The organism is Oligella sp. HMSC09E12 (assembly GCF_001808505.1).
In the GTDB taxonomy this organism is placed as follows: domain Bacteria; phylum Pseudomonadota; class Gammaproteobacteria; order Burkholderiales; family Burkholderiaceae_B; genus Oligella; species Oligella urethralis.
The window spans coordinates 57672-115342 of the sequence record NZ_KV793587.1 but is presented as its reverse complement, the minus strand read 5'-3'; the positions used below and the strand labels follow the sequence as shown (position 1 = coordinate 115342).

At 46.9% G+C, this 57671-nt stretch carries 49 protein-coding genes and 1 pseudogene (2 of these 50 cut by a window edge); 16 read left to right on the top strand and 34 right to left on the bottom strand.

Translation table 11 applies throughout. The features are described 5' to 3' along the window. A protein-coding gene (locus tag HMPREF3179_RS07330; protein ID WP_070470404.1) for a Re/Si-specific NAD(P)(+) transhydrogenase subunit alpha crosses the window boundary here: on the top strand, window positions 1–972 show its 3' portion. Its footprint begins 567 nt before the window's first position; only the last 972 of its 1539 coding nucleotides appear in the window; its start codon lies beyond the left edge, outside the window; the stop codon is at window positions 970–972. A gap of 10 nt (window positions 973–982) precedes the next feature. Further along, the gene (gene pntB, locus HMPREF3179_RS07325) at window positions 983–2365 is read left to right on the top strand and encodes a Re/Si-specific NAD(P)(+) transhydrogenase subunit beta (protein WP_070470402.1); all 1383 of its coding nucleotides are present in this window, start codon (window positions 983–985) and stop codon (window positions 2363–2365) included. A 148-nt stretch (window positions 2366–2513) separates the two neighbouring features. Here the strand turns inward: pntB and ppa are convergent, their stop codons facing one another. The 15 genes from ppa to HMPREF3179_RS07250 form a co-directional block, all read right to left on the bottom strand. Then, the gene (ppa, locus tag HMPREF3179_RS07320) at window positions 2514–3044 is read right to left on the bottom strand and encodes an inorganic diphosphatase (RefSeq protein ID WP_018026369.1); all 531 of its coding nucleotides are present in this window, start codon (window positions 3042–3044) and stop codon (window positions 2514–2516) included. Between the two features lie 58 nt (window positions 3045–3102). Next, entirely contained in the window at window positions 3103–4449 is a 1347-nt protein-coding gene (locus HMPREF3179_RS07315; RefSeq protein WP_048766715.1) for a heme biosynthesis HemY N-terminal domain-containing protein, read from the bottom strand. 2 nt (window positions 4450–4451) lie between these two features. Beyond that, entirely contained in the window at window positions 4452–6476 is a 2025-nt protein-coding gene (locus HMPREF3179_RS07310) for a uroporphyrinogen-III C-methyltransferase (RefSeq protein WP_070470400.1), read from the bottom strand. Window positions 6477–6670: 194 nt separating this feature from the next. Next, window positions 6671–8563 (bottom strand): bifunctional chorismate-binding protein/class IV aminotransferase, encoded by a 1893-nt coding sequence (locus HMPREF3179_RS07305; protein WP_070470398.1) that lies wholly within the window; start codon window positions 8561–8563, stop codon window positions 6671–6673. Continuing rightward, window positions 8553–9362, bottom strand: a complete 810-nt coding sequence (locus HMPREF3179_RS07300) for a uroporphyrinogen-III synthase (protein ID WP_070470396.1) — start codon at window positions 9360–9362, stop codon at window positions 8553–8555. The genes HMPREF3179_RS07305 and HMPREF3179_RS07300 overlap by 11 nt, the downstream gene beginning before the upstream one ends. 11 nt (window positions 9363–9373) lie before the next feature. Further along, window positions 9374–10345, bottom strand: coding sequence for a hydroxymethylbilane synthase (hemC, locus tag HMPREF3179_RS07295; protein WP_371441420.1), 972 nt, complete (start codon window positions 10343–10345; stop codon window positions 9374–9376). Between the two features lie 88 nt (window positions 10346–10433). Beyond that, the gene (locus tag HMPREF3179_RS07290; RefSeq protein WP_070470394.1) at window positions 10434–11147 is read right to left on the bottom strand and encodes a TerC family protein; all 714 of its coding nucleotides are present in this window, start codon (window positions 11145–11147) and stop codon (window positions 10434–10436) included. 145 nt (window positions 11148–11292) lie between these two features. Continuing rightward, window positions 11293–12174, bottom strand: a complete 882-nt coding sequence (gene sucD / locus HMPREF3179_RS07285; protein WP_036557119.1) for a succinate--CoA ligase subunit alpha — start codon at window positions 12172–12174, stop codon at window positions 11293–11295. Window positions 12175–12189: 15 nt separating this feature from the next. Further along, entirely contained in the window at window positions 12190–13350 is a 1161-nt protein-coding gene (gene sucC, locus HMPREF3179_RS07280) for an ADP-forming succinate--CoA ligase subunit beta (RefSeq protein WP_036557122.1), read from the bottom strand. Between the two features lie 66 nt (window positions 13351–13416). After that, on the bottom strand, window positions 13417–13953 hold the full coding sequence (locus HMPREF3179_RS07275) for a DUF2889 domain-containing protein (protein WP_036557124.1): 537 nt from the start codon (window positions 13951–13953) through the stop codon (window positions 13417–13419). A gap of 164 nt (window positions 13954–14117) precedes the next feature. Further along, on the bottom strand, window positions 14118–14372 hold the full coding sequence (locus HMPREF3179_RS07270; protein WP_070470392.1) for a hypothetical protein: 255 nt from the start codon (window positions 14370–14372) through the stop codon (window positions 14118–14120). A 1-nt stretch (window position 14373) separates the two neighbouring features. Then, window positions 14374–14562, bottom strand: a complete 189-nt coding sequence (locus HMPREF3179_RS07265) for a hypothetical protein (protein ID WP_070470390.1) — start codon at window positions 14560–14562, stop codon at window positions 14374–14376. After that, the gene (locus HMPREF3179_RS07260; protein WP_070470388.1) at window positions 14559–15422 is read right to left on the bottom strand and encodes a protein kinase domain-containing protein; all 864 of its coding nucleotides are present in this window, start codon (window positions 15420–15422) and stop codon (window positions 14559–14561) included. The genes HMPREF3179_RS07265 and HMPREF3179_RS07260 overlap by 4 nt, the downstream gene beginning before the upstream one ends. A 135-nt stretch (window positions 15423–15557) precedes the next feature. Continuing rightward, entirely contained in the window at window positions 15558–16250 is a 693-nt protein-coding gene (locus HMPREF3179_RS07255; RefSeq protein WP_070470385.1) for a DNA alkylation repair protein, read from the bottom strand. Between the two features lie 10 nt (window positions 16251–16260). Next, entirely contained in the window at window positions 16261–16692 is a 432-nt protein-coding gene (locus HMPREF3179_RS07250) for a YqaA family protein (protein WP_070470503.1), read from the bottom strand. Between the two features lie 185 nt (window positions 16693–16877). Between HMPREF3179_RS07250 and crcB the strand changes: the two genes are divergently transcribed. Then, window positions 16878–17258, top strand: coding sequence for a fluoride efflux transporter CrcB (gene crcB / locus HMPREF3179_RS07245; RefSeq protein WP_070470383.1), 381 nt, complete (start codon window positions 16878–16880; stop codon window positions 17256–17258). A gap of 22 nt (window positions 17259–17280) precedes the next feature. On the opposite strand, the gene HMPREF3179_RS07240 is transcribed toward crcB, so the two are convergent. From HMPREF3179_RS07240 to HMPREF3179_RS07220, 5 genes are all read right to left on the bottom strand, one after another. Continuing rightward, window positions 17281–17547 carry a heavy-metal-associated domain-containing protein gene (locus tag HMPREF3179_RS07240; protein WP_070470381.1) on the bottom strand — a complete coding sequence of 89 codons (267 nt, stop codon included), beginning with the start codon at window positions 17545–17547 and terminating at the stop codon, window positions 17281–17283. Then, a complete protein-coding gene (locus tag HMPREF3179_RS07235; protein ID WP_083290720.1) occupies window positions 17540–17944 on the bottom strand; it encodes a hypothetical protein in 405 nt (134 codons plus the stop codon). Before HMPREF3179_RS07235 ends, HMPREF3179_RS07240 begins: the two co-directional genes overlap by 8 nt. Beyond that, entirely contained in the window at window positions 17919–19022 is a 1104-nt protein-coding gene (locus tag HMPREF3179_RS07230; RefSeq protein WP_180963781.1) for a transglutaminase-like domain-containing protein, read from the bottom strand. Before HMPREF3179_RS07230 ends, HMPREF3179_RS07235 begins: the two co-directional genes overlap by 26 nt. Before the next feature lie 187 nt (window positions 19023–19209). Next, window positions 19210–20232, bottom strand: a complete 1023-nt coding sequence (locus HMPREF3179_RS07225; RefSeq protein ID WP_070470378.1) for a methionine synthase — start codon at window positions 20230–20232, stop codon at window positions 19210–19212. Window positions 20233–20272: 40 nt separating this feature from the next. Continuing rightward, on the bottom strand, window positions 20273–21250 hold the full coding sequence (locus HMPREF3179_RS07220; protein ID WP_018026350.1) for a DUF1852 domain-containing protein: 978 nt from the start codon (window positions 21248–21250) through the stop codon (window positions 20273–20275). A 136-nt stretch (window positions 21251–21386) separates the two neighbouring features. Between HMPREF3179_RS07220 and HMPREF3179_RS07215 the strand changes: the two genes are divergently transcribed. Further along, window positions 21387–22298: a LysR family transcriptional regulator gene (locus HMPREF3179_RS07215; protein ID WP_036557171.1), complete on the top strand. Its 912-nt coding sequence runs from the start codon at window positions 21387–21389 to the stop codon at window positions 22296–22298. A 59-nt stretch (window positions 22299–22357) separates the two neighbouring features. On the opposite strand, the gene HMPREF3179_RS07210 is transcribed toward HMPREF3179_RS07215, so the two are convergent. The 4 genes from HMPREF3179_RS07210 to HMPREF3179_RS07195 form a co-directional block, all read right to left on the bottom strand. Further along, on the bottom strand, window positions 22358–23122 hold the full coding sequence (locus HMPREF3179_RS07210) for an ABC transporter ATP-binding protein (RefSeq protein ID WP_036557174.1): 765 nt from the start codon (window positions 23120–23122) through the stop codon (window positions 22358–22360). Further along, window positions 23115–25004: a branched-chain amino acid ABC transporter ATP-binding protein/permease gene (locus HMPREF3179_RS07205; RefSeq protein WP_070470376.1), complete on the bottom strand. Its 1890-nt coding sequence runs from the start codon at window positions 25002–25004 to the stop codon at window positions 23115–23117. The genes HMPREF3179_RS07210 and HMPREF3179_RS07205 overlap by 8 nt, the downstream gene beginning before the upstream one ends. Before the next feature lies 1 nt (window position 25005). After that, window positions 25006–26052, bottom strand: a complete 1047-nt coding sequence (locus tag HMPREF3179_RS07200; protein ID WP_070470374.1) for a branched-chain amino acid ABC transporter permease — start codon at window positions 26050–26052, stop codon at window positions 25006–25008. Between the two features lie 183 nt (window positions 26053–26235). Next, a complete protein-coding gene (locus tag HMPREF3179_RS07195; protein WP_070470372.1) occupies window positions 26236–27405 on the bottom strand; it encodes an ABC transporter substrate-binding protein in 1170 nt (389 codons plus the stop codon). A 225-nt stretch (window positions 27406–27630) separates the two neighbouring features. Between HMPREF3179_RS07195 and HMPREF3179_RS07190 the strand changes: the two genes are divergently transcribed. The 3 genes from HMPREF3179_RS07190 (at window position 27631) to HMPREF3179_RS07180 (ending at window position 29423) form a co-directional block, all read left to right on the top strand. After that, window positions 27631–28176 carry a septation protein A gene (locus tag HMPREF3179_RS07190; protein WP_018026344.1) on the top strand — a complete coding sequence of 182 codons (546 nt, stop codon included), beginning with the start codon at window positions 27631–27633 and terminating at the stop codon, window positions 28174–28176. An 88-nt stretch (window positions 28177–28264) separates the two neighbouring features. Next, a complete protein-coding gene (locus HMPREF3179_RS07185) occupies window positions 28265–28555 on the top strand; it encodes a BolA family protein (RefSeq protein ID WP_018026343.1) in 291 nt (96 codons plus the stop codon). A gap of 49 nt (window positions 28556–28604) precedes the next feature. Next, entirely contained in the window at window positions 28605–29423 is an 819-nt protein-coding gene (locus HMPREF3179_RS07180; protein ID WP_018026342.1) for a peptidylprolyl isomerase, read from the top strand. Between the two features lie 111 nt (window positions 29424–29534). Here HMPREF3179_RS07180 and ligA read toward each other — a convergent pair whose 3' ends face one another. From ligA to smc, 3 genes and pseudogenes are all read right to left on the bottom strand, one after another. Then, window positions 29535–31604, bottom strand: a complete 2070-nt coding sequence (ligA, locus tag HMPREF3179_RS07175; protein ID WP_083290719.1) for an NAD-dependent DNA ligase LigA — start codon at window positions 31602–31604, stop codon at window positions 29535–29537. A gap of 86 nt (window positions 31605–31690) precedes the next feature. Next, a complete protein-coding gene (locus tag HMPREF3179_RS07170) occupies window positions 31691–32926 on the bottom strand; it encodes a cell division protein ZipA C-terminal FtsZ-binding domain-containing protein (RefSeq protein ID WP_018026340.1) in 1236 nt (411 codons plus the stop codon). 127 nt (window positions 32927–33053) lie between these two features. After that, window positions 33054–36600, bottom strand: a pseudogene (gene smc / locus HMPREF3179_RS07165) (chromosome segregation protein SMC). Between the two features lie 246 nt (window positions 36601–36846). On the opposite strand from smc, the gene lplT reads away from it, so the two are divergent. Beyond that, on the top strand, window positions 36847–38160 hold the full coding sequence (lplT, locus tag HMPREF3179_RS07160; RefSeq protein WP_026156814.1) for a lysophospholipid transporter LplT: 1314 nt from the start codon (window positions 36847–36849) through the stop codon (window positions 38158–38160). Here lplT and HMPREF3179_RS07155 read toward each other — a convergent pair. Next, complete coding sequence (locus tag HMPREF3179_RS07155; RefSeq protein ID WP_070470368.1) at window positions 38157–39137, bottom strand: uracil-DNA glycosylase family protein; 981 nt, start codon at window positions 39135–39137, stop codon at window positions 38157–38159. The two genes, lplT and HMPREF3179_RS07155, sit on opposite strands and share 4 nt — an antisense overlap. Then, window positions 39134–40651 (bottom strand): tRNA (adenosine(37)-N6)-threonylcarbamoyltransferase complex dimerization subunit type 1 TsaB, encoded by a 1518-nt coding sequence (gene tsaB, locus HMPREF3179_RS07150; RefSeq protein ID WP_070470365.1) that lies wholly within the window; start codon window positions 40649–40651, stop codon window positions 39134–39136. Before tsaB ends, HMPREF3179_RS07155 begins: the two co-directional genes overlap by 4 nt. A gap of 274 nt (window positions 40652–40925) precedes the next feature. Here tsaB and ompR point away from each other — a divergent pair, with 274 nt between their 5' ends. The 4 genes from ompR to HMPREF3179_RS07130 all read left to right on the top strand — a co-directional run bounded on the left by ompR (window position 40926) and on the right by HMPREF3179_RS07130 (window position 44471). Further along, window positions 40926–41672, top strand: coding sequence for an osmolarity response regulator transcription factor OmpR (gene ompR, locus HMPREF3179_RS07145; protein ID WP_070470363.1), 747 nt, complete (start codon window positions 40926–40928; stop codon window positions 41670–41672). Beyond that, the gene (locus HMPREF3179_RS07140; RefSeq protein WP_246824413.1) at window positions 41653–43128 is read left to right on the top strand and encodes an ATP-binding protein; all 1476 of its coding nucleotides are present in this window, start codon (window positions 41653–41655) and stop codon (window positions 43126–43128) included. Before ompR ends, HMPREF3179_RS07140 begins: the two co-directional genes overlap by 20 nt. A gap of 95 nt (window positions 43129–43223) precedes the next feature. After that, window positions 43224–43772: a peroxiredoxin gene (locus tag HMPREF3179_RS07135; RefSeq protein ID WP_018026333.1), complete on the top strand. Its 549-nt coding sequence runs from the start codon at window positions 43224–43226 to the stop codon at window positions 43770–43772. Between the two features lie 180 nt (window positions 43773–43952). Beyond that, complete coding sequence (locus HMPREF3179_RS07130) at window positions 43953–44471, top strand: carboxymuconolactone decarboxylase family protein (protein WP_036557201.1); 519 nt, start codon at window positions 43953–43955, stop codon at window positions 44469–44471. A gap of 107 nt (window positions 44472–44578) precedes the next feature. Here the strand turns inward: HMPREF3179_RS07130 and ispF are convergent, their stop codons facing one another. Beyond that, window positions 44579–45058, bottom strand: coding sequence for a 2-C-methyl-D-erythritol 2,4-cyclodiphosphate synthase (gene ispF / locus HMPREF3179_RS07125; RefSeq protein WP_018026331.1), 480 nt, complete (start codon window positions 45056–45058; stop codon window positions 44579–44581). A gap of 3 nt (window positions 45059–45061) precedes the next feature. Then, window positions 45062–45796 (bottom strand): 2-C-methyl-D-erythritol 4-phosphate cytidylyltransferase, encoded by a 735-nt coding sequence (ispD, locus tag HMPREF3179_RS07120; protein ID WP_048768429.1) that lies wholly within the window; start codon window positions 45794–45796, stop codon window positions 45062–45064. A gap of 192 nt (window positions 45797–45988) precedes the next feature. On the opposite strand from ispD, the gene mfd reads away from it, so the two are divergent. Next, window positions 45989–49486, top strand: a complete 3498-nt coding sequence (mfd, locus tag HMPREF3179_RS07115; protein ID WP_070470360.1) for a transcription-repair coupling factor — start codon at window positions 45989–45991, stop codon at window positions 49484–49486. A gap of 111 nt (window positions 49487–49597) precedes the next feature. Continuing rightward, window positions 49598–50443: a phosphoserine phosphatase SerB gene (serB, locus tag HMPREF3179_RS07110; RefSeq protein ID WP_070470358.1), complete on the top strand. Its 846-nt coding sequence runs from the start codon at window positions 49598–49600 to the stop codon at window positions 50441–50443. A gap of 99 nt (window positions 50444–50542) precedes the next feature. Here the strand turns inward: serB and HMPREF3179_RS07105 are convergent, their stop codons facing one another. Both HMPREF3179_RS07105 and HMPREF3179_RS07100 read right to left on the bottom strand, forming a co-directional pair. After that, on the bottom strand, window positions 50543–50800 hold the full coding sequence (locus tag HMPREF3179_RS07105; RefSeq protein ID WP_018026327.1) for an accessory factor UbiK family protein: 258 nt from the start codon (window positions 50798–50800) through the stop codon (window positions 50543–50545). A gap of 105 nt (window positions 50801–50905) precedes the next feature. Then, on the bottom strand, window positions 50906–51808 hold the full coding sequence (locus tag HMPREF3179_RS07100) for a prolipoprotein diacylglyceryl transferase (RefSeq protein ID WP_070470356.1): 903 nt from the start codon (window positions 51806–51808) through the stop codon (window positions 50906–50908). Window positions 51809–52271: 463 nt separating this feature from the next. On the opposite strand from HMPREF3179_RS07100, the gene HMPREF3179_RS07095 reads away from it, so the two are divergent. Then, on the top strand, window positions 52272–53489 hold the full coding sequence (locus HMPREF3179_RS07095; RefSeq protein WP_036557209.1) for an NAD(P)H-dependent flavin oxidoreductase: 1218 nt from the start codon (window positions 52272–52274) through the stop codon (window positions 53487–53489). Window positions 53490–53895: 406 nt separating this feature from the next. Further along, entirely contained in the window at window positions 53896–56628 is a 2733-nt protein-coding gene (locus HMPREF3179_RS07090) for a YadA-like family protein (protein WP_070470353.1), read from the top strand. A 117-nt stretch (window positions 56629–56745) separates the two neighbouring features. Here the strand turns inward: HMPREF3179_RS07090 and ptsP are convergent, their stop codons facing one another. Then, window positions 56746–57671, bottom strand: partial view of a phosphoenolpyruvate--protein phosphotransferase gene (ptsP, locus tag HMPREF3179_RS07085; protein WP_070470351.1) — the 3' portion only. It continues 829 nt past the right edge of the window; 926 of the gene's 1755 nt are visible here — the last part of the coding sequence; the start codon falls outside the window, past its right edge; it ends in the stop codon at window positions 56746–56748.

Below are 57671 nucleotides of genomic sequence, written 5' to 3'. Positions count from 1 at the left end.
ATTGTTAAGGCCTTCGATACTCGCTTAGAGGTCGCCGAGCAGATTGAATCCATGGGCGGTGAGTTCCTTAAGTTGGACTTCCCTCAGGAGTCCGGCGGCTCCGGTGACGGTTACGCCAAGGTCATGAGCGATGAGTTTATCAAGGCGGAGATGGCGCTTTTTGCCGAGCAGGCAAAAGTGGTTGATATCATCATCACCACCGCTGCTATTCCGGGCAAGCCTTCACCTAAGCTTATCACCAAGGAGATGGTTGATTCCATGAAGCCGGGCTCGGTGATCGTGGACTTGGCCGCTTTAGGCGGCGGTAACTGTGAGTACACCGTGCCGGGTGAGGTGTTTGTGACGGATAATAACGTCACTGTGATTGGTTACACCGACTTGCCTAATCGCTTAGCCGGTCAGTCATCACAGCTCTACTCGACTAACTTAGTTAACCTGTCTAAGCTCATCACCCCTGAAAAAGACGGTCAGGCCGTGCTTGACTTTGAGGATGTGATTATTCGCAATATGACTGTCACGCACGATGGTGAAGTCATGTTCCCGCCGCCACCGATTCAGGTATCGGCTGCACCACAGCAAGCTGCTCCAGCGGCTGCCCCAGCCACCAAGCCTGAAAAAGCGCCTAAGCCTTTATGGCAAAAGCTGGCGTTACCGGTGATTGGTGTACTGATTTACCTATGGGCAAGCCACTATGCTCCACAAGAGTTCTTAAATCACTTAACCGTGTTTATGTTGAGCTGCGTGGTCGGTTACTACGTGGTGTGGAATGTCACCCATGCATTACATACGCCGCTGATGTCTGTAACTAACGCCATTTCCGGCATTATTATTGTCGGTGCGGTGATTCAGATGTCAAATATTAACGGATTTGCCAGTTTCCTGGCCTTTATTTCCGTTTTCCTCGTCAGTATCAATATCTTCGGGGGCTTCTACGTGACCCGACGGATGCTTAATATGTTTCGTAAAGGCTAAGGATTAGATTATGTCAGCAGGATTAGTAACCGCTGCTTATATTATTGCAGCATTATTTTTTATCTTAAGCTTGGCCGGTCTGTCCAACCAGGAGACTGCCCGTCGCGGTAATATCTTCGGTATGGCCGGTATGACGATTGCTCTCGTCACTACGATTTTCAGTGAGCAGACGCATGGCATTGCTTGGATTCTGATCGCCATGCTACTGGGTGCAGCGATCGGTATTTACCGCGCCAAACGTGTTGAAATGACTGAGATGCCTGAGCTGATTGCAATGCTTCACAGCTTTGTGGGCTTGGCCGCCGTCTTTGTCGGTTTTAACAGTTATATGGATCGTGCCGCCGTTTCGCCTGAAATGCACAATATCCACCTGGTTGAGGTGTTTTTAGGTATCTTTATCGGTGCCGTGACTTTTACCGGTTCCATTGTGGCATTCGGTAAGCTAAACGGTAAGCTTAGCAGTAAGCCCTTATCCCTACCGCATAAGCACAAGCTGAATCTGGCCGCCCTGATTGTGTCATTCCTTCTTTTAGTGGCATTTATCAAGGCTGACGGCTCGACCTTTGCACTGATTGTGATGACCCTTATCGCCTTGGCCTTCGGTTGGCACTTAGTTGCTTCGATTGGGGGTGCCGATATGCCGGTGGTTATTTCGATGCTTAACTCCTACTCCGGTTGGGCCGCCGCCGCTGCCGGTTTTATGCTAGGCAATGATCTCTTGATTGTTACCGGTGCCTTAGTGGGTTCTTCCGGTGCTATCCTTTCTTACATTATGTGTAAGGGCATGAATCGCTCCTTTATTTCCGTGATTGCCGGTGGTTTTGGTACCGATGGTACGGCTGCCGCCGCTGGCGAAGAGGACGGTGAGTATCGTGAGTTGAGCGCCACGGAAGTCGCTGAATTGCTTAAAGGCTCTAAATCCGTCATTATCACGCCGGGATACGGTATGGCTGTCGCTCAAGCACAGTATCCAGTAGCACAAATCACTGAGACCTTGCGTGCTCAGGGGGTTAATGTACGCTTCGGGATTCACCCCGTCGCTGGTCGCTTACCGGGTCATATGAATGTGTTATTAGCTGAGGCCAAGGTGCCTTACGATATCGTGCTAGAGATGGACGAAATTAATGACGACTTCGCTGATACCGATGTTGTCCTAGTGATCGGTGCCAATGATACAGTCAACCCTGCCGCACAAACGGATCCTAATAGCCCAATTGCCGGTATGCCGGTGCTCCATGTATGGGAAGCAGAAAACGTCGTCATCTTGAAGCGTTCAATGAATACTGGTTATGCTGGTGTACAAAACCCGCTCTTCTTTAAAGAAAATAGCTTCATGTGCTTTGGCGATGCTAAGGACACCATGCAGGCTGTGTTAGATGCCTTAAAGTCATAGTGTAAATGCATAGGTTGAGGCGCAAGTCTCAACCTACTCTTTTAACTAACACATGCCACAGGTCCTCTAGCTTAAGAGCAAAAGTAAAAGCCACATCCAATGGATGTGGCTTTTGCAATTTAATAAGCTCGCTAATGCTTACTATGGCTTATTTAGCATTAAAGCGCTCTACACTGGCAGTGATTTCCTTTTTGGCAACCTCAGCCGTGTTCCAACCGGTCACTTTAACCCATTTGCCCTTTTCTAAATCTTTATAGTGCTCAAAGAAATGCTTAATCTGAGCACGCTCAAGCTCTGGTAAATCCTCAATCGACTGAATGGAGGCATAAACCGGATAAAGCTTGTCTACAGGCACAGCGATTAGCTTAGCATCTACACCAGCTTCGTCTTCCATTTCTAAGACACCGATGGTACGGCATTTAATTACCGCACCAGCTTGAATTGGATACGGGGTTTTAACCAATACATCAACCGGGTCACCGTCTAAAGATAAGGTTTGCGGTATATAACCGTAGTTCAAAGGATAATGCATTGCTGCAAGCATAATGCGATCCACTAACAGCGCACCGGTTTCCTCACAGATTTCGTACTTAATCGGATCAGAGTTCATCGGAATTTCAATTACCACATTGAATTCTTCAGGCGTCTTGCTGCCAGCAGGCACATTTACTAAACTCATAATTCACCTCAAATTAAAATTAAACATAAAAAAATGAATATATTAGGCGATGCCGTGCTTAGGCTTTATCCTCTGGCATCTCATCTTTATTAATAGTCTGCAGTTTTGACCGTGATGAAATAAAATGATCGTCCGGTCCATCTAAGTTCTTCATATCCGGTGGATTCAAGGGATCGTTCGTGGTGTCTGCCGAAGGTAAAGCAGCAGAACCCGGCAACACAATCACCGCAGAAGAACCTTGACGCCAATGCTTAAGCGCCTCTTCAGGTTTAGACAGACGATCATATAAGGTACCTAATAAGGCATGGGTACGCGGATCAGCCTTTTTGGCCAAGCTTTTAGTCAGATAGCGCTCGGCTTGTCCCCATAATTGCTCTAATAGGCATAAATGACCTGCTGCCCGCAATAAGTCTGGGTTTTCTGGATCATTCTCCAACCACTTTTGTACCTTAGACAAGCGTTGGGCTTGGTATTCTTTGGCTTCGACTGATAAATACTCATCAAGAATCAATGGGTTATACTCAGTCTCGTAAGCCTTTTCTAATACCTTCATCACTTGCTTATAGTCATTTCTATCGGCATAACGGCGTGAAGCAGAAATCGCAATCGCAGGACTACTTTGTTCCTCGCTACTGAGTTGCTCATAGACTGACTCCCACAGCATCTCAGAGGGTGAAGCAATGATGGTATTGGCCGAGGTTTCAATCAGATTCTCAGCATAATTTACATCGATTTTCTTCTTTTTAAGAAGATAACGCGCTTCTTTGATCACTTCACGCAAACGACCCGCTTGCTTATAGGCACGTAGCAACAGTTTACGAATATGGATCTGATTAGGATGCGCTTCATTAAGTTTTTCTAGAATCTGAATCGCCTCATCGTTTTTGCGCTGATCTAATAAGATTTCAGCCTTCACCGTGGCTGCTGCATCATAAAGTTCAGGATAACTGACGGCCTTTTCCAAGCTTAATGCCAACATCTCATCCCGTTTTAACTCATCATTAACCTGATGAGCGGCTTTAGCGGCCGCCAAACTGGCTAAGACCTGACGCTGCTCACTATGCGTTTTGCTATGTAATTTATTAAAATCCTTTTCGGCCACATCCACACGACCTTCAAGCCAACCCATCCAGCCGCGCTCCAGTAGACCTAAATCACGACGTGTACGACGCTTTTCACGCCACTCATCAAAGCGCTTCGGCGCATTCAATAGATGTGAAATAAGGCGTAGGATAAGATAAGCCACAAAAAATGCCAGTACTAAAATCAGTACACCGACAATTAAACTCACCGTACGGCGCTCATCGTTAATCACTAGACTGACATAACCGCTGGTGTCTTGCAGGCTAACTGCTGCAAACACGGCAATCGCAATTAATAAGAGTAATTTAATGACTGTTTTCATTGTTACTCCTGGAAAGAACGCTGAACACGAAGCTGTTCATAAGTTTCTGATAAGGCGCGGCGGCTATGTGAAATATCTGGCATAGATGGTTGCACTGAGGCCTTTTTTAATTCAGTTAATAGCATTTTTGCTTGCTGTGTTTCAGCTGCATCGGCACGGAAATACTGATCCAAGGCTTGCTCCACCGTCATCAATGAGGTTTGCCACACACCTTGCTGTCTACTCATCAGCCCCTGCTGGGCAAAGCTAAGCTGCATTTTTAAATTATTACGCAGAATACCCGCTTGCTCTACCGACAATAAACCAGAGTCTGGATCGGAGAGCTTTTCTACTCGCACCAAGTCACCTAAATCACTGGCAACCGCACCATAGGCTTTAGAGGCATAGCTCTTAGTCTGAGACCAGGCACGATCATACCACTTGGCGTCCGCATCCAGCGCCGTCGTTTCGCTCGTCTCAGCTGCTGCTTCAACCGCTGCCGCTTCAGACGCTTTAGCAGTAGGCAGCATCAATTGGCTCTGGGACGCATAATCAGGCGTATTTAATGGCGCTGCATCAATCAGACTGGCGACTTGTTGCACCTGCTTAAACATATCATCAACGGTAGCGGATTCATTAGATTTTAAGGCCACGATATCTGCACCGATGGCGCCTACTAAACCCTCTAACATTTTATTTTTAGATTCCGCCGCTAAGCGCTGAGCTACCGTCAAAATTGAGACCGCATTAGGCACATTGCCATTAAAACGCAATTCGTTTTCTGCCGATTGCATTAGGCGAGAAACGTCATTTAACAATAAATTCTCAGCACTGGTTTTTTGTACTTGCAAATGTTGTTGCATACCCGCCAATTCCTCTTGGAGGCGATGAATTTCCTGTTGCTGACGCACATTAAGTAATTCATATTCACGCTCTAATTGGGCTAAAACAGCAGGATCGGCCATCGGCTCAGTAGCAGCCTTATCGTTACCAGAATCGGCCATCGGCTCAGCGACAGCCTTGTCGCTATCAGAAGTCGCATGTTCAGCGGCTGGCGTGCTGCTAGCTTCATCACTTGCTGGGGGTGGAAATGTATCAGCCGGTGCCTCAGTGCTTGGCTCTGTTGCTGCTGGCTCTGACGCTGGCTCTGTTGAAGAATTTGTGGTGCTTGCGTCCTCCGCTGTTGAGGCCGTATCCTCCGTTTCAGCTTCCGTCGCATTCACTTGCGCTTGCGCCTCAGCCGCCGATGTCTGCGTAGCATTCGGCTCGTCCATTGCTGTCATATCTTGGGTATCCGTCTCACCCTTGGCCAGTTCCTCTTGTTCAAAGGCACCAATACCTACCTCAGGGCTAACCACTGGCCCTTGCTCACCAGGCACAACTGCGGTACTCTCGTCTGCAGTCGCTTGCTTATCGGCCGTCGCTACAGACACATCCTGCGTGGTCTCAGCTAGCTCAGTGCTCGGCTGATCTCCGCTTTGGTGGGCCACGACATCGGCCGAACTGGCTACATCATCTGCAGAGTTTTCAGCGGTCGCTGCGTCAGACGCCGTCGCTTCAGCAGGCGCTGATGCAGTTGCCTGGGCACCCATAAAGTTAGCTTTTGACTCCTCCTCACCCATCTCAGTGTTAAATGACTCTGAGGCACTTGGCTCAGGTACTTCGTCAGCACTTAAGGGCGGATCACTGCGCTCTAAGCCTTGAGGATCAGCCGGCACCTCTTGAATCGAACTCGCATCCGGTGTGGCCTGATTCACCGTACCCGGTGTTGAACCCTTAACCTCACTCTGATTAGAGTAATACACGCCAGCAACGGCAGCAGCGACTAACACACCCGCCACACCGTACCACACAGCATTACTTCCCTTTTTCTTGCTTGGGCTTGCCGTTGGCTCAGCGCTCTGTGAGCTATCTGCCTCAGTCACCGTGGATACTGCTGGCTGATCTTCAACTTGCTCATCAGTAGCTAGAATGTCTGCATCAGCAGTTTGATGAATCTCTTCGGGGCTATCTCCGCCCTGATGATTGGGATTACGACTTTTTGCCATAGTGCACTTCCTTCTGATGAATGAGTTGTTACCCTAAATATAGGAATAATATTTTTATCGTGAAATAAGTCAGTGAAGACCAGTTCACATGTGATTTAAGATTTTACTATCTTTTTGATTCTATACCAATCACAGGCTTGGATTAAGCTTTAATGCAATTTATCACGATTTACTGAGCGCAAAATTGATAAAGCTTAAATGATTAAACGATTTACCGGCAATACGCCCCGCAAAGCGTTAGTTAAAACTATCTCATCGGCCTGCATCACCTCCTCATAGTGAAGCCTGCCTTCAACCACATGATCCACGCCCAAATAGTGCATAGGATGCGCTAATATCTCTTGCCGCATTACACCGTTCAATATCGGTAGCTCCGCTGTCGGCGTATACCATTGTCCATCGATTTTTAAAAACACATTACAACGAGCACCTTCAAGCAAATTCAACTGCTTATCAAACATCAGAGCATCAAAGGCCTGATGTGCCAGTGCCTGTTTTAATACCGCATCATACACACTTCGTTGATCACTTTTATGACGACTCAAATAATTCCCGCTAACAATGGATTGCTTAGTCACTAAAACGCACTGCTGAGACTCAAGCGCCTCCAAGCTAAAAAGATTTGCCTCTAAATAAAAGTCACTATCTAGTGCATAAATCCATGTATTCTGCTCCACGGCTCGTTGTTGAACAGGACATAGACGCAATTTCAGTCGATAGCTGCCTTGCTTAGGTAATTGCTTATAAAAATAGCTCAAGGCTTGCTCCAACGACTGTGCATCCAGAGGATAATTCAAGGCCTTGGCCGAGCTTAGCAAGCGTTTTTTATGACGTGCTAGCAGCTGACAAGCCCCCGCTTCCCAGCGCATGGTTTCAAAAATACTGAACTCCGGCCTTAAACCGAGTAAAAAACGCATTTTCCAATATAATTCATCGTATTCTGTGGCTGCCTGACTATCGATCACAATCCCCGAACCGACTCCCATGGCACCTTGATAATACCCATCCGCCTCCTGCAGATGGAAACTACGTATCATCACATTGAGTTGACCGTAAAAGGACAACTCGCCTGCTGCCTTGCTAACCTCTGGATTGGCTTCAAGTAGGCCAATGCTCCCGGTATAAATCCCGCGAGGCCTTTGTTCAAGCGCTTCTATCAATTGCATGCTCATATGTTTAGGCGCGCCGGTGATGGAGCCGCAAGGAAATGCAGCTTTAAGCAAGTGGGAAAAGCTTATATCAGCTGGCATCTGCGCTTCCACCGTACTCGTCATTTGCCACACCGCACCAAAGCGGTCAACCTCAAACAAGGCAGGCACCTTTACACTACCAAGCTTCGCAATGCGCCCCAGATCGTTACGTAATAAATCGACGATCATCAGATTTTCAGCACGATTTTTAAGATCGTTTTTTAAAGCAAGAGCACGTGCTTCATCATGCGCATCATTCAAGATAGGCGCCGTTCCTTTCATCGGCTTAGCCCGCACCACACCACTGGCCTGAATATCCAAAAACAACTCTGGCGAAAAACTTAATAGCCACGGCTGTTCCGCTAATGGTAAATGAGCCAATGCGCCATAGGGGACCCGCTGTTGCTCACACAAGCGGCGGTATAGCGTGATGGGATGACCATAGCTTTTAAAGTCTAAACGACTGGTGAAGTTTATTTGATACACCTCACCACGTTCGATGCTCGCATGAATGGCTGCAATTTTTTGAGCAAAGGTCTCGGCATCGATGGCTAATCTTGGCTCAGCAATCCCTGCCGACGTATCAGCGTACTGCGCTAACAGCTGCTGGCGGGCACTACGACTTAGCTGCTCCTTTTTTCTAAAGCAGAAAATATGTAGCTGTTGAGCACTTGCAGGCGCCGAAGCTTGATTAAGTAGCGCCACCCCGAACTCATAAGGAATATAGAAAAAAGTATATAAACCCTGATCCCAAAGCACTTGCAAGCTTTGGTCTACATCTGCCAACTGATCGGCATCAAAACTGCAATGCGTCGCAAAATCACTCAACAGGAGTGCGCTTTCGCTTTCCATATCATCTAACAGGACGAAGTGATCGACGCTTGGCTTATTCAACATAGGATCCTTTGGCGCTTAAACGCTTAAGCGCCGCAACAATGCTCACATTATCAGCTTGGCAGAAATGCACCCGTAAGGGAGTCTTTTGCGCTGGGGCGAGTTGCATTTTTTTATGCTGCAAATGCTCAGCAATCCGGGCATGAAAAAACAGAAAATCATGTTGCCAAGCATACTGCGCTAGCAGCGGCTCTTGTTGCCATTGAGCAACGACTGCATCCACGCTATCACGACTCGTCATCAACCAACAAACACGGGCCTCAGGCTTAGTGCTTAGCAAATCCAACAAAGGTTGCTTTGCTTGCTCGCTCCAAACCGCAGCGGTGCGCTTATAAACGGCTAAAAAACTAGTCTCAACCTGGCGCTGTTGTAATTGCTGATAAAGCCAATCCCGACCATGTTCAGCGCGCACAATCATCACCCGCTTCGGCACTTGATAATGGGCCTCGAACCAATCCAAAAAAGACTCCGAATCCGCCTCACCTTGAGGTGCGACTAACACCCTCTGCGGCGCTAGGCCGTGCGCTAGTAATGCATCTGCCGACACCGGCCCTACTGCCGCCGCATATAAATGCGGAGGCCACCCGATGGCATGCTGCTGTAAGTATAAAAAAAAACAATCTACTGCAAATTGACTCACAAAAAAGATAAAATCATTCGCCTGCCAAGTCGCAGGCAGTTGGAAGTCAAGCGGCACTAAGCTAAGGGCCGGTAAATTTAACTGCTTAAAATCCCCCAGTAATGCCTCTAACTCGCGACTCTTGTGAGCAGGTCGGGTATTAATGACTAAATCAAAGGACATGAACTCAGCGCTTAAAAACTGCGTGCTGCACTCTGTTTTAAAGCCTCATCCAACAAACGACGACCACCCTTTGCTAATAAATCCTCGGCCGCTCTATCACCCAATTGCTGAGCATCGGCTAAATCACCACGAATTTCTGTTGTCAAAGAGGCAGTACCATCAGGTAAGGCGACCATGGCCCGTAAGTACAGTTGATTATCCTCTACTACCGCATGCGCAGCGATCGGCACCTGACAAGAACCCCCCAAGGCCTGAGAAATAGCACGTTCGGCCGTTGCCGTGGCGGTGGACTCTGCACACGCTAAAAAGGCTAAGAGCTCACGCAAATCATCACGACTGGCTAAGATCTCAATCCCTAAAGCCCCTTGACCAGCAGCGGGTAGGCTTTGATCCACGGTCAAATAGGAGCGAATCCGCTCTGCTAAGCCTAAACGCTCTAAACCGGAAGCCGCTAAAATAATGGCATCGTAATAACCCGCATCTAATTTGCCTAAACGGGTATCTAGATTGCCACGCAAAGGCTGCACCACTAAATGAGGGTAAAGGGCACGAATCTGTGCCTCACGACGTAAGCTGGAGGTGCCCAGCACCGCCCCCTCAGGTAAATCGTCTAAGGTTTCATAGCGATTGGAAACAAAGGCATCACGCGGATCAGCACGCTTTAAAATCGTACTCAGTGCAAACTCCTCGTACAATGCCATTGGCACATCCTTTAGTGAATGCACAGCCAAATCGGCACGACCATCCAACAATGCGCTTTCCAATTCCTTAACAAAAAGACCCTTACCACCGATTTTAGATAAGCTACGGTCAATAATCTGATCACCCTTGGTAGTCAACTTAAGCAATTCAACCACTAAACTAGGGTATTGAGTTTGCAGGGCGTGTTGAACAAATTCTGCTTGCCATAGAGCTAAACGACTGGCACGGGTAGCAATGACGATTTTTTCAGGTAACTTCAATGTAATCTCAATAAAATGCATTAACTAAAAACAACTAACCATCATGGTCAGACTTTAATCATAGCAAAGCCACACACATGATGGTTAGTTAACAAGCTAAGGAGAGTTTTTAAGCGTCTTGCTTAGGTTTTTTGCTCATACGAGCCCACAATAAACCAATACCCACCACCAATAAGGCACCAATCAGCTCGGCGCTATATTTCACTACCGCAGGTGCTGTCTCACCCTCAAAGAAGAAGTTCTTCGTAGCAACATCACCCACCACGAGACCACCGGCAATCCAGCCAAGCAAGGCAGCACCGAAGACCACGACCCAAGGGAAACGGTCGATGAGTTTAAGCACTAAAGAGCTACCCCAAATAATAATTGGCACACTCACCAACAAACCGAAAATCACATAAAACATCTGATGATGATCGGCTGTGTTTTGTGCCGCACCGGCAATCGCAATGACATTATCAAAACTCATCACTAAATCCGCAACCAAAATTGTACGTACCGCGCCCCATACATTGGCACTGGCCTTAACCTCGTGATGCTCCTCATGAGGTATCAATAGCTTAATCCCAATCCATAGCAGTAACAACGCACCGACAATTTTTAAATAAGGGATCAGCAATAAGGACATGGCAAAGAAAATCAGTATCACTCTCAGGAAAATGGCGCCTGCCGTACCCCACAGAATACCTCTAATACGCTGATGCTTATCGAGATTACGACAAGCTAAAGCAATGATAATGGCATTATCGCCACCGAGTAAAATATCAATTAAGACAATTTGAAACACTGCACCCCAGTGAATCATTTGAATAAATTCGAACATGAACTGTGATCCGATTAATCGTGGAAAGGAGCGAAAATTATAACGTATGCAGCTGTTGCTTGCCCTTATAAAAGCAGTAAATTGTCATAAAAAAACCCTAGTCACCGACCAAGCGACTAGGGTTAACATAGCTGATAGGATTAAATTAAAGAATCGATTTCAATAATTTACCCATTTCAGACGGGTTGCGCGTGGTTTTAATACCGCACTCTTCCATCACGGCTAATTTCGCATCGGCAGTATCATCACCACCAGAAATTAAGGCACCGGCGTGACCCATACGCTTACCTGCAGGTGCAGTCACCCCAGCAATAAAGCCAACAATAGGCTTAGTCATATTGTCTTTTGCCCAACGTGCGGCTTCAACCTCATCCGGACCACCGATTTCACCGATCATCACAACCGCATCCGTCTCAGGGTCATCGTTGAACATTTTTAATACGTCAATATGCTTTAGACCATTGATCGGGTCACCACCAATACCAACGGCAGCGGACTGGCCTAGACCAAGTTCAGTTAACTGAGCCACTGCTTCATAAGTTAAGGTGCCGGAACGGCTCACCACCCCAATGCGACCTTTGCGATGAATATGCGCAGGCATAATACCGATTTTCAACTCCTCAGGAACAATTAAGCCCGGGCAGTTAGGACCTAATAACAGCGTTTTGCTGTTTAAAGCACGCATTTTATTGCGAACTTCCAACATATCCCGCACAGGAATACCCTCGGTAATACAAATCACTAAGTCTAGCTCAGCCTCAACCGCCTCTAAAATCGCAGCTGCTGCGCCCGCAGGTGGTACATAAATCACGGAGACAGTGGCACCGGTTTCAGCCTTAGCATCTTTTACCGTACCAAAAATAGGGATACCCTCAAAATCCTCGCCCACGCGCTTAGGGTTCACACCAGCGACATAGGCCTCACGACCATTAGCATACTCACGGCTATGGCGAGTGTGATATTGACCCGTCTTACCGGTAATCCCTTGAGTGATCACCTTAGTATCTTTATTAATTAAAATTGACATTTGTAATCCTCTATCTTATTTGGCGGCTTCTACAACCTTGGTTGCGGCTTCAGCCATGGTATCAGCACTAATAATTGGCAAACCGGAATCAGCAAGAATTTGCTTACCTAACTCCTCGTTGGTACCCTTCATGCGCACTACTAAAGGCACATTTAAGTTAACCGCACGACAAGCAGCAACCACCCCTTCAGCAATCACATCACAACGCATAATACCACCAAAGATATTCACTAGAATGGCTTTAACATCGTCATTTTTTAACATGATTTTAAAAGCTTCGGTCACTTTTTCAGCGGTTGCGCCACCGCCAACGTCGAGGAAGTTAGCAGGCTCACCACCAAAGAGCTTAATGGTATCCATGGTCGCCATCGCTAGACCAGCACCATTTACCAAACAACCAATATTACCGTCTAATTGAATATAGGCTAAATCGAACTTGCTGGCTTCAATCTCAGCTGGATCCTCTTCGTCTAGGTCACGATAAGCCACAATCTCAGGCTGACGGAATAAAGCATTCGAGTCAAAGTTAAACTTCGCATCCAAGGCACGAATATGACCGTCACCCGTTAGGATAAGCGGGTTAATCTCGGCCAAAGAAGCGTCAGTCTCACAATACGCTTGGTACAGTTTTTGGAACTGATCCACTGCTTCTGCAATCGAGGCTTCAGGCACACCAATACCGCGTGCTAATTTCTCAGCATCCTCTGCCGTCAAACCAGTGGCAGGATCCACAAACACCTTAAGTAGCTTTTCAGGGGTTTTGGCCGCTACTTCTTCAATGTCCATACCGCCTTCGCTAGAAGCCATGACCGCATTTTTCTGAGTACCACGGTCAGTGACGATACCTAGGTAATACTCCTTTTTGATATCAGCACCCTCTTCGATAAGCAGACGCTTCACCTTGCGACCCTCAGGGCCGGTTTGATGAGTAACTAACTGCATACCGAGGATTTCGGAAGCGAGTTGACGCACCTCATCCACTGATTTAGCTAATTTTACACCGCCGCCCTTACCACGACCGCCGGCATGAATCTGTGCTTTTACAACCCAAACCGGACCGCCAAGCTCCTCAGCTGCCTTGACAGCCTCTTCTACTGTAAAAGCCGGAATACCGCGAGGTACATTAACACCGAACTTTCTTAATAGTTCCTTACCTTGATACTCATGAATATTCATAGATGACCTATAAGAAATAATTGAAAAAACTTTATTCTAAAAATAAAGTGCGTGATTTACAACTAATTAATCTACCGTTGGCACATACCATTGAGGATAAAACTCCTTTACAACGGGTGATCCTAAGGCATAGGCATGACAGCCCTCTAGCTGAAACGGACGTCGACCGCTATCAACCGCATCATTGATACGTTTGCGTGATAAGCTTTGAACAAAAACAGTTGGAATCAGCACCGCTAACTCGCTCATATGCGTACAGCCCTGTGTTTTAGCAAACTGCTCACGCACCTTGTGCCGAAAGCCCTTTAGTAAATGGAGCCCAATCAGCCGCTGATACGATTCCTCAATGGCGCGACAAACATCACCATAGGGTGCCGCATCATAGGAAACCCCGGCATCAACAATCAAACCCTCGTCATTCACCGTCAAGCAGATATTTAAATCATGAACTGGATCGCCCGCCTTTTTGATTGAACCATCCGATTTTGTAAAATCATAGCTTTTGAAATCAACTAATTTGGCTTCAATATCCCAAAGACCATCACTTCGCTCATAAGACTCAATGCTCATTTGGCGCGTATGAATTTTTTTACGTTCGACCACGTTGCCTCAACTATCTATTTATCATTTTTGCCCATGTGATTATAACTGAAAAGCTTCGCACAATGTGTTTGAATGGAGCGCCGATAAGCTCAGTGACAGCATCATATCACTACCGCTCCTGCATGGCTTAGCTTGTCCGGTTCATCGACAAGCCAATGCGCATTTTAAATACTCTCGACACTGCTAGACCTAAAGCCATACAGCGCTCTCACCCGCTTTGATAAAAAGAAATAACACAAAAATGCAGCTCTAATGAGCAGATAAAGCAGCACTGGCGCACCGGCAGCAGATAAGCCCAACAAGGTCAGGATAATATTTGCTAATTCAAAGGCCCACACCATATAAATCGTCGCTGCTGTTTTAACCCCCAGTAGGCGATACACCAGAAAAAAATGAATCAAGGCTGTTAAAAATAACAAACTAATCAGTAAAGTAAAACCTGCGGGCGCCCTCGGAGAGATTTTTAAGACCAATCAAGGCAAATAAAAACGCCCCTACCCCAGTGATAACTGCACTCACACAATAGAGACTTATCCAAACACCGAGTTTTTGCGTATGCTCTTCCATCGACTTCTCAAAAAAACGTAAACTGCGCGCTAAACCACTCACTTAAGTGCGGCCAAGTACTCGCTAAAACAGGGATCGTGAGGATCTTTGTATAAATCTCGGCGAATTTCTGCCGGATCCTGATAGCGCGCTGTTGGATCAGGGTGCATGGCTTTGCGAATGATGTAGCGCGTGGAATCGTATAAGTCCACATGAAAATCCACTAAACTCTGCTTTTGTCTAAATAAGGCCTCTTCGAATGGTATCGCTTGCATCGCAGGCGCATTCATCTCCTTACTAAAGGGTGCATGACCATGCAATAAATAATAATAAATCGCTGCCGCTGAATATAGGTCCGTACTCTCATGCCGTTGCTTGTGCAGCATTTCCGGAGCGATAAAAAACATCTCATCCGGCGTATAGTCAATATCCTTAGCACCACTGGAACTAAAATTCGCTAACACGGGCAAAAAGGCATTGGAAGCTAGATTCAGGATGATGTTTTTAGGCAAAATACGATAATGATCCACGGCGGGATGTAAACGTCGCAAATAAATCAAGGCATTGATAATGCCTAAAAAGACATTATAAGCACCGATAAATGAGAGCATCTCCTGCCGTTCAGTGCGCTCGAAAAGACTATCGCCATTAACATAATCTAAAATAGCATAGGAATAATCGCTGCCATTCACTCGGACTTGCCCGACGCTATCCAGCTTGACCACATGCGGGCTATCCAAGCGTTCAAGCACCGAGAGTTCAGTATTTGCCTCCTTTAAAAAAAGCTTTAATACCTTGGCCTCAAAGGCCGGATTACGCACGCGGTAAGTTTGAGCATAGTCATTAATCGATATCAAGGATTTGACCTTATACTGCTGATCAATGAGCTCATCCTCTTTGAAAAAATAATTTGCTGATCTCATGACGTTTCCCCTTTGGCCGTTAATTAAATCTAGTTTAACTTTAACAAATTCTCGCTACTGCCGCTTAGCCCTTGGCTATTATTAGTAGTTGCCATAGGCCACATCTAATCAGTTATGAGCAAGACCTCCGGCTGATTACTTTCTGGGCGCTTGCTTTAAACTCAGTAAGTAGTCTTTTTGAGCGGCTGTAATGCGATAACTTTCTCGGGCTTTTTGTATGGTTTTATTATGCACCCAAGGGGCTAATCGTTGCTCCTCAATCAAGCCAATGGTCGATGCCCATTGCTTAGCTAAGGCTGTGGCAAAAAACCAGGCGATGGCCATATTGACATAGTATTCATCAGAGCACATAGCCATAGGAATGGCTAAATAGGTCGGCTTAAAATCCTCATCCAGAAAATGACGCATTAGCATAGTGATTGCAAAGCGTCTTTGATAGCCATGCGCTGCGACTGACCAGCGACGGATAGGTAGCAACAGCTCGGACCGATGCTCCTTAAACACCATGGGCGATAGCGTATCACAGACAGCCCAATTATCGATAAAGGGTAAAAAGCGCTCCACTGCCGCTAGACATTCCTCAAACACCCGCATTTCCGATAGCAAAATGGCATGCAGCATATCTTCATCATAGTATGAATGCGGTAGCGCTCCTAGGAACGACTCTGATGCTTCCTGACTCAGCGACTTGGCTAAACGTCGTAATTGCGGTAAGCGGACCCCGATAATTCGTTCTGGCGCTAAGGTCGGCACGAGTTGGCGCTGAAATTCGGCATAACTGCTATCCCGCAGCTCAAATAAGCGGTTTTGAATACTAACGATAGACATTGTGATACTCCTAAGCTTGGGCATAGACATAGGCTAAACTGATCAGAACGTAGCGCCCGCCCTTTGCCAAGCTGACGAGGATTAAAAAACGATAGAATCGCTCTCGCAGCACCCCGGCAACAAAGGTGATGGGATCACCAATGATCGGCAACCAGGAAAATAATAATATCCAAGACCCGTAGCGTTGATAATAGCCTTGCGCTTGTACTAAACGCTGTTCTGACACCGGAAACCACGAACGCTCCTTAAAACGCTCAAGCTGCGTACCCAACCCCCAGTTCAGTACCGAACCCAAGACATTACCCACCGTAGCAAACAGCACCAATAGCATGGCCGATTGTTGCGATAAGTGCAGCATGCCCAATAACACCGCTTCCGACTGTGCCGGCAAGAGCGTGGCGGCAATAAAGCCTGTCGCAAACACAATAAAATAATTTAACACGGGCAATTCAATTTTTTTAATCTGCGTTACAAGGTTGACTTCCTCCCCTCCCTAAAGGGATGGGATTCCTGCTTCCAGACGGCCAAGCCCGACCGCAAGAATGTTCCGACTGGCGATAAAGTCGGCTAAAATCCTTGACTAAGCTACGGTATTTTCAATGACTACAACAATAGGCAGAAGAAGCGATGTATCTATCAATATTAGCCGTTGGTATCGGTGCCATGCTTGGGGCATGGCTGCGTTGGGGCCTCAGTCTACAATTAAACCACTACCTTGCCAATGTGGCTTTGGGCACCTTAGTCGTCAATTGGATCGGCGGCTTTATCATCGGCTTTGCCGTGTCTTTTTTTGCCAATAGCACGCTTAGCGTTAACTATAAACTCTTTCTGATTACCGGCTTTTGTGGTGCGCTCACCACCTTTTCTACCTTTTCAATGGAAATCGTCACCCTACTACAAAGCGGCAAAATCGCCTATGCCCTGCTTAGTATCGCCCTACACCTGCTCGGCTCCTTGCTTTTTACACTCTTGGGAATTTGGGCATATCAAATCAGCCTTGGACAGTAAAGCCATCCCTGGCGGGCCATCGTTACTCCTCTACAAAAACACCTTCATAACCGGTGGTAGCAATCGCTTCCAACAGGCTCTCGCGCGTTACCTCCTCATGGGCTTCGACCCTTGCCATCTTATCGCTAAGACTTGCTTTGACCGCATTAACCCCTACTACCTTAAGCAGGGCTTTGCGCACCATGGCAGTACACAGTGGACAATGCATACCCTCCACCTTGATCACGTAACTTTGCTCGGCACCGTTAATACTAAGGGCCGCTAAAATGCTCAATAACACTTTACTCATATGAATACCATAACCCCAAAATTTCAGGGTAAAACAATAACAACATCAAGCCTAAAAACACCAGCACGATAAAACACAGACTGCGCAGCGTCAGGCGATGCCTTAAGGCGCATTGCTTTCTGAAAAATCGAGCCCATACATACACTGCAAAGCTCAATAAGGCTAAGCCACTTAAGATAGGTCTCAATGCTTCTAGTGAAGTGAATACAGCGACTAAACCAAAAGAACTGCCAAATAGCAAAAACAATAGCGCAGGGAGACAACAAAAAGTCGCCCCCACAGCACTAATAAAAGCGCCTAATAACCAGAGCTTAGCTGGTTTATCAGGCTCTTTTTGAGTTGGCTGAAGCGTCGCCGTATCAGTTGTTTGCTTAGAGCTCAACTGATTTGTACTCATAAGCAAACTCTTTGGGCGAGTAGTAGTCTTGCACATTATCATCCACTTCGGCATAGGGATAACCGAAGTTATTCAGCGGATGCTCAGCAGGCATCGGCTTTAAGGCAAAGTCACGGCCCCAGTTATAGGCAATCCAGCACATTTCCCAATTACCGAATAGGTAGTCGCGCAACTGAACAATTTTACTATCATCATTACTGAGCTTTTCAGCTAAACGCACCTTGGTTACATCGCCCGGATCGCATGGAATCCAACCATAGCCTTTTAAGTAAAACTCGGCACGACAATGTTGAGCACCGGTAATATTAGCAACACCGTCCTTACCACTACCCATGGCTGGACTAAAACGACTCTCACCTACACGGATACCAAACACCTCACGACTAGCAATACCGACACTACGACATAAGGCCACAAAGACTGAACTAATATCAGTACACTTACCATATAACTTACCCGATTCGAGTAAGGCCTTGGCATCACCCACACCACAACCGACGATACTCTCATCACGGGTCATGTTATTACATACCCACGTATAAATTGCTTTGGCACGCTCTAAATCACCCTTAATCCCTTTGGTGATTTCTTCTGCCTTTTCCTTAACAATGCCATCAATTTGGATATGTCTGGTCGGCTCTAAGTACTCAGCCAATTCGGCCGGCAAAGCTAAGCTATCGTCGTAATTCACCTTGGAAAAATCAGTGTTACGCTCTTGCGTGGTGATGGTAAACACACTACTAATGGATGCGGGATGCTCGCTAAACTGAGCAAACAGCGTTGGAATCTCAAAATCACTTTGTACCAACTCATCATAATTACCGCTATGTTGAATTAAGCTTTTTAACTGCTGATATTCGCTATTAAGCGGAAGTGGAACCCAAAGTTTAGAAACTTTACCCGCTTCCTGTAATTGATGATTTAATGTCACTTCAAAAGTACGCTCTTTTTCATTAACTCGAGCAACCGGCGCCGCATCCGATTTGGTAGTGGCAGCAAAAGCTAAATTAGGCAATAACATCGCGCTGCTGGCAGCACCGACCTTAAAAAAATCGCGTCTTTTTATGTTTGAAATCATAATGATGTCCTCTATGGAATTAAGCAAACTTGCTATTAAAGGATCGAGCGCTGCAAGCAGAGCTCAGCACAACCATTCGTTAGCAACTCGAATCATTGGCAAGGGCTATGTTAACACTCCCACCAGGCATAAGAAAAGCCCGCACAGGGCGGGCTAATTAAATTAAAGCGTGTAGCTATGCAGCTGCTTACAGCTCATTACGAACAATGGCTGCACCAGCACTGAGCGCACGCAACTTGGCATTTGCCACCTCACGCGATAATGGCGCCATGCCACAGTTAGTGCATGGGTAAAGATTTTCTGCATCCACGAATTGCATGGCCTTTCTTAGGGTAGCAGCTACCTCTTCCGGTGTTTCAATGACATTAGTCGCCACATCAATCGCTCCTACCATCACTTTTTTGCCACGAATCAATTCCAACAAATCCATTGGCACATGCGAGTTATGACATTCTAAGGAAATAAGATCAATCGTCGATTGCTGCAATTTAGGGAAAAACTCCTCGTATTGACGCCATTCGGAACCAAGCGTTTTTTTCCAATCCGTATTGGCCTTAATGCCATAACCATAGCAAATATGCACTGCCGTCTCACAGTTTAAGCCTTCAATGGCACGCTCTAGGGTTGCAATCCCCCAGTCGTTCACATCATCAAAGAAGACGTTAAAGGCTGGCTCATCAAATTGAATAATATCCACCCCGGCGGCTTCTAATTCCTTAGCCTCTTGATTCAGGATCTTGGCAAATTCCCAGGCCAATTTCTCGCGACTCTGATAATGCGCATCATATAAGGTATCGATCATGGTCATAGGACCCGGTAAAGCCCATTTAATCGGCTGCTGAGTGTGTTGACGTAAAAACTTTGCCGCTTCCACAAATACAGGTTTAGAACGGGCAACCTCACCAATCACCGTGGGCACACTGGCATCATAACGGTCACGGATACGGACGGTTTCACGCTTTTCAAAATCGACCCCATCAAGATGCTCAATAAATGTCGTCACAAAATGTTGGCGTGTTTGCTCACCGTCACTGATGATATCAATGCCGGCCACTTCCTGCTCTTTTAAGGTGAGGAGTAAGGCATCGCGCTTAGCCGCTGCTAATTCATCGCCCGCTAGCTTCCAGGGCGACCAGAGTTTTTCCGGCTCGGCCAACCAAGAAGGTTTGGGAAGACTACCGGCAGTTGAGGTGGATAATAACTTTTTCATAATAAACAACCTAAATGCTACTACTTTTATTCAATGATCATTAAACAGCGTATTCAGCCGTCCACTGCGACAAGGTCTCTTGATATGGTTTGATAAAGTACTCTTCGGTAAACTTACCTTGTTGAATCGCTAATTGCGTACGTTCAACGCGATCATATACCACTTGGGTAAGGGAGTAATTATCGTTGGTCAAGCTAGGTTGATAGATCTTCGTCGCCACCGCATTTGCGTTATAAATCTCGGGACGGTAAATTTTTTGGAAAGTTTCCATCGTACTGATAGTACTAATCAACTCTAGATTTGAATAATCACTCAACAAATCCCCTGAAAAATAAAAGGCAAATGGCGCCACGCTGCCCTTAGGCATAAAGTAACGTACGGTTAAACCCATTTTGGCAAAGTACTGATCGGTTAAGGAAAACTCATCTTGCAAGTACTCTACCCCAAGGATGGGGTGCACATTATCCGTGCGACGATAGGTCCTGGTATTAGCCACGCTCAAACAGATCACCGGCTGCTTTTTAAAATTGTCTTTATAAGCTTTGGAGTTTAAAAAAGCCTTAAATAAATTACCGTGTAACTCACCATAAGCGTCAGGCACACTAAAGCCCTCTTTATTTTTGTTATGTTCGGGTAAGAGCACACTAAAATCATAATCTCGCACATAAGAAGAGAAGTTATTACCCACAATGCCCGGTATGCGTTGATTCGTCTGATGATCAACCACGGTGGTTGCTAAGACCTCAATCAATGGGAACACCTTACCATCACCTTCAATATCCACTTCCGCTGAAATAATATCTAACTCAAGCGAATAACGATCGCCCTGAGGATTATCCCAATCTGCCAAACTATTAAAACGACGATTAATCATCTCAATGGCATTACGTAAATTCTGTTGACGGTGCTCGCCTCTGGCTAAATTAGCAAAGTTCGTGGTTAGTCGCGTCTCGCTGGAGGGTAAATAATTTTCATCAAAGCGGATACGATGAATGTGAAACTCAAATTCTTTACTCATTGCTATCAAATCCTAAATCAAATATGTTTGTATCACCAAAATGCTATGGCGATTTTTCATGAAGTTATTGTAGCCACGACATCACATGAAGTAAAATGGTATATTCTTATACATCCATGAATTTTACTCATAGCAAATGATCGAACGTATTCATCTAGCCATTGTGCAGCAAGTTGAGGCACAAGGTTCACTGACCGCCGCAGCGGAAGTGCTGCATGTGACTCAATCCGCCTTAAGTCACAGCATGAAAAAGCTGGAGCAATTACTAGGTACTGAAATTTGGCGCCGCGAGGGCCGTAACTTGCAATTAACCCAAGCAGGTCAGCATTTATTAGCGGTCGCAAATCGTGTATTACCCCAACTGGAACTGGCCGAAGAGAGGTTGCAGCAATTTGCCCACGGCAAGCGCGGCTCGCTACGCATTGGCATGGAATGTCACCCCTGCTACCAATGGCTCCTTAAAATCGTTTCACCCTACCTTAAGGCGTGGCCAAATGTTGATCTGGACGTAAAGCAGAAGTTTCAATTTGGTGGTATCGCCGGTCTCTTTAATTATGAAATTGATTTACTGGTCACCCCCGATCCGCTGTATCGACCCGGGCTACAGTTTGAGCCGGTGTTTGATTATGAGCAGGTATTGGTCGTGGCTAAAGATCACCCACTCGCCAAGCACGACTTTATTGAGCCTCAACAGTTAATCGCTGAAACCTTGATTAGCTATCCGGTGGACATTGAGCGCTTAGATATTTTTAAACAGTTTTTAATCCCTGCAGGCGTTGCTCCCAGACGCCATCGTACGATTGAAACCACCGATATTATGCTGCAAATGGTTGCCAGCGAGCGTGGGGTCACGGCCCTACCTAAATGGTTAGTAGAAGAATATGCAGAAGAGCTACCAATCAAAGCCATTCGTTTAGGGGAGCATGGCATTCCCAAACAGATCCATTTAGGTACGCGTGAGAGCGACACCGTCTTGGATTACATCAAGGCCTTTTTTGAGCTCGCTAGAAAACCCGCCACGGTGGCTTGGCAACAACAGAATCAATGAGGGTGAGTGCTCAACAGGCAAACAAAACCCCGTCTATCAGCAAATAAACGGGGCTAACTTTATATTGCTGCTTTTTGGCTGCTACCTAAGCCTAAATAGCTTTCGATCACACCAGGATGATGCAACAACTCAGATGCCGGTCCACTGAGACTTAAACGCCCCATTTCCAATACATAGGCGTAATCCGCAATCTGCAAGGCGGCACGCGCATTTTGCTCAACCAGCAAAATGGAGGTGCCCTGCTCTCTGAGATACTGAATCATCTGGAAAATTTCCCGCACAATCAAGGGCGCCAAGCCTAAGCTCGGTTCATCCAGCAGCAATAAGCTAGGATTGGTCATTAAGGCGCGTCCTAAAGCCAACATTTGTCGCTCACCGCCAGATAAGGTACCGGCGTATTGCTTACGCCGCTCTTTTAAGCGTGGGAAGAGCTCATAAATGTCCTTGAGCTTGTATTGACGCTCACCATCCTTGTCCGAGCGGAATCTAAAGGCGCCTAAGATGAGATTATCCTCAACCGTCATGGAGCTAAATAGCTCGCGTGTTTCCGGCACCAAACTGAGGCCACGCCCGACCCGTCGCTCAACCTCCAGCGCTGAGATATTTTCTCCCAAATAATTAACCACGCCGGTACTGCGCGCATTCGTTGGTAAATTACCCATCAGGGCATTCATCAAACTGGTTTTACCAGCACCATTGACCCCGATCACGGTAACAATTTGACTAGGGTGCATTTTTAGACTGACCTCTTCAACCGCCTGCACCTGCCCATAGTAAACGGAGATATTCTGCGCATCTAATAATAATTCTGAAGAATTACTCATCTGCCACGCCTCCTAAATAGGCTTCCAAGACGGCTGGATTCGTTTGCACCTGTGCCGGTGTCCCTTCAGCAATTTGCGTACCGAAATCCATCACCACCAGATGGTTAGTTAAACGCATTACAAAATCCATATCATGTTCAACTAATAAAATGCTCATCCCTTGATCACGCAAAGCACATAAGACCGTCGCTAATTCCTCTTTTTCCTTATAGCGTAAGCCCGCTGCTGGCTCGTCCAATAATAATAAACTTGGATCCAGACAGAGTGCGCGCGCAATTTCCACGATACGCTGCTGCCCTAGTGACAAGCCCCCCACGGGCAATAAGGCGTAGTCCTCTAGCCCGACACGACGTAATTGCTTCATCGCCTCATCCAATAGCTGATGCTCGGATTCACTTTCTAAGTGCAAGGCCCCACGAATCGCACCGCTACTGGCACGTAAGTGAGCACCTAGGGCAACGTTTTCGACCACACTGATATCGGGCAATAACTGCACATGTTGAAACGTTCTCGCCACGCCTAACTCGGCAATACGGTGCGCCGGCCAATTGGATATATCCTGACCTTTGAACAAAACCTGACCGGAAGTCAAGGCTAAGACCCCAGTAAGTAAATTAAACGTGGTACTTTTACCAGCACCATTTGGACCAATTAAGCCCATAATTTCACCAGCTTTAATATCAAAACTGATGTTATTAACCGCAACTAGCCCGCCAAATTCCTTACGAATATCGCGCACCTGCAAGATCGCTTGCTCCATAGCAAGCGGCTGAGATTGCTTCTCAGGGCGTGGTGCTAAAGGGGTAACTGGCTTTTCTAAGCGTAAGCGCTCAACCCCATAGGCTAAACGCGTACTGCCACCCTCTGCCTGCGTCTCCGTCTGACGTGCATCCTTGATTCGTCTAAACCACTGCACTAGCAAAGGAATTAGACCATTACGGGCGTATTGCAGGATGAGCACCATCATCACGCCAAAAAACACCATCTCGACATTGATATTACTACCAATGACTTTAGGCGCAATATTTTGAATTTGATCGCGCAGAATCAAGATCATGGCGGCACCAAAAATAGCGCCCCATAAACTACCAAATCCACCGATAATGGCCATAAACAAATATTCAATACCGTAGTTCAGACCAAAAGTGCTGGGACTCACCGCCCGCTGCTCGTGGGCATATAGCCAACCGGCCAAACCAGCTAAGAGCGCAGCATAGACAAAAGCCAGCATCTTGTAATGATGGGTTTTAACACCAAAGGAACGAGCCATTAACTCACCGCGATTTAAGGCGCGGATGGCGCGACCAGTACGTGAGTTTAAAAGATTCTGACTGAGCCACAAAGCCACTAAGACGCAGAACCAAATCAAATAAAAATTATTCCTTGCCGGTTGCAGTGAAATACCGAAAATATGAATTGGTGGCACGCCTGGCAAACCGTCATGACGCCCCAAAAAGCTCATATTACCGAATAAATAATAAAATACCAGGCACAGCGCAATCGTACTTAAAGGTAAAAAATGACCCGATAAACGCAGCGTCAATTGCCCTAACATCCATGCCACCACACCCGTGATTAGAAGGCCAACCGCCAATCCTAAAAAGGGTGAATAGCCCAGGCTCACCGTCATATACGCCGTGGCATAGGCACCCATACCGACAAAGGCGGCTTGACCAAAAGAAGTCATGCCAGCGGACCCGGTCAAAATCACTAAACCAAAGACCACCAAAGCCGAAATCCCGATACTGTTCATCTGATTAATCCAGAACTCCGGCACAAACGATAACTGTGGCAAGATCAGTAAAAACAGAATAAACAGCAACACCAAAGGATTAAACCTGCGTAGCTTAGTGTTTGTATGAGAAGGTTTTAATTGCTCCATCTTATTCCTCCTCATCATGCTTTTGAATGGTTAATGAACGAATTAACAACACGGGTAAAATCAGGGTGAACACAATTACTTCTTTATAGTCACTTGCCCAGAAGGTACTAAAGGCCTCAATCACGCCCACCGCAACGGCCGCCACCGCCGCAATTGGATAGCTCACTAAACCACCGATAATGGCACCAACAAAGCCTTTTAGACCAATCATAAAACCGGTTTCATAGGTAATCGTAATAAATGAGACCAATAAAATACCAGACACCACACCAATTAGCGCCGTAATCCAAAAGCTGATATAACCAGCTAAGCCAGTACTGATACCCATCAAACGCGCCCCTTTACGATTCACTGCCGTCGCGCGTAAGGCCTTACCATAGATGGTTTTTTCAAAGAAAATATACAAGGCAATAATAATAAACACGGTCATGGCAATCACAAACAGACTTTGATAGCTCCACGACAGACCAAAAAACTCGACTGTGCCGTCGAAAAACGGCTCAGAGACACGCCATCCCTCAGCGCCAAAAAAGACCAAGCCCAAGCCCACAAAAGCAAAGTGCAAGGCAATGGAAATAATTAGCAACAGTAAGCCTGGTGCCTCTGATACCGGTTTAAACACTAAACGATAAACCATGGGGCCAAGCGGCACAATCAACAACAGTGTCAATAAGGCCTTTAACCAGATGGAGGGTTGCGTCGCTAAAAAAGGTGGCACTAACAAAGCCAAGGCAAAGGGTAATAATAGATAAAGCAAGGCTGCTTTTAAAAGCTGCAGCGCTGAACAGGCACGCTTGATTAAAAAGCGATACAGCTCCATCAAGAAAATCAGTGTACCGAATACTGGCAAGAGCCAGATAGTGGCAGGCGTTTGACCATTCACCATAATGGCAAAAGTCAAGGCACCAAAAGAAACAAACTCACCTTGAGCAATAAAAATAATTCGTGTCACGGCAAACACGAGTACCAAGGCCACAGCCATCAGGGCGTAGATGACCCCGGTTACCAAACCATCCTGCATCAGGATTTTGGCGATTTCCCAATTCATATTTGTACTAGTCTAACAGTTGCTGCTTATCAAAGCGGTAAACTTAAATCAACTCCGCTTCGGAGCTCGATTATATCTATACTTGAAAAGTTTTTTTAAGACGTTGATGAGTAACAATTCAAGCAAACACTTGTGAATGTGCCGGACCACACGCAGTCCGGCCAATCACATTTAAGGTCTCATTTACTCTAAATCAGGATCATATACCCACTTACCATCCTGAACTTTGACCAAGACACGAGCACGCTCGTCAAGACCGGTATGATCCTCTTTAGAGGTGTTATACACGCCATGCACACCGATGACCTCTTGGTGATTTTCTAAGGCATCACGTAGGGCAGCACGAAACTCCTCAGTACCAGGCTTGGCACCAGTATTTATGGCTTGAGGAATGGCAGAATTAATCAAAATCGAGGCATCCCACATATGCGCACCAAAGCTATTCATGGAATTTTCACCAAATTTAGCATTATAGAGCTTGGCGTATTCTACACCACCGGCTTTAGAGGGATGTGAGTCGTCTAACTGCTCAGCCACCACCACCGGTCCAACCGGTAATACCACGCCCTCACATGCCTTAGCACACACACGTAAAAAGTCGCCATTTGCCGAGCCATGGGTATGATAAGTTATTCCCTTATAGCCACGCTGGATTAATTCACGCTGTGGTAAAGCGCCTGGCGTACCTGCGGTACCAACTAAAATCGCATCTGGTTTTGCTGAGATCAGCTTCATCACCTGACCGGTGACGCTGGTATCATTACGCGCAAAGCTCTCTTTGGCCACTACCTTAATATCGGAGCCCTCTAAAGCACGTTCCAACTCGGCTAACCAACCGGTGCCATAGGCGTCCGCAAAGCCAATATAGCCGACTGTCTTAACACCGCGTTTTTCCATATTTTTACGAATTGCAGCGGCCATTAAAGCGTCATTTTGTGGGGTTTTAAAGGCCCAAATCTTGGCGCCCTCTTGCGGCTCAACCACCACGGCATTACCCGCTAAACTGATCACGGGCACCTTCATCTCAGCACCAACGTCTACCATCCCAAGTGAGCCAGGTGTAACAGTGCTACCCACCATCACATCGACATTTTGCTCACTAATCAACTTACGCATATTACGCACGGCTTGAGAAGTGTCGGTCGCATCATCTAATACGAAGTAGCGGAGCTCCACCTCACCCACCTTAGTCGGTAGAAGTTCAACTGTATTGCGCTCATGAATACCGAGAGAAGCTGCTGGGCCAGTAGCCGACACTGACACCCCGATATTGACCGTTTGCGCCATCACTGAGCCGGCAGCTAATAAAGACGCCACCAGTAGAGCGGGTTTGCTGAGTTTAAAAGTCCCCATGTATACTCCGTTTAATGCTTGGTTTTTGTTAATAAAGTGTTAAGTTTAACAGAAAGCCTTTGCTCCATAATAAAAGCCCGAAGGCTATTTGCAAAGAAAGTAGCATTTAACACCTCGTTGCCAAGACTTATTGTAAAAATCAAGCTAAAACTCAGCCGTAGCTAGCGTTATGAGCAGCGCAGTCTGATACACTATGAGGCTTGACAAAAACTAGCCATCGCCCTTATGAATAAAATTATTTTTGATTTCCTGCCACTTATCCTCTTTTTTGTCGCCCTGAAACTCGGTGATATTTATATCGCAACCAAGGTAGCAATGGCAGCGACCGTATTGCAAATTATCTGGTTAAAAGTTAAACGGCAAAGGATCGAAGCCAGTCATTGGCTAAATTTAATTGTGATTGTGTTATTTGGCGGCTTAACCATTTATTTACAGGATGAGAATTTTATTAAGTGGAAGCCCACCGTGCTTTATTGGATCTTTGCTTTGATTATTGCGGGTGCGCTGCTCATCAGTAATAACAATCTAATTAAACGCTTGATGGGTACTCAAATCACCCTACCCGAACCCGTATGGACAAAATTAGCCTATAGCTGGTCGGCATTTTTTGCACTCATGGGTATACTTAATTTATTTGTGGCTTTTTCCGGTTATTTTACGATTGATCAATGGGCTACCTTTAAAGTATTTGGCTTGACCATATTATTAATTGTCTTTGTGATCGGGCAGTCCTTAGTACTGGCCAAGTATATGCGAGACGAGGAGCAGTAGCGCTAGCCTACTGCTTTAAGCTTAATTTATTATGTTAATGAACTTTTAAGGCCTTGGGCTGTCCATTGATATACATTTGGAGTTTGAGATGAATGAGCAAATACATTCGAGTTTAGCTGAGGAGCGCGTCGAGATGATTCGTCAGCGCTTAGCCGTATTAGAGCCAATTGAGTTAGAGGTTAGTAATGACTCACATCTACATGCTCAGCATGCCGGTAATCGCGATGGTGCCAATCACTTTACGGTGACCATGCGCTCAGCCAAATTTGATGGCATCACTCGGGTTCAGCGCCAACGTCTAGTCTACGCTGAGCTACAGGATCTGATGCCTTTCCCCATTCATGCCTTAGCGCTAAAGCTAGTTGGCAGCAACGATTAATACACGCACTCAAGTTTATTTTTTATTTTTAACCATCACTAGGAGTTCTATGAAACGCTTTATTTTAGCGGCAGCAGTCGCCTTAGCCTTTCCAGCCTATGCACAAAACGCCGCCACGGTAAATGGTCAACCCATTCCGCAAGCGGAAATCGACACCATGATCAAAGCCATGAGCGCTCGCGGCATGGAGGATACACCTGAAAACCGCAAACTGATCTTAGACCAATTAATTACGGGTGAGGTGTTATCGCAAGAGGCTGTCAAACAAGGCTTAGACAAGGACGAGCAAACGCGCCTATTGATTGAAAACTCACGCAAGGAGATTTTGATTAACTCCCTTATTGCCAAGTGGATGGAAGATCATAATCCCTCTGAGGCAGATATTAATAAAGCCTATGATGAGCTCGTTGCCGACAGCAAAAATACCAAAGAGTACAATATCCGCCACATTCTACTCAAAGAAGAAAAAGAGGCGCAGGAATTACTGAAAAAAATCAAGGATAAGAAAATTGATTTTGCCACCGCTGCCAAGGAAAATTCCATTGATCATGGTTCAGGCAAGGAAGGCGGTGATCTAGGTTGGGCTGAAGCACAAAACTTCGTACCTGAGTTTGCCGATGCCGTGGTTGCAGCCAAGCCTAAAGAAATTGTGGCGGAACCCGTTAAAAGTCAGTTCGGATGGCACATTATTGAGGTCTTAGACGAGCGTAGTGTAGAGCCTCCTACCAAGGATGAAGCAACCCCTGGCTTAAAGCAAATGATTCAACAACAGCAGCTACAAGCCTATGTTGAAGAGCTACGCAAAGCGGCCACCGTGGTTGAATCAAACGATGACGGTCAAAAAGAGGAAGCAGCTAAAAAGAAGTAGTGACTAGCTAATCCTTGCTCTGATTGTAGTAGTCAGGTAGTCAACATGCCTCCCCAGGTTACGATATACATTGGTGGAGGCATGTTGCATTTTAAGCCGCTGCTGCTCGCACTAAAACCCTAATAGCGCCTTTAAAGCATCCTCATCCAAGATCGTCACGCCCAGCTCTTCGGCACGGCGCAACTTACTACCAGCATCTGCTCCGGCTACCACGTAGTCAGTTTTTTTAGACACCGAAGAAGTCACTTTAGCGCCGGCTTGGCGTAGCAATTCCGCCGCTTCATCGCGGGTCCAATGACTTAAGGCACCCGTTAAGACAAAGGTTTTACCTAGCACCGCTTGATTCGGCGATGACGCTGAAGCAGCATCCGCAGTGCCTGTTGCGGCCACCCCTGAGCGCAGCTCATACACCGGATTCAAGCCCAATTCAGCTAATTCATGAATCACCTGTTGATTATGCTCCTCAGCAAAAAAATGCTGAATTGACTCGGCAATCGCCGGACCCACATCCTCAACCGCTTGCAATTCCTCACGGCTCGCCTGAGCTAAGGCCGTGATACTGCCAAAATGCGTGGCTAAGTCACGCGCCGTGGTCTCACCCACATGGCGTATGCCCAAGGCATAAATAAAATTAGCTAATTTGACCCCTTTACTCTTTTCAATGGCATCCATCAGGTTTTGTGCAGATTTAGGCCCCATGCGCTCTAAACTAGCGACTGATGCTGCTGTTAAACGATATAAGTCGGCTAATGACTTAACCATCTCTTTTTCAACTAATAGCTCGGCCAGTTTATCGCCTAAACCCTCAATATCAAGCGCTTTGCGACTGGCGGCGTGAATCAGACTTTGCACTCGCTGCGCTCGGCAAAATAACCCCCCAGTACAACGCCATACCGCTTCTCCTGGTAAACGCTCAATGCTAGAGTGACACACCGGGCATGCCTGAACCATGGTAAAGGGCTGCGCATCTTCAGGTCGTAAATCCAAAACCGGCGCCAATACTTCAGGAATCACATCCCCTGCTCTTCTGACAATCACCGTATCACCAATCCGAATATCCTTACGGCGAATCTCATCTTCATTATGCAAGGTGGCATTGGTGACAGTCACGCCCCCTACAAACACCGGTTTTAACCTGGCCACCGGTGTCAGGGCACCAGTACGTCCGACCTGAATATCAATGCCCTCCAACAGCGTCTGCATTTCTTCTGCAGGAAACTTATGCGCTAAGGCAAAGCGCGGCGCCCGTGATACAAAACCGAGCGCTTCCTGTAAGGCTAAACGATTCACCTTATACACTACCCCATCAATATCAAAGGGCAGCGCGGCACGCTTGGCTTCAATCCCTTGATAAAAATCGAGTAGCCCCGCTACCCCCTTGACCACAGCTCGCTCTGGTGAAATAGCAAAACCAAAATCACGAAATCGCTCCAACATCCCGGATTGCGTCTGGGCTAAGGCCACAGTACTTTCAAGCTGACCCCAGCCATAAGCATAAAAACGTAAATGACGGCTGCGCGTAACTTTAGAGTCTAATTGACGCAAGCTACCGGCAGCCGCATTACGCGGATTCACAAAAGGCTTAATGCCAAGTTTTTCCTGTGCCTCATTCAGCTTATGAAAATCAGCTTTATGCATTAAAACCTCACCACGCACCTCCAACACCTCGGGTATCTCATCACCAGTGAGCATTAAAGGAATACTGCGAATTGTGCGAATATTTTCGGTCACATCCTCACCTTGCATGCCATCGCCACGCGTGGTGCCTTGGATCAAGCGACCTTTTTCATAGCGTAAATTAATCGCTAAACCGTCAAACTTCAACTCCGCTAAATACTCAATTTCCTCACCTGCCATCAGCAAATGTTGCGCTCGTAGTCTATCGCTAGCCCGCCGATTAAAAGCAACTATATCACCGTCATTAAAACCATTATTTAAGGAGAGCATTGGCACCGCATGGGTGACCGTTTCAAACATCGTGAGAGGCGCTGCTCCCACCCGTTGAGACGGTGATTCAGGCTTAATCCACTCCGGGTGCTCAGCCTCAATGGCCAATACACGCTGCACTAAACTATCATATTGTGCATCGGAAATCGTTGGTGCATCCTTGACATGATACGCATAATCATGCGCCATAATCTCTTGATACAGCTGCTCTAATTCTTGTTGTAACTCTGACATAGCCATAAAATTTAATTAAAAAAGCCGCAGTCAAGGAATAACCGCGGCCATCATATTTAACAAATGCCCTAATGCGCTTTATCAGCCTAGGAGAAAACTCGACGCGCACGCTCAGAGCCGGCGCTCAGACCTACCTCATCAAGCTTTTGATAGATCTCATAAATTTGCTCATCCACTGCCGCCACTAAATCATCACGCTCAAGCGGTTGATTTTGATCATCGACAATACTTGCGCGCAATAAGCCGGCGAGGTCACGTGCCGCCCCCACCATTTTGCCAAAGGCATGGCGATCAGCTGGGCTATTAGGCACATCCAATAACAGCTCAAGACGCTCAACGCTAGCAGACTCTACCTGACTCAGTGCAAGACCATCAAACAACATATAAAAACACACCTGGCCCTGATTATTTAACCACGCCAAGGTTTGTCTATAGTCTACAAAACCTCGCTTACGAGCAATTTCCGCCACCGACTTAAGCGGCTGCGGTCCCTCAAGTAATAAGCTTAATCCCACCTGGGCATCTAAGGAAGCGCACATATCATCTAAGCCCAAGGCATGTTGTTCGAGATCCTTGAAGCTAGGAGCCTCTAAATCGGCATCAAACTGCTGAGCCATCTCATCAGCGATCATCATTGCTGCGGACCAATGCACATCCTGTAAAGGACCTAAACGGTTCGACATCAAGACCGCCAGTTGCAAGGCGACATAAGGCACATCTGGACGAATCACTGCGTGACACATACCGTCTTCTGTTTCTGCAAAATAGCGAATTGCCTTATCATCAGCAGTGGGAAAACGCAGCGCCTGCTCAATAATGGTTCGACCTAGTAGCGGACGCTCAAAACGTAAATCCACCACTGCTTCCGTCATTGGATCAGGCCCCGTCTCACTCATCTCGGCGATCGCCGAAGCTCGCGCTTGCTGTGAACTAGCAGAAGGTGCAGGGGCTGAAGCAGTATGCTCTACCGCTGAGCCTCTCTGCTCACCAGCCGCTGTCGGCATCTCAGCCAGCTGCGGCTCAACATCCGCTCCAGTTGCAGCAGTACCAAAGGATACGGTAGGACCCTCATCCTCAGCAGCCTGCATCGCACCTAGACTAGGACCATCTCGCTCGCTACTAAGTACGTGAGGGGTGGATTGAAACGGTGCTTTAGGATTAGCAAAACCCTCTTGACCATCCAATAAAGGGTCGGAGTCACTTTGATTAAAATGACGATTTAAACGCTTTTGTGCCTGCTGATCCTGCCACCAATTATAAAGTAACACCAGACCAATAATGACGAGGCCGATGACAATCAGCGTAATTTGCAAACTATTCATGCGTCAACCTTAAAAATCCTATCGAAATCCTATTGTTATCCGTGCCTAAGTACAAAAGAAAGAGCTAATCATATATTTTGCCCTATTTTAGCCCGTTGATGTGTAAGCTATTGCATCAAAGCAATGTTTATTCAGCACCCATCATTTGTACTGCCGTATCCAAGTCCACCGCCACAATCCGTGACACACCCTGCTCCTGCATCGTGACACCGACCAGTTGCTTAGCCATTTGCATGGCGATCTTATTGTGAGAAATAAATAAAAACTGCGTCTGCTTACTCATTGAGCTCACCAAATTAGCATAACGTTCGGTATTGGCATCATCCAGTGGCGCATCCACCTCGTCTAAGAGGCAGAACGGCGCTGGGTTCAATTTAAATAAAGCAAAAACCAAGGCGGTTGCGGTTAGCGCTTTTTCCCCACCCGATAAGAGATGAATGGTGCTGTTACGCTTACCCGGTGGTTGAGCCATCACCTGCACCCCTGCATCCAGAATTTCCTCACCGGTCATCACGAGCTTAGCTTGCCCGCCGCCAAAAAGCTGCGGAAATAGTTGCGCAAAATGATCATTAACCAAATTAAAGGTTTCCTGTAATAATTGACGAGTTTCACGGTCAATATTACGTATTGCCTCCTCCAAGGTATCGATGGCTTCCTGCAAATCCGCTTGCTGCGCATCTAAAAAGGCCTTGCGTTGCTGAGCTTGCTCCAGTTCCTCCAAGGCGGCTAAGTTAACCGAACCCAAGCGCTCTATGGCACGCGAAATACGCTGAGTTTCAGCCTGCAACCACTCGGCTTGTGCCTCTGCCGTAGCCATTTTTGCTAATTCTGGGCTGGCTTCAATAAATTGCTGCAAGCTTGTGCGATTAAGCTCGTGTCCGCTCCAATTGCTCGGTAAATTGCTCTGCGGCTAATCGCGCCGCCTGCTCATCTAATTGCAACTGAGTAATCTCTTGGCGCCGCGGTTCAATCGAGAGCTCTAGTTGCAGACGCTTTTCATCTTGTTCGCGTAAACGCAATTCGATTGCCTCTAGCTCCATACGCTTAGCAGCTAAAGTCTCCTCTTTTTCCTTGCGTATTGCGAGTAGCTCCTCTAATGCGGCTTGGGTGCTTTGCTGATCAATATCGAATAACTCCCCTTCCAGTGACTCTAACTCAAGTTTCGATTGCTCACTTTGCTGCTTGGCTAAGGACTGATTACGTGTTAACTCCTCGGCACGGGATTTAAGACTACGTTGTTCAAACTCAATTTCACGTGTTGCGCGCTCGAGCTCCTGCGTGCGCTGACGAATTTCGCGCATTGCCGCAACACTCGCCTCGGCCTCTAAATTCAACGTGGCATAAGCCTCACGCTTTTGCTCTAATAACGCCTGATTGGATTCCAAATCCAAACTAAATCCCTCAATACGCGCAGCGTACTCCTCGTGCTGCAAAGCTAACTCGTCTAAATCCGTCGTTAGCCGCTTTTGCAAAATATCAGCTTGCTCGATTTTTTGCACTAATTGACTATAGGCCAATTGATGCTCATGTAAAAAACGGCTCATTTCAGAAACCCGTTGACGTGCCGGCCCCAAGGCTTGATTGCCATGCTGCCACTGACGCTCTGCTTGCTGTAAGCTCGTACTTAATTGCTCACTGATTAAGCGCTCCGCCTTAATCTCACGCTGTAAGTTATCGATTTCTTGTTGCCGCGCTAGCATGCCTGCTTGTGCATTATCCGCCGCATAGAATAACAGTCCGTAGCTATCAACGACATGCCCTTGTTGCACCACCAAACGCACTCCTGGGGCAAGCTGCTCACGTTTGGATAAAGCCTCTTGTAGCGTATCAACCACAAACACACCGTCCAACCAAAGCGCTAACAACCCCTTAAGATCAGGGTCTGGACAACGCACTAAACTTAATAAAGGCTTGAAGCTAGAGTGTTGCTCATTGAACGGCATGGCTGTAGGCTTTTGATAGAGCATCATGCGCGTCGGTGGCTGATCCGCTGCCAATGAGACGGCCGCATCTAAGCTTGGTATTTCCAAGGCACTTAAACGCTCCCCCAACACAGACTCCAAAGCCATGTCCCAGCCAGCCTCTATGTGGATCTTTTGCCATAAGGGAGAACTAGCCTGCAAGCCATGCTTTATAAGCCAAGGCTCAAGCTCCTTATTTTGCATCACATCGGCTTGCAGACTTTGTAAAGCCTCTAAACGGGCTTCTAACCTTGACACCACTTGCTGCGCTTGTTGCGCCTCCTGTGCCGCTTGACGTCGCTCCTCATCATAGACGGGCAAGCGCTCTTCAATTTCAATCAGCTGTGCCTGCGCCTCGGCTAATTGATGCTCTGAATTATCACGCTCCGCCTTGAGCGTATCCAATTTAGTGTGTTCGGGTGCAACCATGGCTGACTGCTCTTGCAGCAGGCGCTCACGACGACTACTTAACTGCGCTAGTTGACGCTCACTATCGCTTTTTTGCTGTTGGGCTAAGGCCTGCTTTTGCTCTAAACGAGATAAGTCAAGACGTAGCTCCTCTTTATTCCTATCAAATTGCGCGACCCGCTCCTCAATGGCCGGTAGCTCTGCTTGGATTTGCTCTAAGCGCGCCTGACTCTCCTCGTAGTGAATTGCAGTTTCTTCTAACTCACCAGCTACCTCTTCCAACTGCACGGTACAATGCTGAAACTGGGCATCCCACTCCTCAATTTGTTGCTGTAAGCGACGCTTATTACTCTCTAAACGTTGGCGCGACTCAGTCACATGACGAATCTCCGCTTCTAGACTAGCGACTTGGGCATTATTCTCATAAAGGGCCGTTTGCGCCTTATGTAAGGCATCGCCCGCTTGATAATGTGCTTGGCGCCGGTACTCCAACTCCTTTTCTATTTGTCGGAATGAGGCCAAGGCCTCCTCTAACGCACTTTGAGCCGCTTCTCTTTGGAATTTTTTAGTGTTCTGCTCCTCAATCGCACTTTGCTCTTTTAAATACCAAAAGGCAAATTGCTTTTGCTCGCCCTCGGCTTGTAGGCCACGATAACGTGTAGCCACTTCGGCTTGCGCCTCTAAGCGCCTTAGCTGATTAGCTAGTTCACTAAGAATATCCTCAACGCGAGTCAGATTCTCACGGGTATCGGCTAAACGATTTTCAGTTTCACGACGACGTTCTTTATAGCGAGAAACGCCTGCCGCCTCCTCTAAATAGGTACGCAGTTCCTCTGGTTTAGCCTCAATCAGTCGGTTAATCATGCCTTGACCAATAATGGCATAACCTCTGGCGCCTAAACCAGTACCCAAAAACACATCATGAATGTCGCGCCGGCGCACTTGTTGGTTATTGATATAGTAGCTACTGGTACCGTCACGCGTCAGAATACGGCGTACAGAGATTTCGGCAAACACGCTCCATTGACCGACCGCCCGCCCCTCGCTATTATCAAATACTAACTCGACTGAGGCGCGACCTGCCGGCCGGCGCTCATCCGAGCCGTTAAAAATAACGTCCTGCATTGATTCACCGCGCAGCTCGGAGGCTCTCGTTTCACCCAGCACCCAACGCACGGCATCAATAATATTAGATTTACCGCAACCATTTGGTCCCACAATCCCGACCAACTGACTGGGTACGGGTATGGTGGTGGGATCGACAAAAGATTTAAATCCGGCTAATTTAATTTGAGTAAGGCGCACGCTTTAAAAATTCCGCTTTAAATTTGACTAAAATAATGGTTTCGGATAAATAGCATGAATGCTTTTTAGCAAAGGAGCTATTTTATCGCAGCACAAAGCATATTCGCTGACTTTATCCTGACTTTTGGCATCAATATAAAATTTCATTTTATAGCTATGTTACAGTAATCATTTTAAGAATTGACGGTAAAGCAGATTGAGTTGCGCTTATTTATTGTATGAACAACAGTATCAGGTGGAGTTGAGTTGAAGAGAGGTTTTTACACGGTCATGCTAGCGCAGACCTTCTCATCTCTAGCTGATAATGCCTTGTTTATTGTCGCTATCGCGTTGATTATGGAACTACAGGGACCGGAGTGGCTGACGCCGGTCATGAAGTGGTTCTTTGCCTTTGCTTATGTGATTTTAGCGGCCTTTGTCGGTGCCTTTGCCGATTCCATTCCTAAAGGCCGAGTGATGTTTATCACTAATTCCATCAAGCTCATCGGCTGTCTGATGATGTTTGCTTTCCCACTCCTTGGCTTTAGTAATCTCACCAATGCCTACGTCGTCTGTTTAGCCTATGGCATTGTTGGCATTGGTGCCGCCACCTATTCACCGGCAAAATACGGCATTGTCACTGAATTACTGCCACCTAAGGACTTGGTCAAGGGCAATAGCTGGATTGAAGGAACCACCGTTATCTCCATTATTGTGGGTGTGATGTTGGGTGGCTTTTTAACACGCGATAGCGTGGCCGACGCCTTGATGAGCATCAAATTAATTGATTTCTTTGCGGCTTCACCAGCGGAAGCGGGCATTGTTGTGGTTGGCTTTATCTATTTATTAGCCGCCCTCTGCAATCTCATGATTCCCGACACTCGCTTTAAGTATCCACGTCAGGAGCGTAATCCAATTCGCCTAATTGGTGTGTTTAGCGGTTATGTACGCATTCTCTGGAAGGATCCTGTCGGTCAAATTTCCTTAGCGGTGACCACGTTGTTCTGGGGTGCTGGCGCCACCTTACAGCTAGTCGTTCTTAAATGGGGCGAGGAGCATCTAGGCTATACGCTGGAGGGCTCTGCCATGTTGATGGGGGTCGCTGCCTTAGGTACCGTCATTGGTGCAGTCGCCGCCTCTAGAGTGAGACTAGAACAAACGCTAAGCGTATTACCCGTGGGAGTATTGATGGGTTTAAGCGTGCTCCTGATGAATTTTGTGCAACCTGGCTGGCAAGTAATTGCGCTACTTATCTGGGTCGGCGCCTTATCCGGTTATTTTGTGGTGCCTTTAAATGCCCTATTACAGCATCGCGGTCATGTGCTGTTATCTGCAGGCCATTCCATTGCAGTACAAAACTTCAATGAGCAATTAAATATTTTATTAATGGTAGGTGCCTATGCCGTCATGGTGCATCTGAACTACTCGATTTATACCATTATTTATATCTTTGGTGCCCTTGTGGTGGTGATGATGGGCTTAGTGATGTTGCTTGCCAAGCATAATCAAAAGGTCTATCCACAGGTCTTTTCCGAGATCGGCTCAACCGCCCATGGGCAACAGCAGCATATTATTAGTTAAGAGGCGCTTTGGCACTCGTCCTGAGCGCGAATAAGCCGACGGGCACGCTTTAAATCCTGCCAGCTTTGCGCCTTTTCTGAGCTATGAAGTAATAAATACTGCGGTGAAAAGGTTGCTACTACCGGGATACTGCCAAGCGCTGGGTGCTCAAACACGAGCTCCTGCCGTCTTAAAGCCAGTAAACCACTATCCACCGCAAGTAATGCCGCCGCCGCATCACCAAACGCCACAATACATCGCGGGCGGATACGCTTAAGTTGCTCAATAAAAATCAACGACAATGCAGAGGCCGGATCCTTGCCAGTACGAGGCTCATGCGCCGCATCATACACCAACAAAGGCAAACGCTGAACCTCATGCCGCTGCAATGCCAATGCACTCAACATCGCCTCAAAAAGTCTATCCGCATCAACTGAGGCAGCCTCTGCTTGATGATAGCTTGAGGTACTAGGTAATTGCTCAATAAATAGCCAATCCGCCTTAGGTTCCTGCGCTTCGGCTGAAAAAATTGCCGCTCGGCTCGCCTCGCTAAGGGCACTACCATAGCACTCCGCCGCATAGGACATGAGCGCTTGCCAAGATAGCTCCTGCAAACTAAGCGCAGCGCTGGATACAGCAGCTTGTGCTTGCGTTGCCCCCTCTGATGCTGTCCTGGCTGAAGCTACGGCTGGCGTAGCCACCACTGGGGAGGATTTTGCCAGCTCCGGTAGGCGATGTCGTGCTTGTTGCAACATTTTGCGTGCCGTTTCAGCAGCCGCTTGCGCCGATTCAGCGCTTGCCGCCTCCGCTGCTTGCGTCGCCACCTGTACTGTATCTACGCCTACATCCACTGCCGCTAGCGCCTGTGCGGATGACTTGGGCACAGACTGTGTTGGCACCCTTTGTAAATTAGGCGCTAAACTCCTGCCCCACAGATAATTAATGCCTAACTCTGTCAGTAGTTGCTGCTGTATCGGATTTAAACTATCAGCAATCATGGCGCAGCCTTATCCAATGGTTCAGTGCTCACCATCAACTCAAAGGCGTCAAGGGCAGCATCCTCCGGACTAAGCTGCTTTTCCAGCACAATGGCATCCTCACTGCTACCACTGACTTCACGATAATAGCCCTTGCGCTTGCCAATCACCGCATAACGATGTCTTAAATAAAAACGCTGGGCTTGTAGATTCGAATCACGCACCTCTAAAATTTGCTTATCCAGACCATGCGCTAAGGCATTTTGCTCCAAAGTCTTTAATAATAAACTACCTAAACCCGCACCTTGCAGGGACGGTTCCACAGCAATTAAAAGCACATGCGCCACATCCGGTGCTAACATTTGAATGGCAAAGCCAACAATCCGTTGTGACGCATCCGCTTGCTCAACACTCGTCTTCTTTTGCTCAATCACCCAGGCAGGATAAGCCGCACGAAGACTATCTTTAAAATTACCCCGGGTCCAAGGGTAGTCCTGTACCGTCTGCTCAATCAACAAGGCAGCGGCAATATCCTCCTCACGCATCGGTCGCAGCTGATAGTGCTCATGCGCTAGCTGAAATACTCTGTGAGCTGCAGACGGCTTGGCATCAAGCTCATCCGCAGGAGGTGATTGAGTAGCCTCCGGCAATGCGGCGGAGGGATTACCAATCAGGCCGGCGGCACGTTCTTTTTCAGTAAAGGCGACTTTATCGCGCAAATAAATAGGTGCGGCTAAATGCGCTTCAATCGCCTCACCACGCTGCCATTTTTCAAGCGCTAATTGAGCAATTACCCCAGCACTAGGCCACTCCGTCACTTGATCGGGTAGCACCGTAAAATCAAAGCTTTTCTGCTCAAAACTCCTTGCCAACTCCTCAGCATAGACCGCCAGTGCATTACCACAGAAAAACAAACGACGATCATCATACATCCGCTGCCCATCCAACCACATCAACACATCATTAATAGCAATAAGACTAGGCTTTTGCACCTGCTTGAGATCAAAGGTACCCTGCTCACAGTCAGCCACCGGCCTTAATTGGTAGATCGCCATATACGCTTCACTCATGCGCGCGTCCAAAAGTGTAACAACATAATCGACATGAGCACTTTTTTTATTGTCCGCCGTGTTTTGTTTGGCACAAGCTATCTGCTTAGTCGCTAATAGATAATCTAAGGCCAACTGGGCGGTGGCACGCAAGGAATCAATCGGAATCAGTGGCAAATTCAAACCCAATGCCATCCCCTGCGCTAAGCCACACGCAATGCGCAGACCAGTAAAAGCACCGGGTCCCTGATTAAAAGCTACGGCTGCGAGCTCCGCTTTTGTAATCGCCGCCTCAGCCAATAAGCTATCAAGCAAGGGCAAGAGCTGCTCGGCATGATCCAATGAGCCCGAACGATTATAAGCCAGCCACTCACGGGCTACCTTATAAACGCTTAGACCCTCTGAGTTAAGCTGGGGATGCACTTCTACGATGGCCACACTGGATTCGGAGGCGGCGCTTTCGATGGCTAAGAGATACTTTTTCATGATGCTATTTTACTGAAAATTCACGGCTTCAGCGCAAGAACTCGCTTGCATCTTGCAACGCTTTGTTTCATCTATGTTCCGCTTAACATTAGACACTAATCCAAGTCGTGATTTACAATTAGGCTAAACATATTTTATTTTAACTATTTACTGTTTTATCAGCCGATTTTTAAATTGATGCCCTAGTTTTAAGCGTCGATCTGGTCGGTAAAGCAGTCACTAGCTGATTAAATTTTAATCGATTATTCCCTTGAATTTTTATAAAGATAAACAGATGAATACTCAAACTACTTCCCCTCGCAAAATCCTCGTTGTTGATGATGATGCCCGTCTACGCGATCTTTTACGTCGTTATTTAACCGAACAGGGTTTTAATGTATTTGTCGCCGAAGATGGCAAGGAAATGACAAAATACTGGCAGCGTGAGCGTTTTGATCTATTAATCTTAGACCTGATGCTACCCGGGGAAGACGGCCTATCCATCTGTCGTCGTTTACGCGGCGCTGGCGATCAAACGCCAATTATTATGTTGACCGCCAAATCTGAGGAAATTGACCGTATTCTCGGTTTAGAGATGGGTGCCGACGACTACCTACCTAAGCCTTTTAATCCGCGCGAGTTATTGGCGCGTCTAAATGCCGTTTTACGCCGTCGTGCTGCTGATGAGCACCCAGGTGCTCCGAGCCAGACTAATGAATCCATTGATTTCGGCCCTTATACGCTTAACCTATCAAATCGCACCTTATACAAAGGCGAAGAAGTGATACCTATCACCACCGGTGAGTTCTCCGTGCTCAAGGTCTTTGCCCGTCACCCACGAGAGCCCTTATCGCGTGATAAATTGATGGAGTTAGCGCGCGGTCGTGAGTATGAGGCGTTTGATCGCAGCTTAGATGTGCAAATCTCCAGATTACGTAAATTACTTGAGCCTAATCCGGCCAAGCCTGTTTATATCCAGACCGTTTGGGGCTTAGGCTACGTCTTTATCCCGGATGGTGGCGATGTCAGTACTGAGAAGTAATACAATAAAGGATGCATCCACGGAGCCGCTTCAAACTGAAGCGGCTTCGCCGTCCCAAACGCCTAAAGCAAGCAAGCCTCGCATCAGCATACCGCAACCGCGCTTAGGTCTTTTTGGCCGTGCCTTTTTGATCATCACGGCCTTTATGATTTTGAGTCTCTCGGTGTGGGGCATGGTGACTGTTAATGCGCTCGAAGAGCACCGTGCTGACCAACTCGCGGAACGGGCGGCCAGCGCCTTAAATATTGCCCAAAAATCGATTCAATACGCCGCCAAAGAAAATCGTTCAGCCCTCACTATCCAGTTAGCCACACCGGGTGACACGCAAGTTTTCCCACGTGAACCAGGCGACCCCTATATTCCCTTTGGCGAGTCACGTTTTGAGAGTTTACTCAAAGGTCGCTTATCGCAACTAATTCATACGCCCGATTTAATTATTGCCGCTGAGCTCAGTGGAGAACAGGGGCTTTGGATAGGCTTTAGGGTAGAGGACGAGCTTTATTGGCTACTGGTGAAGTATCGACAGGAGCTTTTGCCAAACTTACTCAATGAAGGGCTGAGCTGGTTATTTATTACCCTAGGTATTGCCCTCTTCGGTGCTGCCTTATCCGTACGTATGCTGACAAAGCCACTCAAGCAATTAGCTAATGCCAGTAAAAAGGTGGCTCGCGGTGAAAATATAACCGCCTTAGCAACCGATTCCGGTCCGACAGAAATTGTTGAACTCTTTAGTGCTTTTAATCAGATGGCGGTGGATTTACGTGCTGCTGAATCCGACCGCGAGGTGATGTTGGCAGGCATTTCACATGACCTACGCACGCCCCTAGCCCGCATGCGGCTTGAGTTAGAATTAAGTGGCTTAGATGATGAGGCACGCAGCGGCATTGATGGCGACATGGATCAGATTGAGCATTGTATCGATCAACTACTTGAGTACGCACGCCCGACCGGTGAGTCACCAAAAGAGGCGATCAATATCTCGCAACCCATTCTTGAACTATGTGAGCGTGATCAAGTGTATACCGAATCCCGAGACGGCACTTTGACCTACGAGATCACACCGAATATCTATGCCAATATTAAAGAGATCAATCTTATTCGCGTGGTTGGCAACCTCATCGAAAACGCTCGCCGCTACGGCCGTTCTGACAATGGTGAGCTGAACATCAGCGTCAAGCTATATCCCAAGGGACAGAGTATATTGATTGATGTGGCGGACCAGGGAGTAGGTGTCAACCCCAAAGAAATTGCCCGTCTGATGCGCCCCTTCGCTCGCGGCAATACGGCACGTAGTAATGTGAATGGTGCCGGTTTAGGTCTTGCTATCTGTAAACGCCTCCTGCAATCCGCTGGTGGTACCATCAGTTTATTACAAAATGAACCCCATGGACTCTTATGTAGAATAGAGTTACCTAAACCTAGCCATAGAAATATACTATTAGACAAAAATAGTTAATAGTGTATAATTATAACTATCAGGTCAAGCAATAGTGTTTCTTGACTGCGATGACAGCAGTATTCTTAAACCTATTTTTAAAGAGGATTTTATTTATGAAAACGATTGGTGAAAAATTAGAAGCATTTAAAGTTGTTGGTGTTAAGCCAGGTTTTAACAATCACGAGGAAAATGGCGTATCAGCTTTTGAAGAGATCACTGAGAGCTCATTCCCTGGCAAATGGAAAGTTATCTATTTCTACCCTAAGGATTTTACCTTTGTTTGCCCTACTGAAATCGTAGGTTTTAACAACATCGCTTCTGACTTTGAAGACCGTGATGCGGTATTGATGGGCGGTTCTGTGGATAACGAGTTTTGTAAATTAGCATGGCGCCGTGAGCACCCTGATTTAAACAAATTAGGTCACTATCAGTTCGCTGATACGGTTGGTTCTTTAATCGACCAATTAGGTATCCGTGACCCTGAAAATGGTGTTGCTTACCGTGCTACTTTCATCGTTGACCCTGACAACACCATCCAGCACGTTTCAGTTAACAACTTAAACGTTGGTCGTAACCCTGAAGAGGTTTTACGTATCCTAGACGGTTTACAAACTGACGAACTATGTGCGTGCAACCGTCAAGCCGGTGGCGACACGCTATAATCGCCTCGTCTTTGCACCATAGCGACTGAGTTTCTCAGTCGCTCTACTAAACCTAGCACCCCTTGATAGCGAGCCTAGGCTCCAAGATTTTGCGGGTGCTTTTTATTGCCCAAAAACTGAGGGTTTCAGGTACTTTTACTTAGAGCCTGAACTATCAAAGACAATTGATTGGAGATCAAGATGGAATTCTTAACTACGATTAAAAAAGCTATCCCTGATTTTGCTAAAGACATTCGTTTAAATATTGACGGTACCATTGCCCGCTCTTCCTTAAAACCAGAAGATGCCCTGGGTGTTGCTTTGGCCAGTGCCTATGCAGCAAAAAGCAAGTTCTTGGTTGAACAATTTAAACAAGGACTTAGCGAAGAAGATGCCAATGCTGCCTTAACGGCTGCTGCCCTGATGGCGATGAATAACGTCTATTATCCTTACGGTGAAATGGCCGGTGATCAACAATTACAATCCTTGCCTGCCAAACTACGCATGAATGCCTATGCCACACACGGTGGTATTGATAAAGTACGCTTTGAGGTTTTTGCCTTGGCTGCCTCAATTATCGGTAAATGTCATTTCTGCGTCGCTTCACACTACAAAATTGCCAAAGAGGCCGGTTGGACCACGGAGCAAATGCAAGACATTGGTCGCATTGCCGCGGTGGTTAATGCAGCAGCGATGGCGATTGAAGTCAGTGCTGAATAAACCCTCGTCACAACCATAACTCATTCGTTGAGCATGCTCCGAGTATTTCATCTACTCGGAGCATTTTTGTCTGCTATGCAAGAAGCGCGAGCCTTTCTGGTATAGGTTTAAGGTGCCATTAACAGCACCACGCAATTAGCCGCAATCCCCTCTTCTCTGCCTATATGACCTAGTTTTTCATTGGTCTTGCCTTTGATATTGACACAATCTTCCGCAATCTCGAGATCGGCAGCGATATTCGCCACCATGGCCGCTGCATGTGGCTTGATCTTTGGTGCTTGTGCATGAATCGTTGCATCCACATTGACCACGCGCCAACCGGCTGCCTTAACCTGCGCATAGGCTGCACGTAATAACACCCGACTATCCGCATCCTTAAACTGCGGGTCAGTATCAGGAAACAAACGTCCAATATCGCCTAAACCAGCGGCCCCTAAAATAGCATCGGTAATCGCATGTAATAAGGCATCGGCATCCGAGTGACCCATTAAACCCTTAGTATGTTCAATAGTCACACCGCCCAAAATCAAGGGACGCCCCTCCACCAATGCATGTACATCAAAACCTTGTCCAATACGAATCTTCACTACTTACTCCAAATCCTGTGTTAAATACTGCGCCATCAAATGGAAATCCTGAGGCCACGTTATTTTAAAATTTTCGGCGTGACCACGAACCAATAACGGTTGCTGACCGACATACTCCATGGCACTCGCTTCATCCGTAATCTCCGCTGACTCCGCTAAAGCACGTTGCAAAGCCTCTTTTAATTCAATCGCCTTAAATAGTTGCGGTGTTTGGGCTAGCCAAAGACCGTCACGCGGCACCGTTTCCTGAATCCGAGCAATCGCATCAGCCGCCTTAGCCTCAGTCGCAAGCATACGCTTGACCGTGTCCGGTACTGGTAAGGCTAAAATACCACCATACTGTTGCGCTAAGCAGGTATCAATAAGTGCCGTCAAAGCCGCTGTGGCTAAGCCCGGACGTGCGGCATCATGTACCAACACCCAGTCCTCCTGGCTTAGTCCCCGGGTCTCTTCAATAGCCAATAGGGTCTGTAACACAGTTTGCGCCCGACTCTCGCCCCCACTACGGTGAATACTCACCTGCGTACCGAGCTGCGCTGTTTCCGCCTCAATCAAAGGATCTGCTGGGGCCACACCAATATGCACGCCTTCAACCCGCGGATCGCTTAATAAAGCCTCCACGGAATGTTGTAGCAACGATTTACCGACAATCTTGCGGTACTGCTTGGGCGTGCGATGTTGCTCATCGATAGCGCGCTCACCCACACCGCCAGCTGGAATTAATGCGATTAAGCTCATTTTTTACTCTTTTATGCGACCTCACAACTAAAACAGATAACATCATACAACAAGCGACAGCATGATGAGCTCTGTACTAAAATATAAGCCTCGCTTTTTTAAAAGCATTGAACGCCCTCCTACTATTTTTTTTGAAAGAGAGCGTAATCCACTCACCCAAGAAATTTTCATCGCTTATAAACACACCACAGTATGTCTGCAACTTCGGATCGCCCCTCACAGCTAGAACAATCCATTGAATCCCTTTTAAAGCAATTAAAAGTAGGCCAACGCTATGTCGCACCTCGCCCTGCCGGCTCAGGTGACGCCTACTTCTTGAGCTTAATGGCGCAACAAAGCGAGCACACCATTGTCGTCTTCTGCGCCGACCCGCTTCAGGCCAAACGCCTTGTCAATGAAATCAAGGTATTTAATCCAAGTTTAAACTGTTTACACTTCCCCGATTGGGAAACCTTGCCTTATGATGCTTTTTCCCCGCATCAGGATCTGATTTCTGAGCGCCTGCTGGCACTCCATGCCTTAGGTCAACATGAGGTGGATATTTTAGTGGTGCCGGTCACCACCGCCCTAGCGTGTTTAGCGCCCGTATCATTTATTGCCGCCTATACTTTTTCTTTTAAAAAGGGGCAACGCCTAAAGGAACAAGCCTTAAAAGAGCAATTGATTTTAGCTAATTACGAGCATGTCGCCCAAGTCACTGCCGCCGGTGAGTTTAGTATTCGTGGCAGCTTGATCGATCTATTCCCCATGGGTTCTGCCGTACCCTACCGTCTCGATTTATTTGATGACGAAATCGATAGTATCCGTGCCTTTGATGTGGATACGCAGCGCAGTCTTTACCCAGTCAATGAAGTGAAACTGCTGCCAGGGCGTGAATTTCCAATGGATGAGAGTGCACGTAACCACTTCCGCGCTAAATTCCGCGAACGCTTTGAAGGCGATCCCTCAAAGGCTATCCCCTACCGCGATATCAGTAATGGCATTGCCTTTGCTGGGGTAGAGTATTATTTGCCACTCTTTTATGCTGAGCCTGCCAAGCTATTCGATTACTTGCCAGAGGGTACAATTTGTCTGACTGTGGGTGAGCTTGAAAGTACCATTCAGTCTTTTCATGAGGATACCCGCAGTCGTTATGAGTTTTTAAAATACGATAGTGAACGACCGATATTAGCGCCAGAGGATTTATACCTGAGTGTTGAGCAGTTCTTTGCTGGTTTGGCCAAGTTTGCTCGCATTCACTGGAACAACGAGGCAGAGCATCCTAGTATCAAACCAAGTCCGGACGTAGCAGTACAATCACGTGCTCAACAGCCCTTTTATAAGCTAGAGCAATTATTACTGCAAACAGGTACTCGTACCATACTCTGCGCCGATAGCCCTGGACGTCGTGAAACCCTGCTCCAGCTTCTAAGCGAACAGGCGCTCACACCCGATGCCAAGATTCATTCACTAGAGCAAATTCGCGCCAACAAAAAAGACTTAGCTCCTTTTTCTTTAGTGGTTGCCCCGCTCTATCAGGGCTTTAGTTTGCCCGAAGAGCACATCGTGTTACTGACTGAAGGCGATCTTTATCCCGAAACTGCCGTTTCACGCCTACAACGTCGTCGACAAGAAAGACAGAGCAACGTCGATTTTATGGTGCGTGATCTGGCTGAGTTAACCGCCGGCGACCCGGTCGTGCATGTTAATTATGGGGTTGGGCGTTATCTTGGCTTGGTCAATATGGAGGTTGGTGATGAGGGACCGGTAGAAATGCTGAAATTAGAATACGCCGATCACAGTGAACTCTACGTACCCGTCTCCCAACTCCATGTGATCTCACGTTATGGTGGCGCCGATCCCGAAAATGCGCCCTTACATACCCTAGGCTCAGGGCAATGGGATCGGGCCAAGAAAAAAGCTGCTATTAAAGTGCGAGATACTGCCGCAGAACTACTTAATCTTTATGCGCACCGTGCCTCCCGTGAAGGGGTGGCCTTTAAATTACCGTTAAGCGACTACCAAGCCTTTGTCGATGGCTTTGGGTTTGAAGAAACCCCGGATCAGGCAGCAGCCATTGAGGCGGTCATTGCGGATTTGACGTCCGACCAACCAATGGATCGATTAGTCTGCGGTGATGTGGGTTTTGGTAAAACCGAGGTTGCCTTACGCGCCGCTTTTATTGCCGTGGCGAACGGCAAACAAGTCGCCTTGTTGTGCCCTACCACCCTCTTAGCCGAGCAGCATGCACAAACCTTTGCCAACCGCTTTGCTGATTGGCCGGTGACGGTGGCTGAGTTATCACGCTTTCGCACGGGTAAGGAAACACAACAGGTATTAGAGAGTCTAGCCAAAGGCACCACGGATATTGTGGTCGGCACGCATAAAATTCTAGCCAAAGGTACGAAATTTAAAAACCTTGGTTTAGTGATTATTGATGAGGAGCACCGCTTCGGTGTACGTCAAAAAGAAGCCTTAAAGGCCTTACGAGCTGAAGTCGATATTCTGACCCTGACGGCGACACCGATTCCACGGACCCTTGGCATGTCACTCGAAGGTGTACGCGATTTTTCAGTTATTGCAACCGCCCCCGAAAAGCGCTTGGCAATTAAAACCTTTGTCCGGCGTGAAGACAATTCGACCATCCGTGAAGCTTGCTTGCGTGAATTAAAACGCGGCGGTCAGGTGTACTTTCTACACAATGAAGTCTCTACCATTATGAACCGAGCCGTCCACCTTCAAGAACTCTTGCCCGAAGCACGTATTGGCGTAGCCCATGGTCAAATGTCCGAGCGTGAGCTCGAACAGGTGATGAAAGGCTTCTATCAGCAACGCTACAATATTTTGCTGTGCACCACCATCATTGAAACCGGTATTGATGTACCAAGTGCCAATACAATCATTATTCACCGTGCAGATAAACTCGGTCTTGCCCAGTTGCACCAATTACGGGGACGGGTTGGTCGCTCTCACCATCAAGCCTATGCCTACCTACTAACACCGGGCGAAGATGCCATAAGCAGTAACGCGCGTAAGCGATTAGAGGCGATTCAATCAATGGAGGAACTGGGCTCGGGATTCTACCTTGCCATGCATGACTTGGAAATTCGTGGTACGGGTGAAATTCTCGGAGAAGCGCAATCCGGCAATATTCAAGAAATCGGCTTCTCGCTATACACTGAGATGCTGAATAAAGCGATTAAAGCGCTGAAAGATGGCAAAGAACCAAACTATGAATCCCCCTTTGATCAGAGCTGTGAGGTCAGACTACACGCGTCAGCCCTACTACCTAGCGATTACTGTCCTGATGTGAATGCACGTCTATCCATTTATAAGCGTCTGGCACATGCCGCCTCACTGGAAGATTTGCGCAATCTGCAAGAGGAGCTGATCGATCGCTTCGGTAGCTTGCCAGACGAGGTCAAAAACCTACTATCCACCCATCGCCTACGGATACTAGCAGAGCCATTTAGTATTAGCGTGGTGGATATTGGTGATGAGCAAGCCATTATCACCTTTAATCAATCCTCTCAGGTCGATCCGCTCAGCCTGATTGATTTGGTGCAAAAAAATAAGCACATTCATTTTAAAGGACCGGAACGAATTCAGATTGAGCTTAAAGCAGCTTGGAAACTGGAGCAACGCATCCAAGAAATCGCATCCATACTAGGTCGCTTGCAGCTAAGCCCGCAAAATGCGGTAGCAAACTAAATAAGAATTACTTACCAGATTAGGCTAGCCAGGCATAATTAATATTCCTTTACTGTGCCTGCGCTAGAATGAGCTATTACTAAACACATCTTATCTTCAAGGAAAGCGTCAATGAGATACTTGGTTTTACAGTCACCTATTTTAGACTCACAGTTGCGTGAACAAATCGCTGCCATTGCAGAAGCCGAGCAAGTGATTCAGGTGCGTAATCATGTTATTCGTTTAAACGGTTTCAATGAATCTCAATTAGCTGAGATTAAGCAGTGGTGCACACAACACAAAGTAGATTGGGCCGTGCTGGATCAACTGCGTGCACTAAGCGATATTAAGATCCTCGCCATGGATATGGATTCTACCCTTATCAATATTGAGTGTATTGACGAAATCGCCGGTTGTGCTGGGCGCAAAAAGGAAGTCGCAGCAATCACCGAAGCCACCATGCGTGGTGAAATTAAAAACTTCAGCGAAAGCCTGCTCAAACGAGTGGCCCTACTCGAAGGCACCTCAGCCGATTGCCTGCAAACGATTTATAGCGATATTTTACGCTTAAACCCCGGCGCTGAAAGGCTGATTGAAACAGCACAAAAGCATGGTATTACCACCCTAATAGTATCCGGTGGCTTTACCTTCTTTACCTCACGCCTGAAAGAGCGACTAAAGCTAGACTACGCCTATGCTAATCAATTGGAAGTACTGGATAATAAACTCAGTGGTCGCGTGTTAGGCGATATTCTGGATGGTGCAGCTAAGAAAAATTACCTCGCTGCGCTAATGGAGCAATTAGGTGCCAGTCCCGAGCAGTGTATTGCCATTGGTGACGGCTCCAATGACCTACCGATGATGTCTCAGGTGCATTATTCCGTGGCTTATATGGCTAAACCTAAAGTACAAGAAGCAGCGCGTTTTAGCATCAATCATAGTGGTTTAGATGCGGTGCTAAACTTCTTTGATAACTGATTGTCTTCAAGCTACTAACAAGTAAAGGGGCTGATATCTAATCCAGCCCCTTTGCTTTGTATGCCTCAACGCCGTGTCTAGCTAACGGCCAGTCACAACTTAATCCTCTGTTGGCGAAGTCTTGTTCTCGTGTTGATCCCTTTCAGCCAACAAGGCTTCTAAGGCAGTGATGCGCTGACGGAGCTTTTCAACCATCGCAACCTGTACATCAAACTCCTCACGAGTCACTAGATCCAATCTGGAAAAACCTTGCGCCATAAAGGCTTTGACATTTTTCTCAATATCAGCGGCTGGGCTTTTAGCAATTAAATCCTGAATCCCCTTTTGGAACTCTTCAAAAAATGACTGAGCTTTCATCGTACATCCTTATTTAAAAACCTATCACGTCCATTTTAAATGAAAAAAAGTCCCGAGGCGACTTAACACAACTCGGGACCTAATCTTATCAAAAGAATGCGGACACTATTGCTGTGGTTTTACAGTACCTGCTTGGGAGTCCGTTTCAACTGGTGCTGTAGTATATTCCTGGGTGCTGTTGCTAATAGCATCTTCCGCTTTTTTTACATTTTCCTGAACCGCATCGCGTACTTTAACGCCGGCTTCCTTAACCTCTTCTAAGGCTTTTTCAGCCTCTGATTGTTGCGCTGCTGCTGGCTCAACGGGTTGAGTCTCGATTCTCTTTTCTTTATTTTCTTCATGCTCTTTAATGACTTGACCCACTAAGTCTGGATTATCACTAGGCTTATGTGTTGACTCCTGTGTACTATTCATATCCGTTGTGGCAGCAGGTGTCGTCACGCTAGGCTCAATCGGCTCTTTAGGGTCAACGCTTGCATCAACACCGGTCTCGCCACTAAAGCTTTGACGTACATTTTCAAGGGCCTCGTCAGCCTTGTCTTTGGCTTCGGCAGTGGCTTCCTTAATTTTTTCACCAGCTTCAGCTGTTTTTTCTTTAGCTTCGGCGCTTACTTCCTTAATTTTATCGCCGGCTTCAGCTGTTTTTTCACGGGCGCTCTTCATCATATCTTTAGCGCTTTCTTTCGCTGAATCTAGGGCCTCAGCTGTGGACTCTTTGGCCGATTCTAAAGCCTCTGCGGTCGCTTCCTTAGCAGATTCGATTTTTTCTTCAACTTTTTCAGCGGTATCAGACTTCGGTTGCGCTGCTTTATCTGCTTGATTCATCTCTGTGTCCGGTTTAGTAGCATCGGCCGTAGAGTCTGTCGAGGTGGCAGGTGCGGTCGTGCTTGCGGGCGCTTCAGTGGCTGGTGGTGTCGCTGGCGCTGCTTTATCCTCAGCTTTATCACACGCAGTTAATGCAAAGGCAGATAAAATAGCGGCTAATAAGGTTAATTTCTTGGCTTTCATAACTATCCCCTCTCTAGGATAAATTGTTAGTACAACATTTGATGAATTAATTTTAATGAGGCATGCTATAAGTTCAAACGATTATTGCTATTGCTTATTAATAGCAATATTTATTTACTTTTAAAGTAATGAAAGCTACAATGCATCAACTCATACTTAGCGCCTGATATTTTTCGTTGTTATTACACCATTCTTCGCCTCACCTTGACTGATAAGCCGATAAATTCCCAATATATATCGTCAACTTAGCGTTAAAATGCTAAGATACAATATAGCCTTAATATATCGCACTATTTTAGTCGGGTATTAGAGAGTAGATTCTTTCTCACGATACGACGCTAATTACTGTAGAACCGTAGCAAAAGCACTAAAATAGGCAGACTGAGATTAAAGCAATACAAACAATTGACAAACGCTTAGCAACTTATTTATATGTCGGTTCTCAATAAAGGTAAAAACTTTGATGCAACACCCTTATGATCCACTAATTATTCGAGGCAAAAAACTACTCCCTATCGTTCAAGGAGGTATGGGTGTGGGTATTTCTGCCAGCAGCCTTTCCAGTGCCGTAGCACGCCAAGGGGCGATTGGAACCATTGCGAGTATTGATTTACGCCATCTTCATCCGGACTTACTTGAAGAGTCTAATCGAGATGCACACAAGGACAAGCACACACGTTTAAATCTTATTGCGCTTGACCGTGAGGTTAAAAAGGCCTTAGCACTCTCAGAAGGCAAAGGCATGATTGCGGTTAACGTCATGAAGGCGGTAACCGACTATGAGGTTTTAGTTAAGCAGGCATGCGAATCCGGTGCAAATGCTATTGTGATGGGCGCTGGTATCCCTACCGATCTCCCTGATCTGACGGTAGACCATCCGGATGTTTGTTTATTTCCTATTTTGTCCGAGTCCCGCGGTATTAATATTGTCTTAAAGCGCTGGATGAAGAAAAATCGCCTACCTGATGCCATTGTGATTGAGCACCCTAACCACGCTGGTGGTCACTTAGGTGCCACGCAATTAACCGACCTAGGTAACGATCGCTTTACGTTCAGCCGTGTTATTGAGGAAACTTTAGAAGTTTTCAAAAATCTTGGCTTAGAAAGTGAAAAAATCCCTTTAATTCTTGCAGGCGGCATGGCCAAGGTTAAGAAAATCCACACTGCCCTAAAAACATGGGGCGCTAATGCAGTGCAAATCGGCACGGCCTTTGCCGTCACGCACGAGGGTGATGCCCACGAAAACTTTAAAGAAACCTTGGTTGGCGCTAATCCTGAGGATGTGGTGGAGTTTATTTCAGTGGCCGGCTTACCTGCTCGTGCCGTGATGACCCCTTTCCTACAAAAGTATTTACAAAACGTTGAGCGTTTACAGGGCGCAGCCAAAGCGGATCAACGCCGTTGTCGTAATGATGTAAACTGCTTAAGTGTGTGTGGTCTACGTGACGGTATTTCCAAAATTGGTCAGTTCTGTATCGATGACAGATTAATTGACGCATTTAACGGTGACTTGCGTAAAGGGCTCTTCTTCCGCGGCAAGGATCCCCTACCCTTTGGTCATGAACGACGTTCGGTCTACGATACCTTGCACTATTTACTAACTGGCAAGGACCCTCAAGGCATCATGGAGGATGTACACTTAGGCCATCGCTTTAAAGAAGAGTCACTACTAACATCTTAATAGCATAGCTACCAGCGCCATTGAGGAGCTAAGCTCACAGCTCAAAACCGGAATTTCTTTTAAAGGAGATTCCGGTTTTTTATTGCAAAAAAATGCTATGCTTGGTTGCGATCAAATGAAATTTTTTTGATTTGTTGTTTTTATCAAACATAATGATGGCTTTTGTAGGTTTAACTGTAACCATAATGTAAAAGTTCCATCCCACCCTAGGATAATCCCTCACTTCATGACTAGAATAAATAAGGGGATTTTTTGTTTGTCAAGTATAAATTTAAAATTTATTGCTCCCTCTCAGCCTCAGTTGGGGTTGCGTATTCACTAGCGTGCATTGACGCTTTTTTACTTTAGTGTTTAAGCAGTAAATGGCGAGATTTGCTGCGGATAAAATTAGGCTGGAGAATTTTGTATGAATAAGATCTATCGCTCAATTTATAACGAATCGCTTGGTGCTTGGGTTGCTGCACCTGAGTTTACTATCGCAAAGGCTAAGAAAAATAGCAGCAACATAGGCTCTGGGCTGAAAACGCATTTTGGTTTTGCCGTCACCACCTTAGCCGCAGGTATTGCCTTGGCATGGGGAGCTCAAGTAATGGCGGCTCCTTTAAACATCATCTTAACGGGTGATGATGCTACTAAAGAATGCTCTTACTTGATTAATGGTGAGGCGGGCAAGGACTGTAAAACGAAGTTTAAATCCACTCCCCCCGGTAACAATAGCATCACCATCGGTAATGGCGCCCAAGCGTTAGCGAAAGGCAGCATTAGCATTGGTGGTCTCAGTGGTCAAAAATCATTTGGCGATCATAATGTTGTCATCGGCTCCGAGGCAGGCAATCGCATCGGTACGCAGGATAATCCTTCGCCACAGAATATCTACATTGGATTAAGGGCTGGTAACGATTCCAAGGCGTCTGCCACAGGCTTTCCGGGTTACATCAAAGCACAAGGCCATAATATTGGTATTGGTAATGCTGCGGGTACTGCTGTTACGGGTGATTTAAACGTAGGAATTGGACAGCTAGCGGGTAAACTAACAAAGGGTAGTGCCAATACTGCCATGGGTCTTATGGCTGGTTTGCAAGTAAAAGGCGAGCGAAATGTTGCTATTGGTGCTTTTGCCGGTGGTCAAGTATACGGGGATTTTAATATTGCCATAGGTGATAGTGCTGGTGGCGGCCTGCTAAGCTCTGATGAAAAGCGTATCAAACGGAGTACAAGCATTGGCCGCTCTGCAAAAGCCTATGCTCATGATGCCATTGCCTTAGGTACAGATGCAAAAGCGGGCATTAAAGATGAAAGCGAAACCAAGAGAGGCGCCATTGCCATTGGTACAGGCGCAGAGGCCACAGCTCGTCAGTCTATTGCACTAGGCTCAGCCTGGAGAGATGATAATAAAATTCTAGAAGAAAGACATACCAAGGCAACGGGTTACAAATCCATCGCTTTTGGTTCTGGTAGTCAATCCGAAGGTTCACAATCCATCGCCATCGGTATTAATGCTGATGCTAAAGACAGCTACTCCCTAGCGATAGGTGATGATGTCAAAGCCGAGAAAGGAGAATCAATTGCGATTGGTCATGGAGCCAGATCAACAGGAGCTATACAGAATGTTGCAATAGGTTCACGTTCAGCGGTAGATGGCCGACTCTCGCTAGCAATAGGTCAAGGTGCAGAGGCCTTGACAACTGAAGGTCGGGCGACAGCGGTAGGTGCTGGTACCAAGGCTTCTAGCCAATTTGCTACAGCGTTCGGGACTTTCTCTGCTGCCACCGCTCATGGCTCTTCTTCCATCGGTCCTTTAAGCACAGCTTCAGCTAATTTCTCTACGGCCTTAGGCTATCGTTCAGAAGTAACAGCATCCGATATTGTGACTGGCGGAAAAACAAAGTTCTCAAACGTCGATGTTAATGAGGGAGCGATTGGCGTAGTTTCAGTTGGCAGAAGCGGTTCAATGTACAAGGGTGCACCCAACACTACTCCCCGTCGTATCATTAATGTACAAGGCGGTATCAATGATACGGATGCTGTTAACGTACTGCAATTACAGACGGTATATGATGAATTAAAAAATCTTTACAATAGTGGTGGTAACGGCGGCACTGGTAATGCCGGTGGTCAATTTGGTCTAAGCGATGAGAACAACAAGGAGTTCAAGCAAGATCTCGACACAACAGCCCAAATTGTTGGTGCCGGTGGTATCACCACCACAGTGATTGATGCGGCTGATGGTAAAAAAGCCTTAGAAGTAGGCTTATCGCACGAGCTAACTGTTGGCGGCACCCCTGGCAAGGACGGCAGCATTGGTGTCAAAGGTGCGGACGGTAAGTCTGGTGTCGCTATTAACGGTAAAGACGGCTCCATCGGTTTAACTGGTCCAGCCGGTGCGGATGGTAAGAGTGCAGAAGCAGTTATCCGTGTCAAAGATGGCAAACCAGGCATTAACGGCAAGGATGGTGAAACCATGACACGCATTGTGTACACCACCCCAGATGGTAAGGAGCAACAAGTAGCCACCTTAAGTGATGGCTTAAAATTCGCAGGCAACGATGGTCTTATTGCTCGTGAACTAGGTCAAACCCTAAATATCGTAGGGGGTGCTGCTCGTGCTGATTCGACTTACTCCACCACCAATGTGACCACGGTAGCCTCAGGCGATAAACTTGAGATTCAGATGGCGGATTCACCAAAATTCTCTGGTGAAGTACAGGCTGACGGTGGTATCAGTATCACGGATCACCTGACAGTCAATCCTGGCACCACAGTGAATATGGGCGGTAACCGTATCACTAACGTAGGACCAGCCAAAGAGGATAGCGATGCCGCCACCCTGGGTCAGGTTAAAGAGTTGACGAGAAACCTTAGCAATGGCTACAACGCTTTACAACGCAATATCGAAAAAGTTCGTCGTGATTCAAACGCTGGTACGGCCGCTGCCATTGCCGTGGCTGGTCTGGGTCAACCGTACCAACCAGGTCAAAATATGGTCTCTTTAGGTAGCGGTGTTTGGCGCGGTGAAACGGGTTATGCCCTTGGTGTATCCACCATTTCCGATAACGGTAAGTGGCTCTTAAAAGGTGCCGTCACCGGCTCTGGTCGTGGTGGTGTTGGCGGTAGTGCCAGTATCAACTACGCTTGGTAATCGTTACTTAAGCACGAGCCATTCATTGGCTCAACATCAAAGCCCGGTGTCTCCATAAGACACCGGGCTTCATTGATTAACTACACTACCGCCAAGACCGTATTTAATAACAGAGCATTACACAATAAAGCCATGCGCATCCAGCTCAAGCCGTGGGTGTTGCTTCAAGCTGCGCGTGACTCGCTGGCGCGTCTGCGCAATATGACTTTGGCGAATAATATGTTTTACCTCAGGGATTTGCTTAGGACTCATGGAAAATTCCTTTAAGCCTAAACCGAGTAATAAGCGCGTATACAAACTATCGCCTGCCATTTCACCACAAATCGACACCGGCTTATTCATACTCAGACCAGTATCAATAACATGCGCAATCATCCGCACCACAGCCGGATGTAAGGGATCAAATAAATGCGCCACATCACTATCAATGCGGTCAATTGCCAACATATATTGAATTAAGTCATTGGTTCCGATAGAAACAAAGTCCACCTCAGCCAAGATTAAATCCACCACATAGGCCACTGCTGGTATTTCTATCATCACGCCTAGCTCATAGTCCTCGCTAAAGTCCTTGCCCTCAGCCCTTAAACGATGAGCTGCCTCTTGCAATAAATTTTTAACAGCGACTATTTCCTGATGATTCGCAATCATAGGAATTAAAATCTTAAGATGACCATGCCTTGCGGCACGCAGTAAGGCCTTGAGCTGACTCAAAAACATCTCCGGCTGCGCTAAGCAATAACGCACGGCGCGTAGCCCCAAGGCTGGATTCACCGCAGAGGAAAACTCACCCTGCATATTTTTATCGTAGCCTAAGTCCAAGGTACGAATCGTCACTGGCTTAGTCTGCATTTGGATTAAGACAGAGGCATAGGCCTCATATTGTTCATCCTCTGAGGGCAGGCCCTCACGATTACCCATAAAGAGAAATTCGGTACGATATAAACCAATACCCTGGCCACCCTGAGCCAATACCTCCCCTGCTTCTTCCGGATTTTCAATATTACCGAGAATGGTGATGGTTTGTTCATCAAGACTCATGG

Coding starts and splice junctions, on each gene's coding strand:
- pntB (WP_070470402.1), top strand. CDS start 983: ATGTCAGCAGGATTAGTAACCGCTGCTTATATTATTGCAGCATTATTT.
- ppa (WP_018026369.1), bottom strand. CDS start 3,044: ATGAGTTTAGTAAATGTGCCTGCTGGCAGCAAGACGCCTGAAGAATTC.
- HMPREF3179_RS07315 (WP_048766715.1), bottom strand. CDS start 4,449: ATGAAAACAGTCATTAAATTACTCTTATTAATTGCGATTGCCGTGTTT.
- HMPREF3179_RS07310 (WP_070470400.1), bottom strand. CDS start 6,476: ATGGCAAAAAGTCGTAATCCCAATCATCAGGGCGGAGATAGCCCCGAA.
- HMPREF3179_RS07305 (WP_070470398.1), bottom strand. CDS start 8,563: ATGTTGAATAAGCCAAGCGTCGATCACTTCGTCCTGTTAGATGATATG.
- HMPREF3179_RS07300 (WP_070470396.1), bottom strand. CDS start 9,362: ATGTCCTTTGATTTAGTCATTAATACCCGACCTGCTCACAAGAGTCGC.
- hemC (WP_371441420.1), bottom strand. CDS start 10,345: ATGCATTTTATTGAGATTACATTGAAGTTACCTGAAAAAATCGTCATT.
- HMPREF3179_RS07290 (WP_070470394.1), bottom strand. CDS start 11,147: ATGTTCGAATTTATTCAAATGATTCACTGGGGTGCAGTGTTTCAAATT.
- sucD (WP_036557119.1), bottom strand. CDS start 12,174: ATGTCAATTTTAATTAATAAAGATACTAAGGTGATCACTCAAGGGATT.
- sucC (WP_036557122.1), bottom strand. CDS start 13,350: ATGAATATTCATGAGTATCAAGGTAAGGAACTATTAAGAAAGTTCGGT.
- HMPREF3179_RS07260 (WP_070470388.1), bottom strand. CDS start 15,422: ATGAGATCAGCAAATTATTTTTTCAAAGAGGATGAGCTCATTGATCAG.
- HMPREF3179_RS07255 (WP_070470385.1), bottom strand. CDS start 16,250: ATGTCTATCGTTAGTATTCAAAACCGCTTATTTGAGCTGCGGGATAGC.
- crcB (WP_070470383.1), top strand. CDS start 16,878: ATGTATCTATCAATATTAGCCGTTGGTATCGGTGCCATGCTTGGGGCA.
- HMPREF3179_RS07240 (WP_070470381.1), bottom strand. CDS start 17,547: ATGAGTAAAGTGTTATTGAGCATTTTAGCGGCCCTTAGTATTAACGGT.
- HMPREF3179_RS07235 (WP_083290720.1), bottom strand. CDS start 17,944: ATGAGTACAAATCAGTTGAGCTCTAAGCAAACAACTGATACGGCGACG.
- HMPREF3179_RS07230 (WP_180963781.1), bottom strand. CDS start 19,022: ATGATTTCAAACATAAAAAGACGCGATTTTTTTAAGGTCGGTGCTGCC.
- HMPREF3179_RS07225 (WP_070470378.1), bottom strand. CDS start 20,232: ATGAAAAAGTTATTATCCACCTCAACTGCCGGTAGTCTTCCCAAACCT.
- HMPREF3179_RS07220 (WP_018026350.1), bottom strand. CDS start 21,250: ATGAGTAAAGAATTTGAGTTTCACATTCATCGTATCCGCTTTGATGAA.
- HMPREF3179_RS07215 (WP_036557171.1), top strand. CDS start 21,387: ATGATCGAACGTATTCATCTAGCCATTGTGCAGCAAGTTGAGGCACAA.
- HMPREF3179_RS07210 (WP_036557174.1), bottom strand. CDS start 23,122: ATGAGTAATTCTTCAGAATTATTATTAGATGCGCAGAATATCTCCGTT.
- HMPREF3179_RS07205 (WP_070470376.1), bottom strand. CDS start 25,004: ATGGAGCAATTAAAACCTTCTCATACAAACACTAAGCTACGCAGGTTT.
- HMPREF3179_RS07200 (WP_070470374.1), bottom strand. CDS start 26,052: ATGAATTGGGAAATCGCCAAAATCCTGATGCAGGATGGTTTGGTAACC.
- HMPREF3179_RS07195 (WP_070470372.1), bottom strand. CDS start 27,405: ATGGGGACTTTTAAACTCAGCAAACCCGCTCTACTGGTGGCGTCTTTA.
- HMPREF3179_RS07190 (WP_018026344.1), top strand. CDS start 27,631: ATGAATAAAATTATTTTTGATTTCCTGCCACTTATCCTCTTTTTTGTC.
- HMPREF3179_RS07185 (WP_018026343.1), top strand. CDS start 28,265: ATGAATGAGCAAATACATTCGAGTTTAGCTGAGGAGCGCGTCGAGATG.
- HMPREF3179_RS07180 (WP_018026342.1), top strand. CDS start 28,605: ATGAAACGCTTTATTTTAGCGGCAGCAGTCGCCTTAGCCTTTCCAGCC.
- ligA (WP_083290719.1), bottom strand. CDS start 31,604: ATGTCAGAGTTACAACAAGAATTAGAGCAGCTGTATCAAGAGATTATG.
- HMPREF3179_RS07170 (WP_018026340.1), bottom strand. CDS start 32,926: ATGAATAGTTTGCAAATTACGCTGATTGTCATCGGCCTCGTCATTATT.
- HMPREF3179_RS07155 (WP_070470368.1), bottom strand. CDS start 39,137: ATGATTGCTGATAGTTTAAATCCGATACAGCAGCAACTACTGACAGAG.
- tsaB (WP_070470365.1), bottom strand. CDS start 40,651: ATGAAAAAGTATCTCTTAGCCATCGAAAGCGCCGCCTCCGAATCCAGT.
- ompR (WP_070470363.1), top strand. CDS start 40,926: ATGAATACTCAAACTACTTCCCCTCGCAAAATCCTCGTTGTTGATGAT.
- HMPREF3179_RS07140 (WP_246824413.1), top strand. CDS start 41,653: ATGTCAGTACTGAGAAGTAATACAATAAAGGATGCATCCACGGAGCCG.
- HMPREF3179_RS07135 (WP_018026333.1), top strand. CDS start 43,224: ATGAAAACGATTGGTGAAAAATTAGAAGCATTTAAAGTTGTTGGTGTT.
- HMPREF3179_RS07130 (WP_036557201.1), top strand. CDS start 43,953: ATGGAATTCTTAACTACGATTAAAAAAGCTATCCCTGATTTTGCTAAA.
- ispD (WP_048768429.1), bottom strand. CDS start 45,796: ATGAGCTTAATCGCATTAATTCCAGCTGGCGGTGTGGGTGAGCGCGCT.
- mfd (WP_070470360.1), top strand. CDS start 45,989: ATGTCTGCAACTTCGGATCGCCCCTCACAGCTAGAACAATCCATTGAA.
- serB (WP_070470358.1), top strand. CDS start 49,598: ATGAGATACTTGGTTTTACAGTCACCTATTTTAGACTCACAGTTGCGT.
- HMPREF3179_RS07105 (WP_018026327.1), bottom strand. CDS start 50,800: ATGAAAGCTCAGTCATTTTTTGAAGAGTTCCAAAAGGGGATTCAGGAT.
- HMPREF3179_RS07100 (WP_070470356.1), bottom strand. CDS start 51,808: ATGAAAGCCAAGAAATTAACCTTATTAGCCGCTATTTTATCTGCCTTT.
- HMPREF3179_RS07095 (WP_036557209.1), top strand. CDS start 52,272: ATGCAACACCCTTATGATCCACTAATTATTCGAGGCAAAAAACTACTC.
- HMPREF3179_RS07090 (WP_070470353.1), top strand. CDS start 53,896: ATGAATAAGATCTATCGCTCAATTTATAACGAATCGCTTGGTGCTTGG.